Source organism: Armatimonadota bacterium, from assembly GCA_031459715.1.
In the GTDB taxonomy this organism is placed as follows: Bacteria; Sysuimicrobiota; Sysuimicrobiia; order Sysuimicrobiales; family Humicultoraceae; genus Humicultor; species Humicultor tengchongensis.
Map to the genome: position 1 here is coordinate 56,943 of JAVKIA010000007.1, position 43,015 is coordinate 99,957.

Consider the following 43,015-nt stretch of genomic DNA (forward strand, 5'->3'; position numbering starts at 1 on the left):
GAAGGTCGGGACGGCGGCTCCGCGTCCGCCGCAGCTGTTCCTTGCGCCGCCAGCGGCGGATCGCCTCGTGGTGCCCCGAGAGCAGGACCTGCGGGACCCGCATGCCGCGGAACTCCGGGGGGCGGGTGTAGTGAGGGAAGTCCAGCAGGCCGGCGCTGAAGGACTCCTCGGCCACCGACTGCTGGTCGCCCACCACGCCGGGGACCAGCCGGGCCAGCCCTTCCACGATGACCATCGCCGGCAGCTCCCCCCCGGAGAGGACGTAGTCGCCGATAGAGACTTCCTCCGCGCCCAACCCCTCCACCACCCGCTCGTCCACCCCTTCGTAGCGTCCGCAGAGGATGACCACCTGCGGGGCACGGGCCAGCTCCGCCAGCAGGGCCTGAGTCAGCAGCCGCCCCTGGGGCGACGGCAGGAGGATGCGCGGCGTCTCCCCGCTCTGGCGGCGGATAGCCTCCACCGCCGCGTAGAATGGCTCCACCTTCATTACCATCCCCGGGCCGCCCCCGTAAGGGACGTCGTCCACCTGCCGATGGCGGTCCGTGGTGAAGTCCCGCAGGTCGTGCACGTAGACCTGCAGCAGACCCCGCTCCCGCGCCCGTCCCACCACCCCCACCTGCAGGGGGGTGAAGGCCTGGGGAAAGATGGTGACGATATCGATGCGCACCGTCTACTCCCCGGAAACTCGCGGCCGCGAATTCCTGGTGACCCCGCAACGCAGTAGGTGGAAGTTCCCGGCCATGGACCTACAGCAGCCCCTCCGGGAGGACCACCACCATTTCGCCCCGCTCCAGGTCCACCGCACGCACCACCTCCCGCGTCGCCGGGACGAACACCTCCCCCGCCTCCCCGGCCACGCGGTACACGTCATGCGCCGCGGTGCGCAGCACCTCGGTCACCGTACCCAGCACCTCGCCGGATGGGGTGCGCACGCGCAGCCCCAGCACCTCCACCAGGTAGTAGCTGTCCTGGGGCAGCGGCACGCGCTCCTCCCAGGGCACGGCCACGGCCCACCCCTGCAGCGCACGCGCCGCCTCCAGATCGTCCACCCCGGCCAGCTTCAGCAGGACCACCTCTCCCTGGTGTCGCACCGCCTCCACCGCCGCCTCTCGCGCGGTCGCTTCCCGCTGGTCCAGCAGCAGCACGCGCCGCAGGCGGGCAAACCGCTGGGGGAAGTCGGTCTCAGGGCGAACCTTGACCTCGCCGCGCACTCCATGCGGCCGGGTGATCCGGCCGATGATCAGCCTCGTCGGCGGGGCTGTCCCGGCCGGCATCTGGGATCACTCCTCCCGCACCTCGATGACGATGCCGTCCTTGACCACGATCTCCGTACGTCCCAGCTTCTGGAAGAGGTTGTCCCCCACCCGGATCTCGGTGAAGCTCTCCACCGTCCCCTGGGGGTACTCCGAGTTCAGCTGGAGCCCCTCCACCTCGCGCAACCGGGCCTGCAGCTCGGCGCGGGTGGCTTCCTGCCGCGCCCGCTCCAGCTCCAGCTGCTGCCGGATGGCCCGGGACTGGGGAGTGATCTGCCGCTCCAGCTCCGTGCGCCGGATCTGGGTGTCGATCTGGGCGATCAGCTCCTCCACCCGCGCCAGCGCCGACTGCAGCTCCTGGGTGTAGAGGCGCTTGAAGCTCTCCGTGACGATAGCCTTGATGACGACCGGACGCGAGATGGTGATGGCCATGCTTCCTGCTCCTCCGGGTGGTCTCTTTTCCCTAGCGGGCAATCTCCACGGTGACCCGCTGCCCGGCCCGCAGCGCGGCAGCCCTGACCACGGTGCGCAGCGCCCGGGCGACGCGGCCCTGCCGGCCGATCACCTTGCCCACATCCTCGGGGGCCACGCGCAGCTCCAGGCGCAGGCCGCGCTCGTCCTGCCGCACATGCACCTCTACCGCCTCGGGATGGTTGACCAGCTCCCGGGCGATGAACTCCACCAGGGCCTTCACGTCCGCGCGGGGGCCTTCTTCCGGTCCGTCCACTTCTGCCACACTCCGCTGCGCTGCAACAGCACCCGAGCGGCATCGGACGGGCGGGCGCCCTTGCGCAGCCACTCTATGGCCCGGGCCTCGTCCACCTTGATGGTGGAGGGATCGGTGGTGGGATTGTAGAACCCGATGGCCTCAATGTACTTGCCGCTGCGCGGCGCACGCGAGTCGGCCACCACCAGGCGGTAAAATGGCTTGTGCTTTCCCCCCAGGCGCATCAAACGGATCTTTACGGCCATGTCCAGCCTCCCCGGGGAAGGCGTCTAGCGCGCCTCCCCATGGCTTCTGCCTGCTTGACCAGCTGCCGGGCTTCCTCGAACTGTCGCAGCAACCGGTTCACCTCCTGCACCGTCACCCCCGAGCCCCGGGCGATGCGGCGCCGTCGGCTGGCGTTGATCACCGCCGGGTTGCGCCGCTCCTCCGGGGTCATGGAGTTGATCATGGCTTCGACGCGCGCCAGTTGCCGCTCGTCGACAGCCGCCTGGGCGCGCAGCCGCCCCAGACCGGGAATCAGCTCCAGGAGCTGGTCCACAGGGCCCATGGTGCGCAGCTGGCGCAACTGCTCCAGAAAATCCGAAAGCGTCCACTCGCCGCGGCGCAGCTTGCGCTCCAGCGCCTCTGCCGCCTCGGCGGTCATGGCCTCCTGGGCCTTCTCGACGAGGGTGAGGATGTCGCCCATGCCCAGGATGCGGGCAGCCATGCGCTCCGGATGGAACGGCTCCAGGGCTTCCACCCGCTCACCCACGCCGGCGAAAAGGATGGGCCGGCCGGTGACCGCCACCACCGAGAGCGCCGCCCCGCCGCGGGCGTCGCCGTCCAGCTTGGTCAGGATCAACCCGTCTATGCCCACCTGTGTCGCGAACTGCTCAGCCATGGTCACCGCGTCCTGACCGGTCATGGCGTCCAGGGTCAAAAGGACCTGGGCAGGCTGCACGGCGGCGCGCATCCGGGACAGCTCCTCCATCAACTCCCGGTCCAGGTGGAGGCGGCCGGCGGAGTCGATGATGACCACGTCGTGTCCGGCACGTCCCGCCTCCTGCAGTGCCCCCTGGGCCACGGCCACCGGGTCGACGGCTCCCATTTGAGTGAAGGTGGGCACCCCGGCCTGCCTGCCCACCACCTCCAGCTGGGCCACCGCTGCCGGGCGGCGCAGGTCGGTGGCCACCAGCAGAGGATGGCGGCCCCGCCGCTTTAGGTGGTGGGCCAGCTTGGCCGCGGTGGTGGTCTTGCCCGTGCCGTGCAGGCCCACCAGCATAAACACCGAAGGCGGCCTGGGGGCAAAGCGCAGCTCCCGCTGCGACCCGCCCAGCAGGCGGGTCAGCTCCTCGTGGACGATCTTGACCACCTGCTGGGCCGGGGAGAGGCTCTTCCAGATCTCCTGGCCCACCGCCCGCTGCCGCACGCTGGCCACGAAGTCGCGGGCCACGGCGAAGTGCACGTCCGCCTCCAGGAGGGCCAGCCGCACCTCGCGCAGCACGGCGTCCACGTCCTCCGCCTTGAGGTACCCGCGGCCGCTGAGGCGCCGAAAGATCTCCCCCAGCCGGGCCTGCAGCGTCTCAAACATCGGACCGCTCCCGGATGGCCTCGTACACGCGGAAGCCTCCGCCCCTGGCCACCTCCCGCACGTTGCCGAAGAGCGCGCCCACGTAACGCGCCAGGGTGCGCGCCCCCTGTGCTGTGCGAGCCACGAAGCGCAGGCGCCCCCCCGGCCGCAGCACCGCGTGCGCGCCGGCAACCAGGCGCAGCACTGCGGCCCGTCCGGCGCGGATCGGCGGGTTGGTCAGGACCAGGTCGAAGGCGATGCCGCGCACCGGCTCCACCCCGTCCCCCTGGTGCACCGTAACGTTATCCACCCGGTTGCGCGCAGCGTTCTCCCGCGCCAGGTCGGCGGCCCGTGCATTGATGTCCACCAGGTGAGCGTGGCCCCCTGGGGCCAGGGTGGCTGCCACCAGACCGATCACCCCGTAGCCGCACCCCAGGTCGAGGACCACGTCGTCCGGCCGCACCTCCATGGTCTCGACCAGCAGCCGGGTGCCGCGATCCACCCCGCGACCGGCGAAGACGGCACGGTCGGTGAGGAGGCGGAAGGTCCGCCCCCGCAGGGTGACGGCGACCTCACGCAGCCGGTGGCCCACCTGCGGCGCCGGGCTAAAGTAGTGGACGCTCACCGCAGGGCTCCGAAGCGGCGCCGCACCAGGCCCAGGTGCCGCTCCAGGCGCCGCAGCTCCCCCACCGCGCGCTGCAGGCTGTCGTACACTGCTTGGCGGGTGATCCGCAACCGCTGGGCGATCTCGCCCAGCGAGAGGTCGTCGTGGTAGTAGAGGCGCATCAGCCGCTGCTGCCTGGAGGTGAGCAGCCCGCCGTAGACATCGAAGAGGCGATTGATGTGCAGCCGATCTCCCAGCCGGTCGTCCAGCGCCGATCACCTGTGAAGTGATTTGCCTTTACGCAGTCTAGCGCCGGACGGGACCGCGGTCAAATCCGCTTCGCCTACTCGGCCGGGACCCCTGGTCAGCCCTGTGCCAGGTGATGCCCAGAACTGAGCCCTGCCTTTGCACGTGCGATCACACCCAAAGGTGGCAGGGCACGGCTGTAGAAGGCTACCCCGACCGCATGACGGTCAGGGGGAGGTGCACCTGTGCGCACGGCGTTGCTGGTGAACGGTGTGTGGGTCGTGCTGGCAGGCATCGCTCTGTTCTTCCCATCCATCGGTGCCGCCCTATTTGCCTATCCGACCAAGGACCCCGCCGTGACCTCCGGCTGGGGGAGCGCGCTCATCGTGATCGGTACGCTGGCCCTTCTGGCGTCCCAGGACGTGGAGCGGTACGGCCGCCTGGCCTGGGTCTTCGTGGGAGGCCTGGTGCTCGCGGCGGTGGACCTCCTCTATTTCTGGCTCACCGGCGCCTACACAGCACGCACGGCCCTGCCACCTACAGTCATCAATCTGGTGCTAGCCGTCTGGATCTGGACTTCTCGCCCACGAGCATAGGAGGGGTCGAGAGCACCGCGTCCCCCACAGACCGGATCCCCGATCGCCCGCGAGGACGAGGAAGCGGGCGGCCGTAGCGTTCGGCGATACCGGGCTACGCCCGCCGGAGGTTGCGCGCCCGTACGCTAGCGGGGCAGGAGGGCATCGACGAAGGTCTCGGGGTCGAACGGGGCGAGGTCGTTCAGGCCCTCCCCAATCCCCACGAACTTCACCGGGAGCTTGAGTTCGCGGCTGACGGCCAGCACGATGCCCCCTTTCGCCGTGCCGTCCAGCTTGGTCAGGACGATTCCGGTGACCTCGACCGCCTGGTGAAAGAGCCGGGCCTGGCTCAGGGCATTCTGCCCCGTGGAGGCGTCCAGCACCAGCAGCCGCTCCACCGTCGGGGGACCGTCCCGGGCGACGATCCGGTTCAGCTTGCGCAACTCCTCCATCAGGTTGACCCTGGTGTGCAGGCGGCCCGCGGTGTCCACGACCAGTACGTCCATCCCCCGCGCCCGCATGGCCGCCAGCCCGTCGAAAACCACGGCACCGGGATCGCCCCCCGGCTGGTGAGCCACCAGGTCCACCCCCACGCGGCGCGCCCAGATGGCCAGCTGGTCGATCCCCGCGGCGCGAAAGGTGTCGGCCGCAGCCAGCAGGACCCGGCGCCCCTGGCTCTGCAGCCGGTGCGCCAGCTTGGCGATGGTGGTGGTCTTGCCGCTGCCGTTGACGCCCAGGATCAGGACGACCGCGGGGGCGGGATCCAGGCGAAGGGGAACCGCCGGGCCGAGTAACTCCAGAAGGATGCGTCGCAGCGCCGCGCGCACGGCAGCGGGCGTGCGCAGCCCGCGCTCCTGCCGCAGCCGTCCGGTCACCTCCGCCGCCGTGGCCACGCCCACGTCGGCGCGTATCAGCGCCTCCTGCAGCGCGCTTATGGAGGCCTCGCCAGGGGCGCGGCCCACCAGCGCCTCCAGGCCCGCGCCCAGCTGCTCCCGCGTCCGGGCCAGCCCTTCCCGCAGTCGTTGCACCCACGAGCGCGCTTCGTACGCCATGATCCCCGGGGACCAGTCTAGTCCCTGTCTGCCCGCCGGAGAAACAGGGTATAGTGGATTCAACTCAGGGGAGGCCCACGGTGGCCCGATGGGCGCACCCGGGTGGAGGGATGAGCGTCATGCGTACCGTCGTCGCCATCGTGGCCGGCGCGCTCCTGGCGCTGGGGAGCGCGTCCTGGATCGCCGCACAGCCAGCACCACCGACCGCGATCGTCCCGGGCCGGGCGGTAGGTCCGTTCCGCGTGGGGATGCCGGTGGAGGAGGCACGCTCCATGATGGAGCAGTTCGGCCGGGTGGAGCCCCTGGAGGCGGAAGAGGCCCGCGGCTTCTGCAACCCCGAGCCCAACGCCGGCGTCTGCATCCTCGACCGGTATCGGCGCGTCGGTCTGGACACCCCCGGGCTCGTAGGTATGATCGTCACCGACGATCCGCGCTTCGTCACCGAACCGGGAGGCCACAAGGCCGGCGCCCCGCTGCTGGACTTCCTGCGCACCTTCGGCATTTACACGGCAAGCGCGGGCCCCGACCCCACAGAGGTGCGCTGGGATCCGCAGGGGCTGGTGGTCTTCGTCAGCACGAACCAGTCCGGCCTGGCCGCGGTCGCCATCGGCGTCTTCAGCGCGCGCTGAGATTCCCCGGACGTGCTCCTAGCGGGCGGCCCGCGCCGGCTCCACGGAGCGGCGCTCCACCTGCGGCTCGCCCAGGCGCACCGAGAGGATCGAGGACACGCCAGGCTCCTGCATGGTCACCCCGTAGAGGACATCCGCCGCCTCCATCGTCCCCTTGTTGTGGGTGACGATGATGATCTGCGTGCTCTGGGCCAGCTCCCGCAGCAGCGTGGTGAAGCGCCGCGTGTTGGCGTCGTCCAGAGCCGCCTCCACTTCGTCAAAGACGCAGAAGGGGCTGGGGTGGACGCGCAGCATGGCAAAGAGCAGCGCCAGCGCCACCAGCACCCGCTCCCCCCCGGAGAGGGCCGCCAGCGACCGCGGCGGCTTGCCCGGCAGGCGGACCACCACCTCCAGCCCGGGATCCTCCCCGGGAGCCTCCTGCACCAGCTCCAGGTGCGCAGACCCTCCCTCGAAGAGGCGCAGGAACAGCCGGGCGAACTCGTCGTTGACGGCGGCAAACGTCTCCCCAAAGCGGAAGCGCAGGATACCGTCCAGGCGGTCGACCAGTTGCTGCAGCGCGGCGCGGGCCGCCTCGATGTCGGCCACCTGGCGAGTGAGGCGGTCGATGCGACCTCCCAGTTCCTCCTGCTCCTGGATTGCCCGCAGGTTCACCGCACCCAGCGCCGCCACCATCTCCCGCAGCGCCTCCAGCCGGGCCCACGCCTCCTCCCGCGGCAGCGGGAGCGACGTCTCCTCCACCTGCTCCCATACAAGCCCGCTTTCCGCAAGTCGTCGCTCCGTCGCTGCCCACTCCGCCTCGGCCTGCGCTGCCCGGAGCTCCGCCCGGTGCAGCGCGGCCTCCGCCGCCCGCGCCTGCTCCTCTGCCCGGCCGGCCGCCTCTTGCGCGGCCACTGCGGCAGCCTCGTGGACCTGCCGCTGCTGCTCCAACACGGCCAGCTCTCCCTGCAGCGCCGCCTGCTCCCGCGCGGCGCAGGCATGCGCCTCGCGGGCGGCGGCGAGCTCCGCGGCCAGACGGGACGCCTCCGCGGCCGCGCCTGATTCCTCGGCGAGGATCTGCGTCCGTCGCCCTGCCAGGTCCTCACGCTCTGCGGCCAGGTCTCGCTGGCGCACCGCCTGCGCCTGGCGCGTCGCCTCCAGCTCGGCCAGGCGAATGCGGACCTCCTCACTCTCCTGCTGCAGCTGGGCCAGGGCGGCGGCGCGTCCTTCCCAGGCCCGCCGCCGCTCGGCGAGCTGCGTCTCCACCTCTCTGGCGGCGGCCTGCAGCGCCTCGTCCTGGGCCCGCAGCCGGTCCGCGCCCGCCCCCACATCGTCCAGCGCTGCGGCCAGAGCCACCATCTCGTCTGTGACCTCGCCGACCTCCCGCGGCAGGCGGGCCTGTTCGCGGGCTATCGCCGCCAGCGCTCCCTCCGCCTCGGCCAGATCGCGCTCCAGTCGTCCTCGCTCCTCCTCCAGGGACGCCGCCTGACACCGCGCCTCTTCGGTCTCCTGAACGAGGGCCTCCTGGCGTGTCCGCAGCGCCCCCAGGACCCCGGCCAGCGCCTCCAGCTCCCGCCGGGTCTCCTCGCTGGCGTCCCGCCGCGCCAGCGGGGAGGCATGACCGTTCCCGTTGCCCCGCACAGAGATCACGCCGTCGGGGGAAACCAGCTCGCCGTGCAGGGTGACCGCGCGCCCACGGTATCCCCCCGCCATCAGACCCAGCGCCACGTCCAGGTCCTCCACCACGACCACATCGCCCAGCAGGACGTCCACTGCCGTACGGGCCTTCCCCTGCGCGCTGACGAACCCAGCGGCGCCGCCCAGCACACCGCGGACCTGGGGCAAAGGGCCGCCGGGATGCCTGGAGGCGAGACGGTCCAACGGGAGGAAGGACACCGGCCCCCGCCCGTCCGCCCGCACGTATGCCAGGGCGTCGCGCAGGGCCTCCGTGCCGGCGGTGAGGAGGCAGAAGAGCCGGCGGCCCAGCGCCGCCTCCACCGCGGGCCGGTAGCGCGGGTCCACGGCGATGTGGTCAACGAGCGCCCCCAGGATGCTGCCGAATCGGACGGGATCGGCCCGCTTGGCGGCCAGCAGCGTGCGCGCGCCTTCCTCGTAGCCGACAAGCTGCTCCGCGGCCTCCTCCAGCGCCTGAAGGCGCGACTCCAGACGGGCCCCACGGGCCTCCGCGGCCGCCAGCTTCTCTCCGACCTCCGCTCGTTCTGCGTCCAGCCGGCGAGTCCTTGCGGCAAGCGCCGTCTGCCGCTCCTGGTGACGCTGCAAGGCCATCCGCGCTTCCGCCGTCCGCTCCTGCAGCCGCTCCTCTTCAGCCTCCAACGCCGCTAAGTGCTCCTGCAGCCGGTTCCGCCGTTCGGACAGGGTGGTCCGCTGGCGCCCCAGCACCTGCCGCCGCGCCTCCAGCGCCGCCAGCTCGGCGGCCAGTTGCTGCCGGGCTGCCTCCAGCTCGCTTCGCCGCGCCTCCAGAGTCTCCAGCTCTCGGTGCCAGGACTCTGTCCGTGCTTCCTCCGCGCGCAGCGCCGCCCGTTGCGCTTCCAGGTGGCTGTGCAGCGCCCCCACCTCCTGGGCCACGACCTCCCGGTCACGGCCCAGAGCGGCCAGCTCGGCGTCGATCCGCGCCATCTCGGCAGCAAGGCGCGCGGCCTCTGCGCGCAGCCGCTCCCCCTCCTGCCGCTGCGCAGCCAGGCGCGCTTCCACCCGGTCCACGGCGCTGCCCGCGGCTGCCTGAGCGCGGACCGCCTCCAGCAGGCGGCGCTGCTGCGCTTCCCAGGCGTGCGTCAGCGCCTCGCGCGCCTGCTGGTGCCGGGCGGCCTCGCCGCGTGCCGCTTCCACCCGCTGTTGCAGCTCGGCCAGCCGCGCATGAGCAGCGGCCACCTGCGCGGCGGTGCGCTGCAGGCTCTGCCGCAGGCGACGGGCCTCGTCGGCCAGCAGCGCCACCTCCAGCGCACGGGCCTCCTCGGTACAGGCGCGGTGCTGCCGCGCCGCCTCGGCCTGCTCGGTCAGCCGGGCGTACCGGGCCCGGAGCTCCGCCAGCAGGTCTCCTACCCGCTGCAGGTGCGCCGCAGCGCGCTCCAGGCGCCGCAGGCTCTCCTGACGGCGACGCTTGTAACCGGCCAGCCCGGCGGCCTCCTCCAGCAGCAGGCGGCGCTCCTGGGGGGAGGCGTTGAGGACCTCTTCCACCTCGCCCTGGCCGATCAGGGCGTAGGACCGCCCGCCCAGGCCGGTCCCCAGGAAGAGCATCTGGATGTCGCGCAGCCGGCAGGGCACCCCGTTCAGGAGGTACTCCCCCTCCCCGCCGCGCGTGGCGCGTCGGGTGATGGCGATCTCGGAGAACTCCAGGGGGAAGCGCCCCGTGGCGTTGTCCAGAACCAGGGCGGCCTGCGCCAGCCCGTGGGCGCGACGCCGCGCCGAGCCGGCGAAGATGAAATCCTCGGTGCGGGTCCCGCGCAGAGCGCGGGCGTTCTGCTCACCCAGGACCCAGCGGATGGCCTCACAGAGGTTGCTCTTGCCGCTGCCGTTGGGGCCGACAATGGCGGTGATGCCGGGGTGAAACTCCAGCTCCGTGCGGTCGGCAAAGGTCTTGAAGCCGGCCAGCTCCAGCCGCTTCAGGTGCACAACCGTCCCTCCTCCGATAACCTCCCGTGGCCGCGGCGGCGTGCGGCGGGAGGTCCCCAGGTGCGACTCAGGTCCGTTGGGGCGTTCTGTCTACCTGTGCGCGTGCCGACTGGTACAGCGCGGCCAGCCGCCGGGCCAGCGTGGGGACGGCGTACCCGGCGGCAATCTCGTGGGCGCGGCGGCTCATCTCGGCCCGACGCGCGGGCTCGGCCAGCAGCCGCCGCACAGCCGCTGCCAGCGCCTCCGGTGCCGGCTCGACGAGCACTCCCGCCTCCCCGTCGCGCACGACCTCGGCGGCGCCCGCCCGCGCCACCGCCACCACCGGCAGCCCCACCGCCATCGCCTCCACCAGGACGACCCCCTGCGTCTCCGTCTGCGAGGCCAAGACGAAGAGGTCCCCGGCAGACATCGCCGCCAGCGCGGCCAGATGGGGCAAAGCGCCGGTGAAGCGGACCCGTCCGGCAATCCCCAGGTCGCCGGCCAGGCGCCGGAGATCCCCGGCGGAGGGCCCGTCCCCAACGATAAGGAGATACGCCCCCCAGGGCTCCGCCACCTGCTGAAAGGCTCGCAGCACTAGGTCGACGCTCTTCTCCGGGGCCAGCCGGCTCACCGAGACCAGCAGGGGGGCCTGCGGCGGGATCCCGTAGCGGGCCCGCACCTCCCCCCAGGGGAGCCGGCCGAGCTGCCGGGGGTCAATCCCGGCGGTGGGCAGCACCTCGATGCGCGCGGTGACCTGCAGCTCGCGCAGCCGCGCGCGGATCACCTCTGATGGGGCGATCACCAGGTCGCACCGGTTGGCAAACGCCCGCACCCAGCGCCGCGCGGCCGGCCGGGTCAGTACCGCCGGGAGAAGGGGAACGTAGTGCACATACTGGTCGTAGAGCGTGTGGTGCGTGAAGACCAGCGGGCGGCGCAGGCGGCGCGCCACCGCCCCGCCCAGGGTGCCGGCCAGAAAGGGCCCGTGGACGTGCACCACGTCCGCCGCCTGCACCCGGGGGTCCCGCAAGAGGCGGCCCGGCAGCGGCAGGAGCAGCCTGAACGCCGGAGTGCCCGGAGCGGGCAGCGACGGCAGGCGGATGATGTCAGGATCGTCGTCGCGGTGGCCGGGATAGCGGGGTGCGGCAATGACCACGCGATGACCGTCGGCGCGCAGGGCGCGGGTGAAGGCCGCCACAGAGGTGACCACGCCGCTGATATAGGGCAGGTAGGAGTCGACGATCATGAGGATATCCATCGGATCTACGGAGGACACTGCGGGTGGAGTCACCGGGGCACCATCCCCGATCAGCGGGACGCCCGTACCTGCGCCCGCAGGGCGGCGCTGCGCTCCTCCACCCAGGCCAGCAGCGTCCGGTAGTCCGCCTCGATCCGCTCCCTGGCGCGGCGCGCGGCCTTCTGGTCGGCGGGCGCCAGGGCGGTCAGGTCCTCCTCATCCACCCACACCGCCCGACCGCCGGGGAGGACCAGCAGGTCCAGCCCCAGGTCGGTCCACTCCACGCGGTCGGCGGACACGACGGTGTCTCGCGCGGCGTTGAAGTACACCCCGGCGGTCCACCCGTCGGAACGCAGCCAGTGGTAGACGTTATAGGGCCGGTCGGTCCAGTAGTAGGCGATGGTCTCGTCGCCCGGCTCCAGGCGCAACCCGCCTACGGTCCAGGGAACGGTCAGACGGTAGTGCAGGATGACCGCCTGGCCTTCCCGCGCCAGCAGCCGGCAGCAAAAGACCTCCTGCCGGCCGTCGGGCCGCCGCTTCACCTCCTGGAAAACGGGCAGAGCAGACACGGGAACGGGGGCCTCAGGCCGCGATGGCTACAACCCCTTGAATGCGTGGCAGGCCGCCGGCCAGCGGCCGCCACTCCTCTCCTTCGCTGGCGCTGCCGTAGAGCTCCCCCGCACTGGTACCGAAGTAGACCCCCGCCGGGTCCAGGAGGTCCGTGTCCATGGCGTGGCGCAGCACCACGCAGTGCACCCCACCGGGCAGGCCGCTCTGCAGCGCCTCCCAGGAGCGGCCCCCAGTGCGGCTGCGGTAGACCTCCAGTTGCCCCATGATGCAACTGTTGTGCCGGCGGCACCCCCGTCCCTGGTAGGCAGGGACAACGTAGAGGGTGTCCACCTCCCGGGGGTGCACCGCCAGGGGGAAGCCGTGGCGGTCAGGCAGCCCCGCGGAGATGTCTTGCCAGCTCTCCCCGTAGTCGTCGCTGCGGTAGACCCCGCAGTGCATCTGCCGGTAGAGCACCCGGGGGTTGCCAGGGGCGATGGCCACGCGGTGGGTGCAGGTGTGCACGGTGCCGAGGTGCTGGTCCGCGCTCTCTGGACGGGCGGGCCGGCCCAGCGACGAAGTCCCGGCCAGCGGACAGGACTCGTAGACACCGCGGCGGATGAGGGCCCAGGTCTTTCCCCCGTCCTCGCTGCGCACCGCGCCGTGATCTGTGCTGCTGACCACGTACATCCGCCGCGGCCGCCGGGGGTCGAAGTGAATGCCGTGCAGGCAGTTGCCCACGGTGCCGAAACCCCAGTCCCCGTAGCGCTTCTCCTTTCCCGGCGCCTCCAGGTAACCGGGGACTACCGCCCAGGTCTGGCCCCGGTCGGTGCTGCGGAAGAGGTAGCTGAAGTGCGTCCCCGCCCACACCTCGCCGGGATCCTTGGGGTTGACGGCGACGGTCCAGACCTTGCGCACGGCCAGTCCCGCGTTCTGTGGCGCCCAGGTCTGCCCCAGCGTCCTGCTGGCGTAGACCCCATCGTCGTGGGTGGCAGCGTAGAGGGTCTTCGTCCGTGCGTCCCAGGCGAAGTGGTTGACGCTCAGGCCTCGCAGGTAGGGGCCGCGCCGCCGCCAGCGCGCCCGCTTCCCGTCGCTCTCCACAACGTAGAGGCCGTCGGTCGTCCCGACCAAGACCATCACCCTGGGCATCCTCCACCTCCCACAATTCGTCTAGACAAAATGGAAGGACCGGACTCTGGGCTCGCGGCGTCGTAGGTTACGCTGTGGGCTCGGGAGCGCACAGCGCAGAGCTACACGCGAGGTTAAGGAGGTCCGGTCCATGATCCAGGATACCATCTTCGTTGGCTTAGACGTCCACAAACACTCTATTGCCGTGGCGGTCGCCAATGGGCACGGCGGCGATTCCCGCCCCCCTGGGGTCATTCCTTCCGGCCGCAGGCCGTGCGCGATCTGGTCCGCCGGCTCGGGCCGCCGCAGCGCATCACCGCCTGCTACGAGGCGGGGCCGTGTGGGTACACGCTCTACCGCCACCTGACCCGTCTGGGCGTGCACCGTCTGGTCGTCGCACCCTCCCTCGTCCCAGCAAACCCGGCGATCGCGTGAAGACCGACCGCCGGGATGCCACCAAACTGGCCCGCCTGCTCCGCAGCCGGGAGCTGACCCCTATCTGGGTCCCCGATGAAGCCCATGAGGCCTTGCGGGATCTCACCCGGGCGCGCGAAGACGCGCGGCACGACCTGCTGCGTGCCCGGCACCGCCTCTCCAAGCTCCTGCTCCGCCTCGGCATCTTCCCACCTCAGGGCATCGCCCCCTGGAGCCAGCGTCATCACACCTGGCTCGAGACGGTCACGCTCCCGCATCCAGCTCGGCAGGTGGCCTTCGGCGAGTACCGTCACCGTCCCTCCGTGTGGGGGGCGCTGCGCCGGCGCCAGCGCGGGCAGCCGGAACGCATCAAGACGATCGCCTGGCATGCCCAGGATCGCCTCCACCGTCGATACCGGCGCTTGGTGCGCCGGGGAAAGCGTCCCCAACAGGCCGTCGTCGCTGTCGCGCGCGAACTCCTTGGCTTCATCTGGGCCATCGCCCGCGAGCGGCAGGCCAAGAAGTCTGCCACCTGATCGCTGAGAGGCACCGAGAGAGGCACCGACTGCATCTTGGAGACCGGCACAGACGGGCACGGGCGAGTCTGGCTCTCAGGAGCACCCTCGTCAGCTTCTATGCGCTCACGGCTGCGCCCCGAACGCGCGCCCCTAGACCGAGGCAGCTCCCGACGATCCATTGTCATGCGGCGAAGATCCGCGCATATCAGAGTGATCAACCGTCGATTCGCCTCGCTCGCCCGTGGCCGTCTGAGCCGGCCGCGTCCACCATGAATCCACACCCGGTGGCCCACAACCTACTTGACCGGTCCTTCCATATCAGAAGCGTTCGGGCCGCACTGCTGCAACCCCTCCGTGCGCTCCGGTGCCCTGCCGCCGGTGGTCCGCCAGGCCCCGCAGCGCCTGGGTCCTCCTGCCCATGAACTACTGAACCAGTACACCTCCTTGCGAACGGACCGTGCAGTAGCGTACGCTGGGCGCAGCTGGCACTCCCTTCCCGGGTCCGCGGGATGGGGTCGTCCACCACAAGTCGCCCATGATGCGCCGCCCATGACGCCCCTGCGCTGGGGAATTCTCTCCACCGCCCGGATCGGGCTGCGCCGGGTCATCCCGGCCATCCAGCGGTCGCACAGCAGCACGGTGGTAGCCATCGCCAGCCGGGAGCGGGAGCGGGCCGCCGCAGTCGCCTCCCGCTTCGGCATCCCCCGGGCGCACGGGAGCTACGAGGAGCTGCTGGCCGACCCCGAGGTGGAGGCGATCTACAACCCCCTGCCCAACAGCCTGCACGCCGACTGGTCCATCCGCGCCGCCCGGGCGGGCAAGCACGTCCTCTGCGAGAAGCCGCTGGCCGGCAACGCCGACCAGGCGGCCCGCATGGTGGAGGCCTGCGCCCGGGCCGGGGTCCTCCTGCAGGAGGCCTTCATGTACCGCTTCCACCCGCAGATCGAGCGCCTGTTGCAGCTGGTGCACGAAGGCGCCATCGGCCGACCCTGGCTCGTCCGCTCGGCGTTCACCTTCACCGTGTCCTCCCCCCAGGACATCCGCCTGCGAGCGGACCTGGCCGGGGGCGGCCTGATGGACGTGGGCTGCTACTGCGTCAACCTGAGCCGCCTGCTGCTGGGCGAACCTTCCCGGGTGCATGCGGCAGCGGTTTTCGAGCACGGCGTGGACGTGCGGTTGGCCGGCATGCTCCGCTTCCCCCATGGGATGGCACTGTTCGACTGCGGCCTGCGGCTGCCGCCCCGGCAGTTCTGCGAGGTGGTGGGCGAGGAGGGGGTGATCGTCCTGCCCCGTCCCTTCCAGCCAGAGGAGGTCGCGGCGGTGCTCACCATCCGCAGGGGGGACCGCGAGGAGCGCATCGAGGTCCCGGGGACGAACCAGTACGTGCGCATGGTGGACCACTTCAGCCAGTGCGTCCGGCAGGGTACCCCGCCCCGCTATCCACCCGAGGACGCCGTGGCCAACATGCGTGTCCTCGACCTGCTGCAGGCCGCCGCCGGCGCGGAACATGCGACACCGCCTCCCGGTTCCTAGGGGCAAACTCCATAGGAATTTGGGACCCCGATGACGAACGGCAGGGGCAAACCGGCCCGGGGAGGGATCCACGTGATCGTCAAGCCGCTAGGGCGGATCTCCGAGGTTGTCCCCCCGGGCACGGCTGTGCTGGTGAGCGGCGCCTTCGATCCCCTGCACTACGGCCACATCCGCTACATCCAGGCGGCCGCGGCGCACGCGCAGGAGCGCCGCCTCCCACTGGTCGTCGCCGTAGCCCCCGACGAGTTCGTAGCCAGACGCCACCCTCTGCTGCAGCAACTGGACGAGCGCATGGAGATGATCGACGCCCTGCGCGGGGTGAACTATGTCGTCCCCCAGGAGCACGGAAGCCTGACCCCGGCACTTCGGTGTATCCGTCCGCTGTATGTGGTCAAGGGCACGGACTGGCAGGCGCGCGGCCTGCCGAAAGAGGAGCTGGAGGCCATTGAGGAGGTGGGCGCCCAGGTGGTCTGGGTGCCGGTGAGTCCGGTGAGCAGCAGCGACCTCTTGCGGACTGCGTTCTGGCGGTTCGCCGACGAGTGGGTGGGGCGGGCCTGACTGGTCGGGGAGGGGGGATTTGAACCCCCGACCTCAGCGTCCCGAACGCTGCGCGCTAAACCAAGCTGCGCCACTCCCCGCGGCCGTCATTCTACCACCCGCCCCCTGATGGGGCAACGCGCCCAACCTGTTGCCCTACTGCACCTGCCGCGCGCACCGCACGCGTCCGCGCCGCATCGCCGCAGGCCGCGGCGCCCCGGGCTACTCCTCCGCGCCGCGGCCACCCTCCGGCGGGGATGACCCGGCGGGGGGTTCGGGCTCTGCTGCCTTCGGCCTCTCCACCACCTGGCGCAGCAGCTCTCCCGCCACGTCCCCGATGGTAACGCGGCCCCCGTCCTCCTGATTCTGCATGTAGTCTCGGACGCGCCGCCGCTCGCGCTCCCGCGCCGCCCGCCGCAGGCTGACGATCATGCGCCGCTCCTCGGCGCGGATCTCGGTGATGATGGCCTCCACGCTCTGGCCTGGCTGCACCGCGTCCTCGACCTTGGCCACGCGTTTCTCCGCCAGCTCGGAGATGGGAATAAAGGCGTCAATCTCCCGGTCGCGTAGCCGCATGAAGGCGCCGGAGGGGACCAGGCGCACGATCTTGCCGCGCACCAGCTCGCCCACGCTGTAACGGTGCGGCACCTCCTGCCACGGATCGTCCAGGAGCTGCTTCAGACCCAGGGAGATCTTGCCTCCCTCCCGGTCCACGCGCAGGACCATCAGACGCAGCCGCTGGTTGCGGCGCACCACCTCGGAGGGGTGCTTGACATACATCCAGGCCATCTCGCTGATGGGCAAGAGCCCGTCCACCCCGCCCAGGTCCACGAAGGCGCCAAAGTCGGTGATGCGCTTCACCGTCCCCTCCACCACCTGCCCTTCCTCCAGAGTGGCGAGAAGGGTCTCCTTGCGCCGCGCCCGCTCCTCCTCGGCCGCCAGGCGGTGGGAGAGGATGACCCGTGCTTTGGCCCGGTCCACCTCGATCACCTTCAACGGCAGGGACTGGCCGACGAACCACTCGAAGCGGCGCCCCTTGGCCTGGGAGAGGTCCACGTGCGATCCGGGGACGAAGCCGCGCACGCCCAGGTCCACCACCAGCCCACCCTTCACCTTGTCCACCACCATGGCGTGAAGGATCTTGCCGCTCCGGTGCGCCTCGACGATCCGCTCCCATGCCCGCTGGAAGTCGGCGCGCTTCTTGCTGAGCAGGATATTGCCCTCTTCCCCTTCCACCCGCATCACCATGACGTCGATACGGTCGCCGACATGCAGCTCCTCCGGGCCCTCGCCGCGGCGGGCCAGCTCGCGGGGCGGAATCAGCCCTTCGGACTTGGCGCCCACGTCCACCAGGACACCCTCGCTGTCCACCCGCACCACGGTGCCCTTGACGATCTGGCGCTCCTGCAGCGTGGTGATCGCCTGGGCCAGGTCAACGCCCTCCCGCTGCTCCTCCTCCGGCCGAGACTGCTCCGCCATCGGTCCACCGCCTTTCGTCTGCCGGCGGCCCGGGATCGGCCGCCGGACGCCAGCCGCTGTCTACACCTCCGGTCACTGTCTACGCCCCTTAGAGGAACAAACCTTGTTATTCGCCGCTGCGCGCGCTTTTCCCCTCCTGCGGCCGAGGGCGGTACGGGCGACAGGGCGGGCAAGGCAGCGGTCCAGCGGGGGCGCCACGGGAGGTGAGAGGCCGAGCCGGAGAGCTGATCCCGGGACGGCGCAGCCGGTGATCCTCAGATGCGCCAGTAGTTCAAAGCCAGGCTGCGCGCCCGCCGGATGCGCTCGCGGACAGTCGTATAAGGCACTTCCTGGAAGCCGGGCTGGGGGAGGGTGAGCCCGGCGGAGCGGTGCGTCAGCACCTCCAGCGTGGCGATCACTGAGGTGGACAGCCCCGACAGGTCGTAACCGCCTTCCAGCAGCCCCACGAAGCCGGCGCCGACGCGGGCGGTGGCCTCCACGGTAAGCTGGGCCAGGGTACGGAAGCCAGCGGCGGTGAGCAGCATCCCCCCCAGCGGGTCGGCGAAGTGGGCGTCGTAACCCGCAGAGGCCAGCACCAGCTCCGGCCTGGCGGCGTCGAGCAGGGGGACCACCACCTCCTCGAAGATCAGACGGTATCCTTCATCGCCGATCCCCGGCGGCAAGGGGATGTTCAGGGTGAACCCCTCCCCCGCCCCGGCGCCCACCTCCTCCCAGCGCCCCGTCCCCGGATACCAGTGCTCCCGATGCGTGGAGACGTACAGCACCGAGGGATCGTGGTAGAAGAGGTCCTGGGTGCCGTTGCCATGGTGCACATCCCAGTCGATGACGGCGATGCGGTGCAGCCCGTGGCGGTCGCGCGCCGCCACAGCGGCCAGGGCGGCGTTGTTGAACAGGCAGAACCCCATGCCCTTGGCCGCCAGGGCGTGGTGCCCCGGCGGGCGGAGCAGGGCGAATGCGGCCTGCGCCCGCCCGCTCAGCACCTCCTCCACTGCAGCTACCGCTCCCCCGGCGGCCGCCAGCGCCACGTCGAAGGACTCCGGGGAAACGTAGGTATCCGGGTCGAGGTATCCTCCGCCCCCGCGGGCCACCTGCGCCACCTCCTCGATGTACTGGGGGCGGTGCACCGCTTCCAGCAGGTCGCGCGCCACGGGAGCGACCTCCTCCGTCTGCCGCAGGGCCTCCTCCAGCCCGCTCTGCCGCAGGGCCTCCAAAATGGCGGCCAGCCGCTCCGGCCGCTCCGGATGGCCCGGCGGGGTGCGGTGGCGCAGAAAGAGCGGGCTGGTGACCAGGAGGACCTGGGACACGGGCGCCCCTCTAGAGAACCGCTGCCATCGCCGCCCGACGCAGCCGGCCGATGGCCACCTCGATCTCCTCCCCGCTGCCGAAGATGGCGTTGGCGGCGACCAGGATGCGCGCCCCGGCGGCGACGGCCGGCCCGGCGGTGGTCTCGTCGATCCCCCCGTCCACGGCCAGGGCGATGGGGCGGCCCGTCTCCTGCGCCAACACCCGGAGGCGGCGGAGCTTGTCCAACGCCTGAGGGATGAACCGCTGACCGGCGTACCCGGGGTTGACGCTCATCACCAGGATGCCCTCCGCCTCCGCCAGCGCCCACCCCACCGCCTCCGGCGGGGTCGCCGGATTCAGCGCCACCACGGGCGCAACCCCCCGGGCGCGCAGATGACCCAGCAGGCGGTGCAGGTGCTGTACCGCTTCCACGTGGACGGCGATGCGCGCGGCTCCGGCATCAATGAAGGCGTCCACCTGCCGCTCCGGCTCCGCTACCATCAGGTGGACGTCAAAGGGCAGGCGGGTCACGCGGCGCAGGCTCTGCACCACCAGCGGACCCATGGTGATGGGGGGCACGAACCGACCGTCCATGACGTCGATGTGGATCATGTCGGCCCCGCCCCGCTCCGCAGCGGCGACCTGGTCGCCCAGGCGGGCGAAGTCGGCGGCCAGGATGCTGACGGAGATCTGGACGGGGGTACTCAGGGGCGGATCTCCTGGACCAGGGTGTTGTCCATATACACCTGAATGATAGTGTAGCCGCGGCTGGTGACCATGACGTCCACCTGGTCGCCGGCGGCGTGCACTTTCTCGTAGACGGTGCGCACGCCCCCCTCGTCGATGACCACCACCCGCACCCGCTGGCCGGTCTCGCTTTCGGGCACGACCACGTGCACCAGCGTGCGCAGCACCCCGCGGGCGCCAGTCTCCGCACTTCCGGGGGTGGGCCGGGGCACGGGCGTGGGCCGGCGCTCCGCGGTCACTACGGGCGCCTCCGGCGGGCGGCCCTCGGTGCCGGGGCGCACGCTCACGGTGAGGAAGATCTCCGCCTCCGCGGGCCGCACCTTCCGTCCGGGGTCGGGCGTCTGGTCCACCACCGTGCCTGGAGGCAGGTCCGGGCTGAGCGCACTGCGCACCTGGCGGATGACCAGGCCCAGTTCCTCCAGGCGACGCCGCGCCTCCTCCAGCGGGCGACCCACCAGCAGCGGCATCTCCACCAGCTCCGGTCCGCGGCTCACCAGCAGCGTGATGGCGCTGCCGCGGGGGAGGCGCTGGCCCGCGGGGGGGTCCTGAGCGATGATCAGGCCGGGCTTGACTGCGTCATCGAACCGCTCGTTGACCTGGCCGACGCGCAGGCGGGCGCTCTCGGCGGTGAGGCGGGCCTGGGGGAGGGGCTGCCCCACCAGGTCCGGCACGCTGACCATCTCCCGCCCCAGGCTGAGCACCACGTTGACGGTGCGCCCGACCTTCACCCGCTTGCCCGGTGGCTGGTCCTGGGACGCGACGGCGTCTTGCGGCACGCTGTCGCTGTAGGCTCGCCCCTCCACCGCCAGCACGACGCCGGCCTCCTGCGCGGCCGCCTGGGCCTGAGCCAGAGGCAGGCCCACCAGCCGGGGAACCTCCACCTCGGCCACGTTGAAGTAGGCACTTACCGAGCGCCACGCGCCCCAGGCCCCCCCACCCACCACGATCAGGAGGAGGACCGCCAGCACCGGCGCCAGAGAGCGCGCGCCTGGAGGCGCGGAGCGGGCCCGGGGCGCGCCGCCCCGGCGCACCACCCGGGTGGCCTCCTCGTCCCTTGGGGCGTCCTCGCTCCAGATTGACGTCTGCCCCACCAGGTCGCTGGCCAGGTCGGCGGCGGAAGCGTAGCGGCGGTGCGGCTGCTTGGCCATACCGCGCAGGATGACCCCCTCCAGCGCCGGGGGGATCTCCGGGTTGAACTGCCGCGGCGAGGGCGGCACGTCGTGGATGTGTGCCATGGCGATGGCGATGGGGCTGTCCCCGTCGAAGGGCAGGCGGCCGGTGAGCATCTCGAAGAGGACCACGCTGAGGGCGTAGATGTCGGCCGCCCGGCCCACCGCCTGGCCACGCGCCTGCTCCGGGGAGAGGTACTGCACCGACCCCAGCACGGTGCCGGTCTGCGTGATGGTTGCGCTGGCCAGCGCCCGGGCGATGCCGAAGTCCGTCACCTTTACTGTCCCGTCGCGGCGCAGAAGGATGTTCTGCGGCTTCACGTCCCGGTGGACGATCCCGCGGCGGTGGGCGTAGTCCAGCACCTCGCAGACGGCTACAGCGACGCGCACCGCCTCGGCGGGCCGCAGCGGGCCCCGCTCCCGGATGTAGCGCTTCAGGTCCTGCCCCTCCACGAACTCCATGGCGATGAAGTGCCACCCACCCGCCTGGCCGCTCTCGTAGACCTGGACCATGTTGGGGTGGGTAAGGGAGCTGACGGCGCGGGCCTCGCGCTGGAAGCGCTCGACGAACTCCGCGTCCTGAGCGTACTGCTCCCGCAGGACTTTCAGCGCCACCACCTGGCCGTCGGCGATGCGCCGGGCGCGGTAGACCACAGCCATGCCGCCCTGGCCGATGGTGGACTCGATCTCGTAGCCGGAAAGTATGCTGCCGGGAGGAATCATGTACCAACCGTGCCGCCTGTACGCAGCCGTCTCAGGGGTTACCCTTCTCCGCGGCGGCCTCCCTCCCTGCGCCCCTAGACCTGACGGCGCAGTCGAGCCATGTAGAAACCGTCCGTTCCGTGGCGGTGCGGCAGGAGCAGCCGTGCCTCCTCCAGGATGAAGGCGGGACGGAGGCGCAGGAAGCGTTCGACCACTTCCGGTCCCTCCTCCGGCTCCAGTGAGCAGACGGCGTACACGAGTGTTCCGCCCGGCCGTACCGCCTCTGCCACCCCTATCAGGAGCGACCGCTGCTGCGCGGCCAGAGCCGGGATGTCCTGGGGGGCGATGCGCCAGCGGATCTCCGGTCGCCGCCCCAGCACCCCCAGCCCGGTGCAGGGCGCGTCCACCAGCACGCGGTCCATCCGGCCGCGGAAGTGGGCCCCCGCCTGGCGGGCATCCAGGTGGTGCGCCTCCACGATGTCGATGCCCAGACGGGCGCAGTGCCCCGACAGCGCCTTCAGCTTGGCCGGCTGGATGTCCATGGCGACAATGCGGCCCTGGTTCCGCATCAGCTCCGCCAGGTGCGTGGCCTTGATTCCCGACCCGGCGGTGCCGTCCAGCACAGTCTCCCCCGGATGCGGAGCCAGGAAGTGCGCTACGGCCATGGCGCCCTCATCCTGCATGGTCACCAGGCCCTCCCGGTAGAGGTCCAGGCGCAGAGCAAGCGTCCCGCGCACGCGCAGCGCCTCGGGCAGGCTTCCCGGCGCCACTTGCAACCCGCGCTGCCGCAGCCGGTCCGCCACCGCCTCAGGTGTGGTGCGCAGCAGGTTGACCCGCAGCACCGATGGCGGCGGGACATTGTTGGCGGCGCACAGCGCCCGGGCCTCCTCAGCGCCCCAGCGGGCGATCCACCGCTCCATCAGCCAGCGCGGATGGGACTGGGTGACTGCCAAGTGCCCCGCAGGATCGCGGTCAGGAGGCGGGGGCGGTGGTTCGCCCTCCGCCGCCAGCCGCCGCAGGACGGCGTTGACCAGCCGCGCCGTGCCCGCATGCCCGTGCCGCTTGGCCGCCTCCACCGCCTGGTGTACGGCGGCGGCGTCGGGCACCCGATCCAGGAACCAGACCTGGTAGAGCCCCAGGCGCAGGATGGTGCGGATGGCCGCCGGGAGGGAAGCCAGGGGCCCGCGCAGCGCCGCCTCCAGGGCGTAGTCCAGGCGGCCCTGCTGCCGCAGGGACCCCAGCACCAGCTCGGTGACCAGCGCCTGGTCGGCGGGAGCGTACCCGCCGCGCTCCAGGACGCGGTGCAGCAGGACGTTGGCGAACGCCCGTCCGGACTCTACACGGTACAGGACGGTGAAGGCCGCCTCACGCGGGTCGGGGCCCCCGGACGCACCCGCCGCGCGTCCCGCAAAGACCCGCCCGGCGGGGGCGCTCACTCGTCCCGGGTCATCCCGCGCAGGACCAGCAGGCGAACCAGCTGCATCACCGCCATGAAGGCGGCGGCCACGTAGGTCAGGGCGGCGGCATTGAGCACCTCCCGCACCCCCTGCGCCTCTTGCGGTAGGACGAACCCTTCACCCTGCAGTACGGCCACCGCCCGGCTGCTGGCGTTGAACTCCACCGGCAGCGTCACCAGGGAGAAGAGAATGTAGCCCAGGAAGAGCAGGATGCCCAGGTCCATCAGCATGGGCTGGCTGGTGATCAACCCGAGGGCAAAGAGCACCCAGGCCGCCATGGTGCCGAACTGGGCCACAGGGACGATGGCGGTGCGCAGCGCCAGCGGCGCATACCCTTCCCGGTGCTGCAGCGCGTGTCCCGCCTCGTGGGCGGCCACGCCAATGGCCGCCACCGAGGTGCTGCCGTATACCTGGGCGGAGAGACGCAGGGTCTTGCTGCGGGGGTCGTAGTGGTCGGACAGCCCCGCAGCCAGCAGGCCGCCCACCGGCTCCACGCGCACGTCCCGTACCCCCCGGCGGCGCAGCAGCTCCACCGCCACCTCGGCACCGGTCATGCCCCGCGCAGAGGGCACCTGCGCGTACCTGTTGAACGTCCCGCTCACCTTGAGCTGGGCATAGAGCGCCAGCGCCAGTGCCGGCAGCAGCAGGACGAAAGTCGGATCGTAGAACAGGAACGGCATCTCAGCCTCCACCTCCTGGCCACAGTGTAGCAGACTCCCCGGGGTCGGCCCCGCCCCAGCGCTCCCCCGGACGGACGCGGTGCCCGCGGGCGAAGGCTGCCGCGGTCATCCGCTTGCCGCCGGCGGGCTGCACCTCCAGCAGGCGGAGCAGGCCACGCCCGGTGGCGATCAGGATCCCCTCCTCAGAGACGTCCAGCACGGCCCCAGGTTCCCCGCCGGCAGCGGAAGGTGACTGCGGCACGGCCTGCGCCCGCCAGACGGTCACCTGCCGGCCCCCGCGAAAGGTGTAGGCGGAGGGCCAGGGATCCATGGCCCGCACCAGCCGGGCGATCTCCTCGGCGGGGCGAGCCCAGTCGATGCGCCCGTCCTCCTTGCGTAGCCGTCCCACGTAGGTGGCGGCGCTGTGGTCCTGCGGGCGGCGCGGAGCCCGCCCCTCGGCGATCAGGCGGACCGCCTCCAGGAGGAGCCGTGCCGCTACCTCCGCCAGACGCCGCTCCAGCTCACCGGCCGTCTCCTCAGGCCCGATGGGCACGCGCTCCTGCAGGATGATGTCGCCCGCATCCAGCTCCGCGGTCTGGTAGAGGACGGTCACGCCGGTTTCCGCCTGCCCGTCGGCGATGGCCCGCTGCACCGGTGCGGCGCCCCGGTAGGCCGGCAGCAGCGAGGGATGGGCGTTGATGGCTCCCAGGCGGGGCAGGGCCAGAACCTCCTCAGGGATGATCCGCCCGTAGGCTGCAGTCACCAGCAGGTCGGGCTGCAGCGCGGCCAGGGCCCGGACCACCTCGGAGCTGCGCAGACTCGGGGGCTGCAATAGCGGCAGGCCGTGCTCGCGGGCGAAGCGGGCGACCGGCGGGGAGCTTAAGCGGCGCCCCCGCCCCGCCGGGCGATCAGGCCGCGTTACCACCAGCACCACCTGCACCGCTTCGACCAGAGCGCGCAGCGCCGGCAGCGCAAACTCCGGTGTGCCCATGAAGATGATGCGCAGGTGGCGCAGGAGCTTATGCACCCGCTGCGACTTCCGCCGGTACGGCCTCGGCACCCACCCTCTCGATGGTGGCGGGGTCCTCGACGCGGTCCAGGAAGAGGATGCCGTCCAGGTGGTCGATCTCGTGCTGCAGGACGCGGGCCAGCAGCCCCCCGGCGTTCACGGTGATCCCCCGCCCGCGGCGGTTCTTCCCCTTGACGACGACACGTGCGGCACGGCGCACCGGCCCGACCACGCCGGGGATGGAGAGGCAGGCCTCGGTGCCCACCTCCTCTCCCTCGGCACGCACGAGCACGGGGTCCACCAGCGCCACCAGCCGCTCCTCCACCTCGGCCACCAGTACCCGCTTCCCCTGACCCACCTGCGGCGCGGCCAGCCCCAGACCGTTGGCCGCACGCATGGTGGCTATCATGTCCTCGATCAGGCGCCGCACGTCCAGGGTCACCTTGCCCACCGGCCTGGCCCGGCGGCGCAGCACGGCGGCCCGCGGCCCGTCGACGGTCACAATCTCCAGGACCCGCCCCCTGCCCATGACACTGGTTCTCAGGATAGCACAGGCGCGAGCTCAGGGGTTCACCTCGATGGCGGCGCGGACGCCCGCGGGCGGATGGCGCAGCCAGGCCTCCAGGGCATTGCGCACCGCAGCAGTGCGTCCGCGGAAGACTACCTGCCAGTGGCTCTGCCGTCCCCGCCGCAGGCGCGCCGGTCCCAGCACCTCAACTTCCACAGCGACGATCGCTGCCAGCACTACCGCGGCCTCGCGGGCGGCGGGATCCCGTCCCGCCACCTCTATGGAGAGCACCTCCCCGTAGGGCGGGTAGCGGAAGGCGCGGCGCAGGCGCAGCTCCTCCCGGTAGAAGAGGCGCAGGTCGCGCCGCCGCAGGGCCAGCAGAGCCGGGTGGTCGGGCGCGTAGGTCTGCACCACGTACCAGGATCGGGCCAGGCCCCCGAGGCGCCAGAGGGTGCGCAGGCCCTGCTCCGGCGCCCGATAGTCGGGATAGCGCAGTGGCGCATCCGCCAGCACGACCCCAGCCAGGTCCACAGCGGGCAGGCCCTCCACTTCCAGGACGAGTGGCGTGCCCACCAGGATCCCGCCCCGGTCCCGGAACTGCTGCAGGAGCGCCGCGGCCTCCCCCCGCCTGCGGACCACGTCGGTGTCCAGGCGAAAGACGGGACCCAGCCGCAGCGCCCGGGCCAGGCGGGCGACGCGCTGCGTGCCGATCCCCTGCGCCGCGAAGACCCGGCCCCCGCAGCGAGAGCAGACCGAGGGTGCGGGAGCTTCGTCGCGGCAGTAACGGCAGCGCAGCACCTGCCCCGTAGCGTCGTACGCCAGCGGCACCTCGCAGCGGGAGCACGCCGGCGTGTGGCCACACTCGGTGCACAGGAGCAGGGCGGCATATCCCTTGCGGTGGACAAAGAGGAGGGCGCGTCCGCCTCCCCTCAGCGTCCGCTCCAGCGCGGCCACCAGGGGCGGGCTCAGCTCCTTCCCCGCCTGGCCGCGCCGCCGCAGGTCCACGACCACCAGCCGCGGCGGGCGCGATCCTTCCGGCCGCAGCACCGCCACCGCAGGCTGGCCGACCAGCGCGAAGGTCTCCACTGAGGGGACCTCGTCCGCCAGCAGCAGCGTCGCTCCCGCCACCTCCGCCCGGCGCCGCGCCACCTCCCGCACATGGTAGCGGGGTACCCGCTCCTCGCGGTGACCCACATCGGCCTCCTCGTCCACCAGCACCAGGCCCAGGCGCTCAAGCGGGGCGAAAACGGCGCCGCGCGTGCCGGCCACCACCATCGCCTCGCCGCGGCGCACCGCGAGCCATCGGGCCAGGCGGGCCTCATCGGGCAGGCCGGCATGCAGCACCGCCACCTCGGCGCCCAGCACATCGTGCACCCGCCGGGCGAACCGCTCCACCGCCGCCACCGAGGCGAAGAGTGCCAGTACCCCCTTTCCCCGACGCAGGGTGTCGCTGACGGCCGCCAGGTAGGTGCCCTCCCGTTTCCTGCCCAGCAGCACCACGTCGCGCCGTGTCTCCCTGCCAGGCGTCCACAGCGCCGGGTGGACGCGCAGACGCCGCGGCCTGGAGGATGGAGCTGCGGGAGGCGCCTGTGGCAGCAGCACCCGCAGCCGCACCGAGCCTTCCGCCAGCCAGCGCCGCAGCAGCTCCGCTGCCCCCGGGCCCAGGACCCGCCCCAGCGTCTCCACCTCCACACCGCGCTCGCCCAGCGCCTGCAGCCGCCGGGAGGGCGCCAGGGAGGAACCCACGGCCATCGCCACGCGCACGCGGCGCATCAGCCCCGGAGGCAGCATGGCGGCAATGGCCTCGCCTGTCGAGCAGAGGTAGTGGTTGGAGATCCACCGAGCCAGCTCCAGCAGGTCGGCAGGAAGCGGCGAGATATCGGGCAGCACCGCAACCACCGGCCGCAGCGGCCTCTCTCCGTCGGGGGCGGGCCCGAGGACGTAGCCCACGGCCAGACGCGTCCGCAGCGGCACCAGGACCGCCGCCCCGGGTGGCAGCCCCTCGGCGGCCGCATAGGTCAGGGCCGCGTCTCCCACGGCCAGGGGCACGTCCACCGCCACCAGGACGGCGTAGGCCAGGGCGCCACCGGGGTGGATGAAGGCACCGCCGGGGGATGAGGCCCGATGGGCGGGCGGCGCGTCCGCGGCCCGCGTCACCGCCGCGTCAGGAGGTGCCGGTGAGCAGGCGCAGCGCCTCGCGCAGGATCGTCTCCGGCTCGGACATCCTGCCCATCCCCTCACGGCCCGAGGCCAGCCGCCCGTACTCCGGCCCGACGATGTGTGCCCCGCGGCTGCGCAATTTCTCCAGGTGCTCGTCCACCGTGGGGTGGGCGTACATCAGGTCGCTCATGGCCGGGGCAATCAGCAGCGGCGCGCGCGTGGCCAGGGCGGTGGCGGTGATCAGGTCGTCGGCCAGGCCCAGGGCCAGCTTGGCCAGGGTGTGCGCCGTCGCCGGGGCGATGATGAAGAGATCGGCTCGCGCGCCCAGCGTCACGTGCGGTTCCTCCCAGGGATTCTCCGCGGCCCATAGGTCGGTGAGCACAGGCTGCTGGGAGAGCGCGCGGAAGGTGAGGGGCTGGACGAACTGCGTGGCCGCAGCGGTCATCAGCACGTGCACCTCCGCCCCCTCCTGGCGCAGGCCGCTGACCACGTACCCCACCTTGTAGGCGGCGATGCCGCCGGTGATCCCCACCAGCACCACCTTGCCCGCCGCCTTGCCCCGCTGGTTCACCGCCGCTCCCCGCCCGACTCCGCCGCGCCCACGGGGCGGTCCGGCCGGGCCATGCGTTCCGCCAGCAGCGCCAGGACGTCCACCAGGTCCTCCGCCGACCAGAACCCTGTGTCCAGGACCACGTGATAGATCGAGAGGTTGGTGATGTCCACGCCGTAAAGCGTGCGGTAGCGCTGCCACTCGCTGGCCTCCCGTTCCCGCAGGTCGCGCTCGGCCGCCTCCACCGGAATGCCCTCCCGCTGCGCTACCCGAGCCGCCCGCACCGGGAGGTCCGCGTGCAGCCAGACCTTCAGGTCCGCCGGCACCATCCACCCGGCCAGCCGGCTCTCCACGACGCAGCGGCCAGCGCGGGCCATCTCCGCCTGCATCCGATCCACGTCCCGGTCGACGGTGGGGTCCTGCTCCGCCAGGCGGTTCAGCTCCAGCACCGAGAGGCCCCGCTGCCGCGCCATCTCCCGGAAGGCCTCGCCTGCCGAGAGATATCGGTAGCCCAGCCGCTGCGCCAGGGCCCGCGCCACCGTGCTCTTGCCCACCCCGATTGGCCCGGCGATGGCGACAATCACGGGCGCCCAGGCAGGGTCACTCCGCCGACTCCTCCTCCGGCTCGCGCGCCGCAAAGCGGTGCGCCACCGTCTCCGGCTGCACGGCGGAGAGGACCACGTGCCCGCTGTCCGTGATGACCACGGCGCGGGTGCGCCGCCCGTAGGTGGCGTCGATGAGCATGCCCCGCTCCCGCGCCTCCTGGATGATGCGTTTCACCGGCGCGGAATCGGGGGCTACGATGGCGATAACCCGGTTGGCGGCGACGATGTTGCCGAACCCGATGTTGATCAGCCGTGGCTCCATGCGCACCTGGCGACGTCTCCCCTCCCCCGTGCCTACTCCACGTTCTGCACCTGCTCTCGCAGGCTTTCCAGTTCCCCTTTGATGGCGATCACCGATCGGGAGATCTCCAGATCGTTGGCCTTGGCCCCGATGGTGTTGGTCTCCCGTCCCATCTCCTGCAGAAGGAATTCGAGCTTCCGTCCCACCGCGCCTTCCCCCGCCATCGCCTCACGGTAGTGCGCCAGGTGGCTGCGCAGCCGCGTCACCTCCTCGGTGATGTCGCTGCGCTCGGCGAGGAGCGCCAGCTCCGCCGCCAGCCGCCCCTCATCCAGCGGCACCTCACCCAGCAGCTCCGTCAGGCGCTGCCGCAGGCGTCCCGCGTACTCGGCCACCGCCACCTGCGCCCGCTGCGCCACCTGCTCCACCAGCGCCTGCACCCGATCCAGCCGTGCCACAGCGTCGGCGGCCAGCCGGGCGCCCTCCTCCGCCCGCATGCGCAGCAGCTCCTGCAGCGCCGCGGCGACCACCCGCTCCAGGTCGGGCCACAGCGCAGTGACATCCTCCCGCGCCTCCTCCAGCCGGACCACTTCGGGGAAGGCCAGGAGGTGGGGCAGCGTCACCTCGCCGCGCAGGCGCAGCGCCCGCTTCACCTGGCGCGTCGCCGCCAGGTACTCCCGGGCCAGGGCCAGATCGGCGCGCACCGCCCGGGGACGGCCACCCGGGGCCTCCCGCGACACGGTGACCTCCACGCGCCCCCGCTGGATCCCGCGCTGCACCACCCCGCGGACGCGATCCTCCAGCGCCGCCAGCTCCCGGGGCAGCCGCACCTGGATCTCCGTGAAGCGGTGGTTCAGCGACCGCATCTCCACGCTGATCCGCCCCCAGGGCGTGTCCGTGACCGCCGCGCCGAATCCGGTCATCGAACGCATTCCCACACCTCCCGCTGGGTGCTTCGGTCTTGCCCTACCCTCTCCTTCCCCGCTTGCCATCCCTTGCCCGGAGGGAAGGGCGCAGACTAACGTGACATGGGAGTGCACCCGCCATGGCAGCGGAGCCGTTCATCCCTCCGACGTTCGACAGCCTGGTACTGGCCGCGGTGGCGCGGGAGATCGGGCAGCGCCTGGGCGGGGCCCGCGTCAGCGGCGTGCTGCAACCCGATGCGGCAACCGTCGGCCTGCGCCTGCGCACGCGCGGGGGGACCGCGGGGCTTATCTGCTCCATCCACCCGCGGTGGGCCCGCTGCGTGATCGCCTCTCTCCCCGATGGCCGCTCCCACCAGGCGTTCGCGTTGCAGCTCCGCGCCCGGCTGGCAGGGGCGCGGCTGCGTGCCGTTGCGGTGGAGCCCTTCGAGCGGGTCCTCGTGCTCACGTGGGAGACGCTGGAAGGCGACCTCCGGCTGATCCTGGAGCTGATGGGCCGGCACTCCAACCTGCTTCTGGTCCAGGAGGAGCGCATCGCCGGCGCTCTGAAGACGGTCACACCGGCGATGAGCCGGGTGCGGCCGGTCGCCGCCGGCCAGCCCTACGTCCGTCCGCCGCGGGACCGCCCCACCCCTGCGGAAGTGGACCCGGCGGCGTTGCGCCGGTGGCTGGCGGAAGGCCGGCCGCTGACCGAGACGCTGGTGTCGCGCCTACTTGGCCTCAGCCGGCCGCTGGCCGCACACCTGGCCCTGGCCGCGGGACTGCCGCCGCAACAGCCCGCGCCTCCGCAGGCAGCCGAGGTGCTCTTGGGCAGACTGCTCGACCTGGCGGATCTCGCCCTGACCGGGGCCTTCTCCCCCGTCTGGTACGCGGACGGCACCGGCCGCCCGGTGGCCTACGCTGCGATTCCTCTGCTCACCTACCGGGAGCTCACCCCGCATCCCGTCGGCTCCATGAGCGCGGCGGTGGTGCGGGTGGTTGAGGAGCAGGCACGCGCTGCGGTGCTGGGTGAGCACCGGCGGGCGCTGCTGGGCCGCATCGCCGACCGCCTGGGCCGGACGGAACGCGCCGCTGCCCAGGTGGAATCGCACCTGACCGAAGCGGCGGAGGCGGACCGCTGGCGTCGCTTCGGCCAGCTCCTGCTGGCCTACGCCTCGACCGTTCCGCCCGGCGCCACCGCGGTCACCGTCCCCGACTTCGACGGGAAGCCGGTCACGATCCCGCTCGACCCGCAGCGCAGCCCGGTCGCCAACGCGCAGGCCTGCTTCAGGCGCCATGCCAGGGATGCCGCCAGCCGCCGGATCCTTCCGGAGCGTCTGGCCGCCCTGCGGCAGGAGCGCGCCTACCTGGAGCAGATGCGCACCCTCGCTGAGCTGGCCACGACTCAGGAGGAGATACGCACGCTTGCGCACGAACTGGAGGAGGCAGGAGTCCTGCGGCAGCCCGCCGACCGGCGAAAGCGTTCGGCGGAGAGGGCGTTGCCGCGGACTTTCATCACTGCCACGGGGCTGCGCATCCTGGTCGGGCGCAGCGGCCGGGAGAACGACTACGTGACCTTTACTCTGGCTCGGGCCGACGACCTGTGGTTGCACGCGCGCGGGATGCCCGGCGCGCACGTGGTCCTGAAGACCCACGGGCGGACCCCCAGCCCGGCCGACGTGGAGACGGCGGCCGAGGTGGCGGCGTACTTCAGCCAGGGGCGGGATGCCGCCAGGGTGCCCGTCGACGTGGTCCTGAGGCGTCACGTACGCAAGATGAAAGGAGCGAGACCGGGGATGGTGACCTACCGGCAGGAGCAGACCCTCATGGTGGCCCCGAGGCTCCCGCAGCCCGCGGCAGTCAGTGCCGGGCAACAGGAAGGACCGGGAGCGTGAGCGCGGTCGCCATCATCGGGGGCACCGGCCACCTGGGGCTGGGGCTGGCGGCGCGCTGGGCGCAGGCCGGACGCCGGGTGATCATCGGCTCGCGACAGGCGGCGAAGGCGCTGGCAGCGGCGCAGGAGGCGCTGGCGCTGACAGGTGAGAGCACCGACGGCGCCATCAGCGGCGCCCTGAACCGAGAGGCGGCCGCCGCCGCGGAGGTGGTCGTCCTCACCATCCCCTTCGCGGCGCAGGCGGCCATCCTGTCAGAGGTGCGGCCGGTGGTGGCGGGCAAGGTTGTGGTGGACACCACGGTGCCGCTGCGGCAGTACGCCCCCCCACTGCTGGAGGAGATCCCCGCGGGGTCGGCGGCCGCGCAGGCCCAGGCCCTGTTGCCAGAGGCCCGGGTGGTGGCCGCGTTGCACACGGTCTCGCAGGCCGTGGTGCGGCGGGTCGGGCAGCCTCTGGAGGGGGATGTCCTCATCTGCGGAGATGATGACGAGGCTAAGGCCGTGGTGGCCGCGCTGGTGGCGGACCTGGGGGCGCGGGCGCTGGATGCTGGAGGTTTGACCCAGGCGGCCACCCTGGAGCGCCTGGCCGCCCTGGTCATCGGGCTCAATCAGCGGTACCGCCGCCGGGCCGTCGGGGTGCGCTTCACCGGGATCTGAATGCGTCAGCCGCGGAGCCGGTCCAGCGCCGCGGTCATGTCCTCCGGAAGCGGCGCCTCCACGTCCACCGGAGCGCCGCTGCGTGGGTGGGTGAAGGTGAGGCGGTAGGCGTGCAGCGCCTGACGATCCATCCCCCAGGTCTCGCGCCGCCGCCCGTAGATCCGATCTCCGACCACGGGATGCCCGATGTGGGCGAAGTGCACGCGGAGCTGGTGCGTGCGGCCGGTGAGTAGCGTTGCCTCCACCAGAGCGGCCGCGGGGAACTGCTCCACCACTCGGTAGCGTGTCACCGCCGCCCGCCCTTCCGGCACCACCGCCATCCGCTGGCGGTGGTGCGGATGGCGGGCGATGGGTGCCTCGATCGTCCCCTCCTGCGGCACAGGATGGCCGTGCACCAGCGCCAGATAGCAGCGGGTCACGGCCCGCGCCTTGATCGCCGCCTGCAGCGCGCGCAGCGTCGCCTCGTTCTTGGCTACCACCAGCAGGCCGGAGGTGTCTTTGTCCAGCCGGTGGACCACCCCCGGACGGAGGACGCCGCCGATTCCCGCCAGGCCGGGGACGCGGGCCAGGATGGCATTGACCAGGGTGCCCCCCGGGTGCCCGGGCCCGGGGTGGACCACGAGCCCCGGCGGCTTGTTCACCACCAGCAGGTCGGCGTCCTCATAGCGTACGTCCAGGGGCATCGGCTCCGGACGCAGAGCCGACGGGGACGGGGCAGGGATCTCCACCGTCACCTCCTGGCCGCGGCGCACCCTGGCCGCCGGCTTGCGCACCTCCCCCTGCACGCGGACGTGGCCGGAGACGATCAGGGCGTGAATGCGCGAGCGGGACAGCTCCGGGAGGCGGGCGTGCAGGAACACATCGAGCCGCGATCCGTCGTGCGCCGCGTCCACAGCCAGCCGCTTGCGCTCGCCCACCGGGCGGGCTACGCAGGGGGAGACGGGGGGATCGGCGGTTGCACCACAGGGCCGGCGCCCTCCCCCGGAGGCGGGACGGCGGGCTGTCCCCGCCGGCCCGTACCCACCAGGCCGACCAGCGCCAGGAGGGCGACGACCCCGCTGGCCACCTGGGCCTTGGTCAGGGGGCCAAACACCAGCGGGCTCTGCACGAAGAACTCCACCACGAAGCGGCTGACTCCCTGCAGGAGCAGGAAGGTGAGGAAGAGGCCTCCCCGGGGAGTCTCACGCTGCGCCCGCAGGACGAAGTAGATGGCCAGCGCGGCAATGAGCAGGTAGATCTGCGTGGGGTGCACGCGCTCGAACCCCACCTGCACCGCCCAGGGGACGGCGCTGGGCTTGCCCATAATCAGCGGGTTCTGCGGCGTGCTGTGCAGCAGGGCCCCGATCATCCCCACCCCGTAGCCCACCGCCAGCCCGGGCGCGGCCGCATCCAGCAGCGCCGCGGTAGAGAGGCCGCGGGGGCGCGTGTACAGCCAGGCCACCCACACCCCGCCCACCAGCGCCCCGTAGAAGGTCAACCCTCCGTCGCGCCAGATGGCCAGGGCGGCGCGCCAGTCCTGGGCGAAGGTAGCGAAGTTTGCCAGCACGTAGCCGATCCGCCCGCAGATGATCCCGGCGATGATCATGTACAGCGCCAGGTCCAGCATGGCGGCGCTGTCTACGCCCGCAGCGGGGCTGCGCCGCCGGGTCATGGCGATCCCCACCCAGAATGCCACCAGGAGGAGGAGGCCGAAGGAGGAGACGGGCAGCGGGCCGATGCGGAAGAGAACCGGGTTCATCCCTCACCTCGATTCCGGCGGAAGAGCGCCAGCAGGAGGATGGCGCTGCCGCAGACTACGGCGCTGTCGGCCAGGTTGAAGACCGGCCAGATGCGCAGGTCCAGATAGTCGACCACGTATCCCAGCCGGATGCGGTCGCCCAGGTTCCCTGCCGCACCGCCGAGCAGCAGCCCGGCCGCCACCCGGCTCCACCGGTCGTGTTTCCGGCGGCCCTCATTGTAGGTAACGAGAAAAATCACGGTCAAGGCAACCAGGATGATGATCGCGGGTGGGGCGCCGCTCATTAGCCCGAAGGCAACGCCGGTGTTGCGCACGTGGGTGAGGAAGAGGACCCCGGGGACGATGGGGATGCTGGCGCCGGGGAGGAGCAAACGGACGACCAGTGCCTTGACCCCCTGGTCCAGCACTACCACCAGCAGGGCCAGCAGGACCGCCGGCAGCCAGGGGTGACGGGAGGAGCCCCGGGGGCAGATGCTAGAGCCGGGTGGCGTTGGCGCGCTCTTCCCTCGCCTTGCAGTCGATACAGAGCTTGGCGTACGGGATGGCCCGCAGCCGGTCCGCATGAATGGGCTGGCCGCAGTGCTCACAAATGCCGTACGTACCGGCGTCCATCCGCGCCAGCGCCTCCTCCACCTGCGTCAGGAGGGCCTGCACGCTGGACTCGATGGCGAAGCCCTTCTCCCGCTCGAACGTGTCGCCGGCGACGTCGGCGAAGTCCTCGTCGTAGGACCCGCCCAGGTCCATCCCCGCCTGGTGCTCCAGCTCCGGCTGGTGCTCCTCGATCGCCTCCAGCTCCTCAGTGAGGCGCTGGCGCTCCTCTTCCAGCCGGAGGCGCAGCTCCTTGAGGTCATGCTTGCCGATGGGCTTGACGGGGCGAGGGCGTGCCAGTACCCGCGCACCCGGCACCGTGGCGGGCCCCGGATTTCTGGACGCCAGCCGGGTGGCGACAGAGGCCCGCCCGGAGGGCCGCGGGTCGTTCTGGCGGGAGCGGGCTGTTGCCCTCTTCCCCTTTCCCGCCTTCCTGGCCTTCAGCCTTCCTGGCATAGAAGCCTCCCTAGAGGGCCGAATAGCCGCTTTGCGCGGCTAGGGACCGATTACTTGCGCGTACGGCGTCAAACCTTGGCCTATCTTATCTGAGCGCCCGAGAAGGCGCAAGAGGGTTCATTCGGGCCCCTCCGGGGAGAGGAATGGCGTCTCCGGGCAAGGGAGTATTGCCTCCGGCGAGCGAAGTGGCACCTCCACCGTGGCCAGCGGGAGTGCAGCCTCCGCCGTGGCCAGCCGGACGGCCGCCTCCGCCAGGACCAGGGTGGAGTCCAGCACGGGAACCCCCAGGGCCTCCTCCGGCAGCACCAGGGGGAGTTCCGTGCACCCCAGGATGATCGCCTCCGCCCCTGATCGCACCAGTCCCCGGGCCACCTCCACGCCCGTTGCCCGCAGCTCCTCATCCACCGCCTGCGCCTTCACGGCGCCGATCAGCCGGTCAATCACCTCCTGCCCGGAAGGGTCGGGGACCAGCACCTCGGTGCGCCGCGGTCGGAAGGCCTCCTGGTACAGACCCGTGGCCACTGTCGCCCGGGTGCCCAGCAGCCCCACCCGCTGCATCTGCGGGAAGCGGCGGGCCGCTGCGGCGGCCACCTCCCGCATGATGTGCAGGACCGGCACGCGCACGGCTGCCTGGACCGCCGAGTGATAGTGGTGGGCCGTGTTGCAGGGGATGGCGATCAGCTCGGCCCCCGCCGCCTCCACGGTGCGGGCTGCGGCCACCAGGGCCGGGGTAGGGTCCTCGCCGCCCTCCAGCACGGCCAGGGCCCGGTCGGGGATCTGCGGGTTGTTGTCGATGACCAGGCGCAGGTGGTCCTGGTCGCGCCGCGCCGGGGTAAGCCGCAGGACCTTGGCAAAGAAGTCCAGGGTGGCCCACGGCCCCATCCCGCCCACGACGCCGATGGTGCGACGCACGCTGCCAACCCCAGAACGCCCGGAAGACTTACTCGTCTGTACGCCGACGACTCGCCACAATTGTACCGGCCGCGGCGGCCTGTCGCCACTTCCTTCCGAAGACCTGCCGGTCGTTCCGCCGGAGCAGGATATGCCTTACTGTGATCCGGGAGAGCGCTGTGCCGGCCGGGCCCATCCGGGACCGGCCGGGTGCACCGCCGGTCAGGCTGATCCGCCTTCAGTTTGTGAAGGAACGAGGAGGAAGACGTGAGGGCACCCCTTCGGGTGGTCGCGGTCGACCTGGGAGCTGAGAGCGGACGGTGTGCGGTCGGGGAGTTTGACGGCTCGACGATCCGGCTCGCTGAAGTCCACAGATTTGCCAATATCCCGGTACAGCTCCCCGACGGCCTCCATTGGGACGTCCTGCGGTTGTTCGAGGAGGTCAAAGTCGGGGTCCGCCGGGCCCACCTGGAGGGGGCGCTGGCGTCCCTGGGTCTGGACACCTGGGGTGTGGACTTCGCCCTCCTCGACCGCGACGGAGCCCTCATCCACAATCCCTACCATTATCGGGACAGGCGCACGGAGGGCATCCTGGATATAGCCTTCCGACGTGTGCCGCGGGAGGAGATCTTTGCTCGCACCGGAATCCAGATCATGCCCATCAACACCCTCTACCAGCTGCTGGCCATGGCCAGGTCGGCCGCGCTGGAGCACGCGCACCGGCTGGTCATGATGCCCGACCTGTTCAACTACTGGCTGACCGGCCAGGTGGGCTGCGAGTTCACCGAGGCGACCACCAGCCAGTGCTACGATCCCCTGGCCGGAGGATGGGCGCTGGACCTTTTGGAGCACCTGGGCCTGCCCACGCATCTCTTCCCCGGGATCGTCGCCTGCGGCACCCTCCTGGGGCCGGTGCATCCCAGCCTGGCCGAGGAGGTGGGGGAGCCAGACCTGCGGGTGATCGCCACCGCCTCCCATGACACCGCCGCCGCCGTAGCGGCGGTGCCTGCGGCCGGCCCGAACTTCGCCTTCGTCAGCGCCGGCACCTGGTTGCTCATCGGAACCGAGGTCAGCTCTCCCCAGATCACCCCGCAGACCTTCAAGGACAACTTCACCAATGAAGGAGGCGTGGGGGGTCGTTTTCTTCTCATGCGAAACGTCACCGGATTGTGGTTGCTGCAGGAGAGCCTCCGACACTGGTCGGCCAGGGACGAGGGGCTCACCTACGACCTGCTCACCCGCGAGGCCGAAGAGGCTGCGCCATTTGGCCCAGTGGTAGATCCAGACGACGAGAGCTTTCTCCGGCCCACCGACATGCCCTTGAGGATCCGGGAGTACTGCCGGTCTAGCGGGCAGCGTGTCCCCGAGAACCGCGGAGAGGTCACCCGGTGTATTCTTGAGAGCCTGGCATTGAAATGTCGCTGGGTGGTGGACCGCCTGGAGCGTCTGCTGGGCCGAGGTATCGAGGTTATTCATATGGTCGGAGGAGGGTCGCGTAACGCTCTGCTCTGCCGGCTCACAGCCGGCGCCACCGGACGTCCCGTGGAGGCGGGGCCATTGGAGGCCACGGCCATGGGCAACGCGTTGACCCAGCTCCAGACTTTGGGGCAGATCCACACGCTGGAGGAGATGCGCCAGGTCGTCCGGCAGTCGGTAACCGTCACTCCCTATGCGCCCGCAGACCGGGACCGCTGGGCGGAAGCCTATGACCGCTTTCTCCGCCTGCCTGCGGTTCGAGCGGTGCCCTGAGAGTCGGCAACGGGGAAAATACCCTGTCCGCCTGATGCCGGGGCTGGACGGAATTGCTAGCATCGAATCCGCCTGAGTCCAGAGAGCTCACGGGACAAAGCTACGGCGTCGGACCCCCGCATGCAGCCCGGACAGGGCTGGGGCGAGCGGGGGAGGCGAAGGGAGGTGAGAACCAAGATCGTGTGGACCGCGCCAGATCTACCTGGGAGGGGGTAGGAGAATGAGCTCGGGTAGTGTTGTGAGGGTCGTTCTGGTGGCCTTGCTCGCTGTGTTTCTCTCCCTTGGAGCCGGTCAACCGGCTGCGGGCCAATTGCAGAGGGAAGTCGTGGTGGTGGTCAAGATTGCCGGAATCCCCTGGTTCAACAGGATGGCCGTGGGCGTGGAGAAGGCGGGCAAGGAGCTTGGCATAAAGGCCTCCCTCGTCGGGCCCGCCACGGCCGACGCCGCGGCGCAGGTGGCCATGGTCGAGGACCTGGTGAACAGGGGGGTGGCGGCTATCGCCGTCGTCCCCACCGACGCCAAGGCGCTGGCCCCCGTTTTCACCCGCGCCCGCCAGAAGAAGATCGCCATTCTCACCCACGAGTCGCCGTTCGAAACTGCGGCCATCGACTGGGATGTAGAGACCATCGACAGCGACGCCTACGGGCGCCTGGCTGTGGACGAGATGGTACGGGGCCTGCAGGGAATCGGCGCCAAGTGCTCGCAGGCCAGCCCCTGCGGATTCGTGATGCTGGTGGGCGGTCTGACCGTTCCCCTGCACAACTACTGGGCGGACGTCGCGTTGAAGTACGTCAAGGACAAGCATCCTACGCTGAAGGAGCTCACCTCCCGACTGCCCACGGCAGAGAGCGTGGAGGATTCGCGCCGCGCGGTCCTGGACCTCTCCAAGACTTATGGCGACAAGCTCAACGGGGTGATCGGATGGGGAAGCCTCGGGCCCCTGGGCGCGGCGGCGGCCGTGCGGGAGAAGGGGTTGAAGAACAAGGTCGTGGTGGGTGGCAGCGCGATCCCCTCCTCAGCCGTCACCTACCTGACTGACGGGTCGATGAAGTGGGCACAGCTGTGGGATCCGGCCGACGCCGGGTTTGCCATGGTCTACATCGCCAAGCAGATGATTGACGGTAAGAAGATCACCGCTGGCATGCAGATCCCGGGGATCGGCACCACTGCCATCAAGGGGAAGGTCATCAGCGCCAGCAAGATCCTGCTCATGCGGACCGCCGAAGACGCCAAGAAGGCAGGGTTCTAAGGCGCATCCCGCGAGGGGTGGAGACGTGGGTCTCCACCCCTCTCCTCCACCGAGCGGGGCGGTTCGGGGCCCCGCGACTCCGGCTGCACGACTCCTCCAGCCGCCTCCCGCCCACCTCGCTTGCCCGGCGGACCGCTGGCTTCCCGGGAGGCCAGGACGCGATACAGTGGAGGGGGTGGCCGGACCGGGATGAGCGGGGTCTTCCTGCGAGCGAACCATCTCAGCAAACGCTACGGGGGTGTCATCGCCCTCCACCAGGTTGACCTCACCGTGGAGGAGGGCGAGGTGCACGGACTGGTGGGAGAGAACGGGTCCGGCAAGAGCACGCTGGTGAAGATCATCACCGGGGTCGTGCAACCTGAGGCGGGAGCGAAGATCGAAATGGGCGGGGAGCATTTCCGCGGCCTGACCCCATACAGTGCGCTCCGCAAAGGCGTACAGGTGGTGCACCAGGACCTTTCCCTGTTCCCCAATCTCTCCGTTGCAGAGAACATCGCCGTCGTGCAGCACGTCGCCGGGGGCCGCAGGGTGGTTAGCTGGAGCACGATGCGCCAGATGGCGGTGGCCGCCATGAGGAAGATCGGCGTGGAGTTAGACCCGGACGTCCCGGTGGGGTCATTGCCCGTGGCAGACCAGCAGTTGGTGGCCATCTGTCGGGCTCTGGCCAGCGACGCCCGGCTCCTGGTCATGGACGAACCCACATCGGCTCTTACCCGCGCAGAAGTGGATCGGCTGTTTGGCGTCATCAAAGAACTGCAATCCCACGGAATCGCCATCCTGTTCATCAGCCACAAGCTGGACGAGGTCCTGGCCATCAGCCAGCGTATCACCGTGCTCAGAGATGGCCGGAAGATCGGTACCCTCCCCAGAGGGGAGGTGGACCGGGAGAAACTGGTCCGCCTGATGACCGGTAAGGAGATCGCCTATGCGAAGACCCCGTCGCGAGGCCACCCCGGTGATGCCGTGCTGGAGGTGAGGGGTCTCTCCAAGAGGGGAAACTTTGCTGACATCAGCTTTACGCTCTTTCGAGGCGAAGTCCTGGGCATCATCGGCCCACTGGGCTCCGGCCGGACCGAGCTGGCGCTCTCCCTCTTCGGCATGAATCCGCCCGAGGCGGGGACGGTGCTGGTGGAGGGGAAGCCGGTGACCCTGGCGGTAAACGGAGACGCGATCCGGCACGGCATCGCCTACGTGCCTGAGGACAGGCTGAAGCAGGGGCTGGTCATCAACCAGTCGGTGGGCAACAACCTGATTCTCACCGCCCTGGACAGGCTGCGCGGCCGGCTGGGGCTCCTGGACCGTCGCCGCGGCAGGCAGTTCTGCGACCAGGCGGTGACGGAGTTCGACATCCGTCTACCTTCTCTGGATGCGCCTGCTCGCACCCTTTCCGGAGGAAACCAGCAGAAGACAGTTATTGCCAAGTGGCTGTCCATCAAACCGAGAATCCTCATCCTGGACGGTCCCACCATCGGCATCGATGTGGGAGCGAAAGAGATGATCTACGAGATCATCCGCAACCTGTCCGGGGAGGGAGTGAGTATCATCCTGATCTCCGATGAAGTCCAAGAGGTGCTCAGCAACTGCGGGCGCATCCTGCTGATGAAGCATGGCAGGATCACCCGGGAATTTGCCAACGATGATGTCTCCGCAGAACAGCTCCAGCAGGCGCTGGTGAGCTGAGGGAGGACGGCATGCAGGCTGTGCTCCGGGAACGTATCGTCAGGCGCACCGAGTCCTACCTGCTGGGCGTCCTGGTGCTCCTCTCGTTGCTGCTTTCCGCACTCAGCCCGGCGTTCCTGACGCTGGAAAATGCCTTCGACATCCTGCGCAACTATGCGTTCCTGGGCATCCTCGCTCTGGGGGAACTGGTCGTGCTCATCTCCGGGGGTATTGACGTCTCCTTCATGGCCGTGGCCACGGTGGCGCAGTATGTCATGGCGGTTGTGATCACCCGATACGCCATCGACAGCGTGCTCGTGGCGTTCCTCTTGCCGCTGCCTGTGGGAACAGCCCTGGGCGCGCTCAACGCGGTCCTGATCCACTACACCCAGGTCCACCCGGTGATCATCACCATCGCCACGCTGAGCGTCTACTACGGCATCCTGGTGTTCGTCACAGGGGGGACCTGGATCTACAACCTCCCGGCATCCTTCTTTGAATTCTCCCAACTGAAGGTTGTCCGTGTCGTCGATGACGCGGGGATCGCCCACGGTCTATCGGTCCTGACGGTCCTGTGGATCCTGGCCATCGCCCTGACTTGGTTCATTCTGAACTATCTGCCCATCGGGAGGAAGGTCTACGCCCTGGGAGGAAATCCGGAGGCTGCGCGACGCGCAGGGTTCAACATCTTCTCCATCCGGCTCTTCGTCTACTCCTACATGGGCTTCCTGGCAGGACTGGCGGGGTTTGTCCAGGGACAGCTGACCCAGCTCATCCAGCCCAACTCCATGGTGGGGCGGGAGCTGGACGTGCTCGCGGCAGCCGTTCTTGGAGGCGCCAGCGTCTTCGGCGGGGTGGGGACGGCCGCCGGAACGGTGCTGGGCGTGCTCACGGTGGCCATTGTGCGCAACGGCTTGATCCTGCTGAAGATCTCTTCCTACTGGCACGAGGTGGTCATCGGCATGATCCTGGCTTTCGCCGCGGGCGTCACCGCGTACCAGGGCAAGCAGCGGTCCCGCAGGATGGTGCGCATCGATGTTCGCTAACCGCCTGGCCCTCCCCGCCAGGCACGCAGAGACGGCCGTCCTGGTGCTGGTGCTGGGCGTCACCCTTGCCTTCATGACCGCATTGACCGCGGGGAAACTGCTGCGGCTGGAGAGCCTGGAGGCCATGGCGTTTCAAATCCCGTTGCTGGGTGTCCTGGCGCTGGCCCAGATGCTCCCCATGCTCACGGGGGGCATCGACCTGGCGGTAATCTCGACGGCAAATCTCACCGGCATCTCCACGGCGCTCATCCTCACCCGGCTCCCCGCACCTTATGCCACACCCCTGGGCATCGTGGTGGGTCTGGGAGGGGCGCTGGTGGTGGGGACGGCAAACGGCGTACTGGCAGCCATGCTGGGCGTATCGCCTCTCATCGGCACGCTGGCGACGATGATCCTGGTGAGAGGCGTGGCCCTGGCCATCACCCGCGGGTATGTGATCGCCGGTTTTCCCCAGGACTTCCTCTTCCTGGGCGGGGGATCTCTGGCAGGCTTGCCCATGCCCTTTGTGATCTTCGGGCTGGCCGCGGCGGCCATGGCGGTACTCCTGAACCGTACGCCGTTTGGGGTGAGCGAGTACATGCTGGGGTCCAACCCCGTGGCTACGCTGTTTTCCGGCGTGAACACCAGGGCGCTGCTGCTCAAGACCTACCTCATCTCCGGATTGCTCGCCGGCATCGCCGGGCTGATCATGATCTCCCGGTTCAATGCCGCCCAGGCCGACTACGGAGCGGGATTCCTCCTCCTGACGGTCCTGATCGCCGTTCTGGGTGGAGTGGACCCTGCAGGCGGTGTGGGGACCGTCCTGGGGCTGGTGATTGCCGTGGTGATCCTCCAGCTTGTGGCCACGGGCTTCAACCTGGTGGGCCTGAGCCAGCATCTGGCCAATGCGCTGTGGGGGGTCATCCTGATCCTCGTGATCATCTTCCGTCGGGCGCTTCCGCGCACCGGTCCGGGCCGCTCGTGATGTCCCCGGTTCCGCCCGGAGGCGCAGTGAGAGACGAGATGAAGGAGAAGGAAGAGGAAGATGCCACCCAATCGCTGGGATGATGGGGCAGCCCGCCGCCTTCCGGCGTTGGACGGCCTGGTCTATCGCAGCAGGCTGCTGGGGGAGGACCGCAGCGTGGTCAACATCTACGGCGGGAACACCAGCGCGAAACTGCCCGCAGTCGACCATCTCGGTCGCGCAGTGGAGATCCTCTGGATCAAAGGCTCCGGCGGAGACCTGGCCACCATTACCGAGCAGGGCTTCGCCGGGCTGCGGCTGGCGGACATCTTGCCCCTGGCAGACCGAGAGGTCATGAGCGACGAGGAGATCCTGGACTACCTGGCACACTGCACCTTTGCCCTGCACCGCCCCCGGCAATCCGTGGAGACGTTGCTGCACGCCTTCCTGCCGGCGCGGCACGTCGACCACACCCATCCTGACGCCATCCTCAGCCTGGCCTGCGCTGCCAGCGGGCGCGAACTGTGCGCAGAGCTGTGGGGCAACCGC

43 protein-coding genes, 1 tRNA gene and 1 pseudogene (1 of these 45 running past the window's edge) are annotated in these 43,015 nt (G+C 70.7%); 13 read left to right on the forward strand and 32 right to left on the reverse strand.

Going from position 1 to position 43,015, the window contains the following annotated elements:
* From trmD to QN152_04630, 8 genes are all read right to left on the reverse strand, one after another.
* Positions 1–667, reverse strand: partial view of a tRNA (guanosine(37)-N1)-methyltransferase TrmD gene (gene trmD, locus QN152_04595; protein MDR7538796.1) — the 5' portion only. The gene continues 68 nt to the left of window position 1, outside the view; the window shows 667 of its 735 coding nt (coding positions 1–667); it begins with the start codon at positions 665–667; its stop codon lies off the left edge, out of view.
* A 79-nt stretch (positions 668–746) separates the two neighbouring features.
* Positions 747–1,274 carry a ribosome maturation factor RimM gene (gene rimM / locus QN152_04600; protein MDR7538797.1) on the reverse strand — a complete coding sequence of 176 codons (528 nt, stop codon included), beginning with the start codon at positions 1,272–1,274 and terminating at the stop codon, positions 747–749.
* A 6-nt stretch (positions 1,275–1,280) separates the two neighbouring features.
* Entirely contained in the window at positions 1,281–1,685 is a 405-nt protein-coding gene (locus QN152_04605; GenBank protein ID MDR7538798.1) for a YlqD family protein, read from the reverse strand.
* 31 nt (positions 1,686–1,716) lie between these two features.
* A complete protein-coding gene (locus QN152_04610) occupies positions 1,717–1,947 on the reverse strand; it encodes a KH domain-containing protein (GenBank protein ID MDR7538799.1) in 231 nt (76 codons plus the stop codon).
* Positions 1,944–2,225 (reverse strand): 30S ribosomal protein S16, encoded by a 282-nt coding sequence (rpsP, locus tag QN152_04615; GenBank protein ID MDR7538800.1) that lies wholly within the window; start codon positions 2,223–2,225, stop codon positions 1,944–1,946. Before rpsP ends, QN152_04610 begins: the two co-directional genes overlap by 4 nt.
* Positions 2,216–3,550 carry a signal recognition particle protein gene (gene ffh / locus QN152_04620; protein MDR7538801.1) on the reverse strand — a complete coding sequence of 445 codons (1,335 nt, stop codon included), beginning with the start codon at positions 3,548–3,550 and terminating at the stop codon, positions 2,216–2,218. The genes rpsP and ffh overlap by 10 nt, the downstream gene beginning before the upstream one ends.
* Entirely contained in the window at positions 3,543–4,154 is a 612-nt protein-coding gene (locus tag QN152_04625) for a methyltransferase (GenBank protein MDR7538802.1), read from the reverse strand. Before QN152_04625 ends, ffh begins: the two co-directional genes overlap by 8 nt.
* Positions 4,151–4,402, reverse strand: coding sequence for a sigma factor-like helix-turn-helix DNA-binding protein (locus QN152_04630; protein MDR7538803.1), 252 nt, complete (start codon positions 4,400–4,402; stop codon positions 4,151–4,153). Before QN152_04630 ends, QN152_04625 begins: the two co-directional genes overlap by 4 nt.
* Positions 4,403–4,624: 222 nt before the next feature.
* Here QN152_04630 and QN152_04635 point away from each other — a divergent pair, with 222 nt between their 5' ends.
* Positions 4,625–4,975, forward strand: a complete 351-nt coding sequence (locus tag QN152_04635; GenBank protein ID MDR7538804.1) for a hypothetical protein — start codon at positions 4,625–4,627, stop codon at positions 4,973–4,975.
* Positions 4,976–5,100: 125 nt separating this feature from the next.
* Here QN152_04635 and ftsY read toward each other — a convergent pair whose 3' ends face one another.
* Positions 5,101–6,006 (reverse strand): signal recognition particle-docking protein FtsY, encoded by a 906-nt coding sequence (ftsY, locus tag QN152_04640; GenBank protein MDR7538805.1) that lies wholly within the window; start codon positions 6,004–6,006, stop codon positions 5,101–5,103.
* 110 nt (positions 6,007–6,116) lie between these two features.
* On the opposite strand from ftsY, the gene QN152_04645 reads away from it, so the two are divergent.
* Positions 6,117–6,635: a hypothetical protein gene (locus QN152_04645; GenBank protein ID MDR7538806.1), complete on the forward strand. Its 519-nt coding sequence runs from the start codon at positions 6,117–6,119 to the stop codon at positions 6,633–6,635.
* A gap of 18 nt (positions 6,636–6,653) precedes the next feature.
* Here the strand turns inward: QN152_04645 and smc are convergent, their stop codons facing one another.
* The 4 genes from smc to QN152_04665 all read right to left on the reverse strand — a co-directional run bounded on the left by smc (position 6,654) and on the right by QN152_04665 (position 13,149).
* Positions 6,654–10,241: a chromosome segregation protein SMC gene (gene smc, locus QN152_04650; protein ID MDR7538807.1), complete on the reverse strand. Its 3,588-nt coding sequence runs from the start codon at positions 10,239–10,241 to the stop codon at positions 6,654–6,656.
* Between the two features lie 67 nt (positions 10,242–10,308).
* Positions 10,309–11,475, reverse strand: a complete 1,167-nt coding sequence (locus QN152_04655) for a glycosyltransferase (GenBank protein ID MDR7538808.1) — start codon at positions 11,473–11,475, stop codon at positions 10,309–10,311.
* Positions 11,476–11,525: 50 nt separating this feature from the next.
* On the reverse strand, positions 11,526–12,023 hold the full coding sequence (locus QN152_04660) for a DUF402 domain-containing protein (GenBank protein ID MDR7538809.1): 498 nt from the start codon (positions 12,021–12,023) through the stop codon (positions 11,526–11,528).
* Positions 12,024–12,036: 13 nt separating this feature from the next.
* Entirely contained in the window at positions 12,037–13,149 is a 1,113-nt protein-coding gene (locus QN152_04665) for an exo-alpha-sialidase (GenBank protein MDR7538810.1), read from the reverse strand.
* 130 nt (positions 13,150–13,279) lie between these two features.
* Between QN152_04665 and QN152_04670 the strand changes: the two are divergent.
* The 3 genes and pseudogenes from QN152_04670 to QN152_04680 all read left to right on the forward strand — a co-directional run bounded on the left by QN152_04670 (position 13,280) and on the right by QN152_04680 (position 16,151).
* A pseudogene (locus tag QN152_04670) lies at positions 13,280–14,078 on the forward strand (transposase).
* 531 nt (positions 14,079–14,609) lie between these two features.
* Positions 14,610–15,593, forward strand: coding sequence for a Gfo/Idh/MocA family oxidoreductase (locus QN152_04675; protein MDR7538811.1), 984 nt, complete (start codon positions 14,610–14,612; stop codon positions 15,591–15,593).
* Between the two features lie 72 nt (positions 15,594–15,665).
* On the forward strand, positions 15,666–16,151 hold the full coding sequence (locus tag QN152_04680; GenBank protein MDR7538812.1) for an adenylyltransferase/cytidyltransferase family protein: 486 nt from the start codon (positions 15,666–15,668) through the stop codon (positions 16,149–16,151).
* 1 nt (position 16,152) lies between these two features.
* Here the strand turns inward: QN152_04680 and QN152_04685 are convergent.
* The 14 genes from QN152_04685 to QN152_04750 all read right to left on the reverse strand — a co-directional run bounded on the left by QN152_04685 (position 16,153) and on the right by QN152_04750 (position 29,629).
* Positions 16,153–16,231, reverse strand: a tRNA-Pro gene (locus QN152_04685).
* Between the two features lie 121 nt (positions 16,232–16,352).
* Positions 16,353–17,609, reverse strand: a complete 1,257-nt coding sequence (locus tag QN152_04690; protein ID MDR7538813.1) for a S1 RNA-binding domain-containing protein — start codon at positions 17,607–17,609, stop codon at positions 16,353–16,355.
* A 254-nt stretch (positions 17,610–17,863) separates the two neighbouring features.
* Positions 17,864–18,913, reverse strand: coding sequence for a histone deacetylase (locus QN152_04695; GenBank protein MDR7538814.1), 1,050 nt, complete (start codon positions 18,911–18,913; stop codon positions 17,864–17,866).
* Positions 18,914–18,923: 10 nt separating this feature from the next.
* The gene (gene rpe / locus QN152_04700; GenBank protein ID MDR7538815.1) at positions 18,924–19,601 is read right to left on the reverse strand and encodes a ribulose-phosphate 3-epimerase; all 678 of its coding nucleotides are present in this window, start codon (positions 19,599–19,601) and stop codon (positions 18,924–18,926) included.
* On the reverse strand, positions 19,598–21,532 hold the full coding sequence (locus QN152_04705; GenBank protein MDR7538816.1) for a PASTA domain-containing protein: 1,935 nt from the start codon (positions 21,530–21,532) through the stop codon (positions 19,598–19,600). The genes rpe and QN152_04705 overlap by 4 nt, the downstream gene beginning before the upstream one ends.
* Positions 21,533–21,606: 74 nt before the next feature.
* Positions 21,607–22,947, reverse strand: coding sequence for a 16S rRNA (cytosine(967)-C(5))-methyltransferase RsmB (rsmB, locus tag QN152_04710; protein MDR7538817.1), 1,341 nt, complete (start codon positions 22,945–22,947; stop codon positions 21,607–21,609).
* Complete coding sequence (locus tag QN152_04715) at positions 22,944–23,648, reverse strand: zinc metallopeptidase (protein ID MDR7538818.1); 705 nt, start codon at positions 23,646–23,648, stop codon at positions 22,944–22,946. Before QN152_04715 ends, rsmB begins: the two co-directional genes overlap by 4 nt.
* 1 nt (position 23,649) lies before the next feature.
* Positions 23,650–24,654, reverse strand: a complete 1,005-nt coding sequence (gene fmt / locus QN152_04720; protein ID MDR7538819.1) for a methionyl-tRNA formyltransferase — start codon at positions 24,652–24,654, stop codon at positions 23,650–23,652.
* Positions 24,647–25,165: a peptide deformylase gene (gene def, locus QN152_04725; protein MDR7538820.1), complete on the reverse strand. Its 519-nt coding sequence runs from the start codon at positions 25,163–25,165 to the stop codon at positions 24,647–24,649. Before def ends, fmt begins: the two co-directional genes overlap by 8 nt.
* Positions 25,166–25,198: 33 nt before the next feature.
* Positions 25,199–27,301 (reverse strand): primosomal protein N', encoded by a 2,103-nt coding sequence (priA, locus tag QN152_04730; GenBank protein ID MDR7538821.1) that lies wholly within the window; start codon positions 27,299–27,301, stop codon positions 25,199–25,201.
* Between the two features lie 7 nt (positions 27,302–27,308).
* Positions 27,309–27,875, reverse strand: coding sequence for a flavoprotein (locus tag QN152_04735; GenBank protein MDR7538822.1), 567 nt, complete (start codon positions 27,873–27,875; stop codon positions 27,309–27,311).
* Positions 27,872–28,438, reverse strand: coding sequence for an AAA family ATPase (locus QN152_04740; GenBank protein MDR7538823.1), 567 nt, complete (start codon positions 28,436–28,438; stop codon positions 27,872–27,874). Before QN152_04740 ends, QN152_04735 begins: the two co-directional genes overlap by 4 nt.
* A gap of 16 nt (positions 28,439–28,454) precedes the next feature.
* A complete protein-coding gene (locus QN152_04745) occupies positions 28,455–28,721 on the reverse strand; it encodes a DUF370 domain-containing protein (protein MDR7538824.1) in 267 nt (88 codons plus the stop codon).
* A gap of 32 nt (positions 28,722–28,753) precedes the next feature.
* Positions 28,754–29,629 carry a YicC/YloC family endoribonuclease gene (locus QN152_04750; protein MDR7538825.1) on the reverse strand — a complete coding sequence of 292 codons (876 nt, stop codon included), beginning with the start codon at positions 29,627–29,629 and terminating at the stop codon, positions 28,754–28,756.
* Positions 29,630–29,742: 113 nt separating this feature from the next.
* Between QN152_04750 and QN152_04755 the strand changes: the two genes are divergently transcribed.
* Complete coding sequence (locus QN152_04755; protein MDR7538826.1) at positions 29,743–31,494, forward strand: NFACT family protein; 1,752 nt, start codon at positions 29,743–29,745, stop codon at positions 31,492–31,494.
* The gene (gene npdG, locus QN152_04760) at positions 31,491–32,147 is read left to right on the forward strand and encodes an NADPH-dependent F420 reductase (GenBank protein ID MDR7538827.1); all 657 of its coding nucleotides are present in this window, start codon (positions 31,491–31,493) and stop codon (positions 32,145–32,147) included. Before QN152_04755 ends, npdG begins: the two co-directional genes overlap by 4 nt.
* 5 nt (positions 32,148–32,152) lie before the next feature.
* Here npdG and QN152_04765 read toward each other — a convergent pair whose 3' ends face one another.
* The 5 genes from QN152_04765 to QN152_04785 all read right to left on the reverse strand — a co-directional run bounded on the left by QN152_04765 (position 32,153) and on the right by QN152_04785 (position 35,841).
* Positions 32,153–33,064 (reverse strand): RluA family pseudouridine synthase, encoded by a 912-nt coding sequence (locus tag QN152_04765; protein ID MDR7538828.1) that lies wholly within the window; start codon positions 33,062–33,064, stop codon positions 32,153–32,155.
* Positions 33,065–33,072: 8 nt separating this feature from the next.
* The gene (locus QN152_04770) at positions 33,073–33,885 is read right to left on the reverse strand and encodes a prolipoprotein diacylglyceryl transferase (GenBank protein ID MDR7538829.1); all 813 of its coding nucleotides are present in this window, start codon (positions 33,883–33,885) and stop codon (positions 33,073–33,075) included.
* Positions 33,882–34,448, reverse strand: a complete 567-nt coding sequence (lspA, locus tag QN152_04775) for a signal peptidase II (protein MDR7538830.1) — start codon at positions 34,446–34,448, stop codon at positions 33,882–33,884. Before lspA ends, QN152_04770 begins: the two co-directional genes overlap by 4 nt.
* Positions 34,360–34,929 carry a TraR/DksA C4-type zinc finger protein gene (locus QN152_04780; GenBank protein MDR7538831.1) on the reverse strand — a complete coding sequence of 190 codons (570 nt, stop codon included), beginning with the start codon at positions 34,927–34,929 and terminating at the stop codon, positions 34,360–34,362. Before QN152_04780 ends, lspA begins: the two co-directional genes overlap by 89 nt.
* A gap of 117 nt (positions 34,930–35,046) precedes the next feature.
* On the reverse strand, positions 35,047–35,841 hold the full coding sequence (locus QN152_04785) for an amino acid racemase (GenBank protein MDR7538832.1): 795 nt from the start codon (positions 35,839–35,841) through the stop codon (positions 35,047–35,049).
* 246 nt (positions 35,842–36,087) lie between these two features.
* Here QN152_04785 and QN152_04790 point away from each other — a divergent pair, with 246 nt between their 5' ends.
* The 6 genes from QN152_04790 to QN152_04815 all read left to right on the forward strand — a co-directional run.
* Complete coding sequence (locus QN152_04790) at positions 36,088–37,569, forward strand: rhamnulokinase family protein (GenBank protein ID MDR7538833.1); 1,482 nt, start codon at positions 36,088–36,090, stop codon at positions 37,567–37,569.
* Positions 37,570–37,894: 325 nt separating this feature from the next.
* Entirely contained in the window at positions 37,895–38,818 is a 924-nt protein-coding gene (locus QN152_04795; GenBank protein MDR7538834.1) for a substrate-binding domain-containing protein, read from the forward strand.
* Between the two features lie 189 nt (positions 38,819–39,007).
* A complete protein-coding gene (locus tag QN152_04800) occupies positions 39,008–40,498 on the forward strand; it encodes a sugar ABC transporter ATP-binding protein (GenBank protein ID MDR7538835.1) in 1,491 nt (496 codons plus the stop codon).
* Between the two features lie 11 nt (positions 40,499–40,509).
* Complete coding sequence (locus tag QN152_04805; GenBank protein ID MDR7538836.1) at positions 40,510–41,523, forward strand: ABC transporter permease; 1,014 nt, start codon at positions 40,510–40,512, stop codon at positions 41,521–41,523.
* Entirely contained in the window at positions 41,513–42,487 is a 975-nt protein-coding gene (locus QN152_04810; GenBank protein MDR7538837.1) for an ABC transporter permease, read from the forward strand. Before QN152_04805 ends, QN152_04810 begins: the two co-directional genes overlap by 11 nt.
* A gap of 60 nt (positions 42,488–42,547) precedes the next feature.
* The coding region (locus QN152_04815) for a class II aldolase/adducin family protein (GenBank protein MDR7538838.1) at positions 42,548–43,015 on the forward strand (468 nt) is incomplete at its 3' end.

Coding starts and splice junctions, on each gene's coding strand:
- QN152_04715 (MDR7538818.1), bottom strand. CDS start 23,648: ATGCCGTTCCTGTTCTACGATCCGACTTTCGTCCTGCTGCTGCCGGCA.
- def (MDR7538820.1), bottom strand. CDS start 25,165: ATGGGCAGGGGGCGGGTCCTGGAGATTGTGACCGTCGACGGGCCGCGG.
- QN152_04780 (MDR7538831.1), bottom strand. CDS start 34,929: ATGCCAGGAAGGCTGAAGGCCAGGAAGGCGGGAAAGGGGAAGAGGGCA.
- QN152_04675 (MDR7538811.1), top strand. CDS start 14,610: ATGACGCCCCTGCGCTGGGGAATTCTCTCCACCGCCCGGATCGGGCTG.
- ffh (MDR7538801.1), bottom strand. CDS start 3,550: ATGTTTGAGACGCTGCAGGCCCGGCTGGGGGAGATCTTTCGGCGCCTC.
- QN152_04705 (MDR7538816.1), bottom strand. CDS start 21,532: ATGATTCCTCCCGGCAGCATACTTTCCGGCTACGAGATCGAGTCCACC.
- QN152_04810 (MDR7538837.1), top strand. CDS start 41,513: ATGTTCGCTAACCGCCTGGCCCTCCCCGCCAGGCACGCAGAGACGGCC.
- QN152_04745 (MDR7538824.1), bottom strand. CDS start 28,721: ATGGAGCCACGGCTGATCAACATCGGGTTCGGCAACATCGTCGCCGCC.
- ftsY (MDR7538805.1), bottom strand. CDS start 6,006: ATGGCGTACGAAGCGCGCTCGTGGGTGCAACGACTGCGGGAAGGGCTG.
- QN152_04605 (MDR7538798.1), bottom strand. CDS start 1,685: ATGGCCATCACCATCTCGCGTCCGGTCGTCATCAAGGCTATCGTCACG.
- QN152_04655 (MDR7538808.1), bottom strand. CDS start 11,475: ATGGATATCCTCATGATCGTCGACTCCTACCTGCCCTATATCAGCGGC.
- QN152_04805 (MDR7538836.1), top strand. CDS start 40,510: ATGCAGGCTGTGCTCCGGGAACGTATCGTCAGGCGCACCGAGTCCTAC.
- QN152_04665 (MDR7538810.1), bottom strand. CDS start 13,149: ATGCCCAGGGTGATGGTCTTGGTCGGGACGACCGACGGCCTCTACGTT.
- QN152_04690 (MDR7538813.1), bottom strand. CDS start 17,609: ATGGCGGAGCAGTCTCGGCCGGAGGAGGAGCAGCGGGAGGGCGTTGAC.
- QN152_04750 (MDR7538825.1), bottom strand. CDS start 29,629: ATGCGTTCGATGACCGGATTCGGCGCGGCGGTCACGGACACGCCCTGG.
- rimM (MDR7538797.1), bottom strand. CDS start 1,274: ATGCCGGCCGGGACAGCCCCGCCGACGAGGCTGATCATCGGCCGGATC.
- QN152_04770 (MDR7538829.1), bottom strand. CDS start 33,885: ATGAACCCGGTTCTCTTCCGCATCGGCCCGCTGCCCGTCTCCTCCTTC.
- QN152_04800 (MDR7538835.1), top strand. CDS start 39,008: ATGAGCGGGGTCTTCCTGCGAGCGAACCATCTCAGCAAACGCTACGGG.
- QN152_04755 (MDR7538826.1), top strand. CDS start 29,743: ATGGCAGCGGAGCCGTTCATCCCTCCGACGTTCGACAGCCTGGTACTG.
- lspA (MDR7538830.1), bottom strand. CDS start 34,448: ATGCGGACCGGCTGCGGGCCATCCCGTACGCCAAGCTCTGTATCGACT.
- rpsP (MDR7538800.1), bottom strand. CDS start 2,225: ATGGCCGTAAAGATCCGTTTGATGCGCCTGGGGGGAAAGCACAAGCCA.
- QN152_04645 (MDR7538806.1), top strand. CDS start 6,117: ATGAGCGTCATGCGTACCGTCGTCGCCATCGTGGCCGGCGCGCTCCTG.